The following is a 55,466-nucleotide window of genomic DNA, read 5'->3' as shown; positions in this document are numbered from 1 at the left end:
ACCGGGAACGACAGCCTGGCGCCGGGCCGCGTCACCTTGGAGCGGGACCTGATCGACCTGCTGCTGACCCGGCGGTCGGTGGTCGCCAACCAGCTGGGCGAGCCCGGTCCCGACCGGGAACAGATGGACCTGATCCTCACCGCAGGCATCCGCGTCCCCGATCACGGCAAGATCGGCCCCTGGCGCCTTCAGGTTCTGGACAAGCAGGCGCAGGCGGCACTGGGTGACGTACTGGCCGGCGAGTTCCTGGCCCGGTTTCCGGAGGCCAATGAAAAGCAGGTGGCCTTCGAGCGGAACCGTCCGCAACGGGCGCCCGCCTTCATCGCAGTCAGCAGCCGCATCAACCGGCAACACAAGGTCCCGGAGATCGAGCAACTGCTGTCCTGCGGCGCAGTCTGCACCAATCTTTTGAACGCTGCAGTCGCGCTGGGCTTCTCGGCCCAGTGGCTGACCGAGTGGCCGGCCTACAACGAGACGGTCAAAGCAGCGCTCGGCGTGCCCGAGGATCAGCATATCATCGGCTTCATCTACATCGGCACCGCCGCCGAACCGCCGGGCGAACGCGTGCGGCCCGAGCTTGACGCGGTTGCCGAGCATCTCAGCGGACTGCCCGGGCGGAACGACGCCGAAGGCTGACTGCCGCCCGCTCGGCGGCGGAGCCTGCCGGAACCGTCACGAAGCGGTCACGAAAACGCATCGCCAGCGCCGCATTTCCGACCGCGCCCGCCGGTCATAAGGGCCTTTGGTCTGGTCAGTGATCCGGTCACGTCGATTGTCGGCTTTTGCCACCGATTCCGCTGGAAATCCCGTCAGCGATTCCTAATTCACGGCATAGCGGGCCTCTCGTGATCAGGAGAGCCAACCCTGTACGAACGAACGCCAAACGCACAGTCACAACTGACGGAAAGAAAGAGAGACGGCATGGCCTTTGAGCTTCCTTCCCTGCCTTACGCCCAAGACGCCCTGGAGCCGCATTACTCCGCGAACACGCTCAGCTTCCACCATGGCAAGCACCATGCGGCCTATGTGAACAAGCTGAACGAACTGATCGCCGGCACCGCCGATGAAGGCAAGACCCTGGAGGAAATCATCGCTTCCAGCACCGGCGGGCTGTTCAACCAGGCCGCGCAGGTCTGGAACCACACCTTCTTCTGGAACTCCATGAAGCCCGGCGGCGGTGGCGCCCCGGACGGCGCGCTGGCGCAGGCCATCGATGCGGCCTTCGGCAGCCTGGATGCCTTCAAGGAACAGTTCAAGGCCGCCGGCGTCGGCCAGTTCGGCAGCGGCTGGGTCTGGCTGGTGAAAGACAACGGCGGGCTGAAGATCGTCACCTCGGCCAATGCCGAGACGCCGCTGACCAACGGCCAGACGCCGCTTTTGACCTGCGATGTCTGGGAGCATGCCTACTATCTGGACTACCAGAACCGGCGCCCGGACTTCATACAGTCGTTCCTCGACAATCTGGTGAACTGGGAATTCGCAGCCGCGAACTTCGAGGACGTGGCCAGCGCCGCCGCCGAGTAGCGCCAACAGGCCGCGATGCCGCATCGAAAAAAGGGGCCCTCATGGGCCCCTTTTGCTTATGCGTCCCGGCGTTTTCAGGTCAGGCCCGGACTGAGTCAGTCAACGGCTATCAGTGCCGCCGCGACAGGCCGCCCTTCGGCGGCGAGGACATTGTAGGTGCGGCAGGCGGCGCCGGTATCCATGGGCTCCAGCGCCGGGCCCTGGGCCCTCACCGCTTCACGCAGGTCCGGATCGATAAAGACCATCGCCGGCCCGCAGCCAATCAGCAGCACCTCGACAGACGGGGCGTCCGTCAGCACGGTGGCGAAGTCCTCCACCACCAGCGCCGCGATATCGCGCGGCGTCCAGGCCAGAGTCCGGCCCGGCAGCACCAGGGTGTTGCCGCTGTATTGCTTGCCGGAGACACGGAAGCCGCCGCCGCCATAGCTCTCGATGATCTGCAGCCCCTCCGGGACCAGGGGGGTGACGTCCATGGCTGTCCCATCCGTGATTGCGGGCACCATTGCCCAGGGGCTCCGTCCGCTCCGATATCGGGGCCCCGGCCTGCGTCCGGCAGGCTCAGGAGGCCCGGGCGTCAGGAGGTTTGCGCCGCCCCGCCCTTGGCTTCCGCTTCATCCTCTTCGCCGCCGCGGCGCAGCTTCATGTAGGACAGCAGCGGCACCGCCAGCGCAACGGAGGAATAGGTGCCGATCACCACACCCCAGATCAGGCCGGCGGTGAACCCCTGGATGACGGCGCCGCCGAAGAAGAACAGCGCCCCCAGGGCCAGCAGCGTGGTCATCGAGGTGAGGATGGTGCGCGACAGGGTCAGGTTGAGCGCGCGGTTCAGCACCTCAACGAGCGGCAGCTTCTTGTAGCGCCGCAAAGTCTCGCGAACGCGGTCGAAAATGACCACGGTGTCGTTGATCGAGTAGCCGGCAATGGTCAGCACCGCCGCCAGGGTGGCGAGGTTGAACTCCAGCTGGGTCAGCGCGAAGAAGCCGATGGTGGCGATCACATCGTGGGCCAGAGCGACGAGCGCGGCCACGCTGAAGTGCCATTCGAAGCGGAACCAGATGTAAAGACCGATCCCCGCCAAGGCCAGAAGGGTTGCCAGCAGACCGGCCTGCTTCAGTTCGTCGCCCACCTTGGGGCCGACGAATTCCTGACGCCGGATCTCGACGCCTTCGCCCAGGGCCTCACGCACCACTTCGATGGCGCGGATCTGCTCTTCCTGGGCGCCCTCCTGGCGTTCGATGTTGATCAGTACATCGGTCGGCTCGCCGAATTCCTGCAGCGTGACTTCGCCCAGCCCGAGGCCGGAGACGCGGCTGCGCAGATCGGCCAGATTGGCCGGGCCGTCGGTGCGCACCTCCATCAGGATGCCGCCGCGGAAATCGACGCCGAAGTTGAGCCCCTGGGTGAAGAAGAGACCGATCGAGCCCAGCATCAGGCAGGCCGACATCACCAGGAACATGCCCCGCTTGCCGACGAAGTTCAGGCCGAGATCGAGGGGAAGCTTGCGGATCAGTGCCATGCTGCGCCCTCCCCTATATTGCCAGGGCCTGCGGCCGTCGCCGGCGCAGCCAGAGGATGACCAGCGAGCGGGTCAGCATGATCGCCGAGAACATGGAGGTCAGAAGACCGATGGCCAGGGTCACGGCGAAGCCCTTGATGGGGCCCGAGCCGAAATTGAACAGCAGCAGCGCGGCGATCAGCGTCGTCACGTTGGAGTCGATGATGGTGGTCAGCGCGCGCCGGTAGCCCGCATCGACCGCTGTAACCGGTCCGCGGCCGTTGCGCATCTCCTCGCGGATACGTTCGAAAATCAGGACGTTGGCGTCGACCGCCATGCCGATGGTCAAGACGATTCCGGCAATGCCCGGCAGCGTGAGGGTCGCCTGCAACACGGAGAGAGCCGCCAGCATGAGCACCAGGTTGATCAGGAGCGCAACGCTGGCCATGGCGCCGAACAGGCCGTAGATCGTCGCCATGAAGACGACCACGAAGATCATGCCGAGCACGGCTGCAATTTCGCCGGCCAGGATCGAGTCGGCGCCCAGGCCCGGCCCCACGGTCCGTTCTTCCAGGTAGTTGATCGGTGCAGGCAGCGCTCCGGCCCGCAGCAACAGCGCCAAATCCTGCGCCTCCTGAATGGTAAAGGTGCCGGAAATCACGCCGCTGCCGCCGATGATCGGCTCGCGGATCCGCGGCGCAGAAATCACCCGCTCGTCGAGAACGATGGCGAAAAGCCGGCCGACGTTCTCGGTCGTGGCATCACCGAAGCGTTTGGCGCCCTGGGTATCGAAGCGGAAGCTGACGACCGGCAGGCCGTCCTGGAAGGTCTGCTGGGCATCGACCAGACGGTCGCCGCTGACCATGACGCGCTTACTGACCGGATAGGCATCGGGCTCGCCCGGCCCCGGTTCGTCGGCCGGCAGCACCTCGACCGAGGGCGGGACACGCCCGCCCGTTGTAAAGCTGTCGTGCACGAAGCGGAAGCTGAGCACCGCCGTCTCGCCGATCAGCGCCTTGATGCGCTCCGGGTCCTCGACGCCGGGAAGCTGGATCAGGATGCGGTCGTCGCCATGGCGCTGGATCGAGGGTTCTTTGGTGCCGGTCTCGTCAATGCGCCGGCGGATCACCTCCATCGCCTGATTGACGACGTTGGTGGCACGCTCGCGAATACCCTGTTCGGAAATCGTCACCCGGAAGGTGCCGTTGTTGTTGTCGATGTCCAGACTGCGGAGGATGGTCTCGGCAATAGCCTGGCGCGCGCGCCCGGAGTCGTCCGGGTTGACCAGCGTGAACCCTGCCGCCAGTCCGAACAGCCCCCAGTCCGTCGCTTCGACGCCGCGTTGGGCCAACGCCCCTTTCAGTTCTTCGACCAGGTTCTCGCGGTCCTCCTCGAAGACCGTGGGGAGGTCGACCTCCAGCAGCAGATAGGAGCCGCCGCGCAGGTCGAGGCCGAGGTTGACCTGTTGGTGCGGCACCCAGCCCGGCAGGCTCTCCGCGTCCCTGGCGCCCAGGAGATTGGGCGAGGCATAGGCGAAACCCGCCACAACGACCAGAATGATCAGGATTACTTGCCAGCGTGGGATGTTGACCATGACCGTCGTCGCTTTCTAGGGGCTGCCTGGCGAGGCTGCGGCGAAGCCGTCCGCTTAGGGCTTGTCGTTGGGGCGCTTGGCACCACCACCGAAGAGACCGCCCAGGATGCTCTTCGGCTTGTCGCCCCCGGCATCGTTTGCGGCCTTCGGTGCGCCGCCCTTGTTCGGCGCCGCTTCGGTGCGGCTCATCACATCCTGGATTGTATGCCGCACGGCGCGTACCCGCACCCCTTCGGCCAGTTCCAACTGGACCTCGGTGTCGCTCAGCACCTTGGTGACCGTGCCGATCAGTCCGCCTGAAGTGACCACCTTGTCGCCGCGGCGCAGGGCCTGCACCATTTCACGGTGCATCTTCACTTTCTTCTGCTGCGGGCGGATCAGCAGGAAATAGAAGACCACGAAGATCAGGATGATGGGCAGGAAGGACGTGAAGAGATCGGCTCCACCGCCACCTGCGGCCTGGGCGTAGGCCGGTGAAATCAGCATGATTTAGACCTTTTCCGAGCAGTCAGACCGGCGGACTATACCCGCAAGCCCGCGAATTGCAACGCCACCCGGGATAGACGCGAAACGGCCGGGACCCGATTGACCCCACGCAAAGCAGGTATTAGCTTTTGCGCAAAAATTCAATCTCTTGCCCGCATTTCTTTGGAAAATCCATGAACGAACCCGTCAGTGAGCGCCTCGATCCCTTACTCCAGCGCATCGCCGAGGCCTTGGAGCGAATCGCCCCCGCGCCCTCTTCTCGCGTCGATCTCGGCGCCGCCGATGGATTCATCTGGCAGCCCGAGGCCGACCGGCTGGAGCCGGTGTTGCAGATAAATCGGGTCGACTTCGTGCTTCTGCAAGGGATAGGGCGCCAGGCGGAGACTCTGTACGAGAACACCCGCCGCTTTGCCCAGGGCCTGCCGGCCAACAACGCCCTGCTCTGGGGCGCCAGGGGCATGGGCAAGTCGTCGCTGGTCAAGGCCGTGCACGCCCGGGTCAATGCGGAGACGGCATCCGGGACCCGGCAGGCCCCCAGACTTGCCCTCGTGGAGATCCACCGAGAAGACATTCCCAGCCTGCCGCGCCTCCTGCAACTGCTGCGCGGCACCGAGCGGCCCTGCGTGCTGTTCTGCGACGACCTCAGCTTCGACGGCGGGGATGCGAGCTACAAGTCGCTGAAGGCGGTCCTGGAGGGCGGCATCGAGGGCCGGCCGGCCAACGTCATCTTCTACGCCACCTCCAACCGCCGCCACCTGATGCCGCGCGACATGATCGAGAACGAGCGCTCCACGGCCATCCATACCTCCGAAGCGGTGGAGGAGAAGGTCAGCCTCTCCGACCGCTTCGGTCTCTGGCTCGGCTTTCACAACTGCGACCAGGACACCTACTTCGCGATGATCGAAGGCTATGCGAAGCGCTATGGTCTGGAGATGCCGCAGGACCAGCTCCAGGCAGAAGCCAAGGAATGGGCCGTGACCCGGGGCGGGCGCTCCGGCCGCGTCGCCTGGCAGTTCATCCAGGACCTCGCCGGCCGTCTCGGCAAGCGCCTGGAGGACTGACCGCACCCTTCGAGACGGCGCTGCCGCGCCTCCTCAGGGTGAGGCTCAACTTCACCTCATGCTGAGGAGGGCCGCAGGCCCGTCTCGAAGCATGGCCAAGGGTCAGGGTTGCGGCGCTTCCTTGCGGTCGTGCATGCCGTAGTCGCGGATGACAGAGGCGATGCGCAGGCGGTAGTCCTGGAAGATCTCGGTGCGGCCCCGGCCCTGGGCGGCCTGGTGTTCGGCGTGGTGGCGCCAGCGGATCAAGGCCTCCTCATCGCGCCAGAACGACAGCGACAGAATCTTTCCCTCATCGGTCAGGCTCGCGAAGCGCTCGATCGAGATGAAGCCGTCCATCTTCTCCAGCTCGCTGCGCAGCGAAGCGGCGATGTCCAGATAGTCTCCCTTGCGGCCGTCCTTTGGCCGCACCTCGAAGATTACGACGTGCAAGATCCGGCTTCCCTGTGTTGTGTCTGACTGCCGCCAGCATTGCTGGCGGCGCCCCCCGAGGCCAGCGCCGGTGCTTTGGCGATCATCGAAGTATGGATGTTCAGTTGCCGGCGGTAGGTTTCGCAGCGGCAGGCTTGGCAGCCGTTGTGGGACGCGGTCCCAGCATGGTCTCCGGATTGACCGCCCGCGTGCCGCGGCGCACTTCGAAGTGCAGCTGCGGGCGTCCAACGGAACCACTGGACCCGACCCGGGCGATGGTCTGCCCGCGGCTCACCACGTCGCCGGCCACGACCAGCAGCTTCTCGTTGTGGGCATAGGCGGTGATCCAGCCATCCGCGTGCTTGACGAGCAGCAGCTTGCCGAAGCCCCTCAGTTCCTCGCCGGCGTAGGCAACGACGCCGTTTTCGGCGGCGCGCACCGGTGTGCCGCGCGGCGCGGCGATGTTGATGCCGTCGTTGTGAACGCCGTCCGCCTTGCCGCCGAAGGAAGACAGAACCGGCCCCTGCACGGGCCAGAGGAAGGTCGACTGCGCGCGCGGCGGCGGCTTGTCCGTGGTGCCGCGCTTGGCGATGGCGGGCTGCGCCCTTTGCGGTGCCGGCGCCAGCGTCTTGCCCGGCGGGGGCTTCGGCAGGGCTGCGGTCTGACGTCCCGGGGCTGCCGGGTTGGCGGTCGCAGCGCCGCCGGCCCGTGGCTGTGCTGCCGTCGCAACCACCGATGCTGCAGGGCTGCTGCCCGGTTGCGGGAGGATCAGTTTCTGCCCCAGCGGAATGGTATAGGGCGCCTCGATACCGTTCAGGCGCACCAGTGCGCTGCGGTCCACCTGATAGCGCCGGGCGATGTTGAAGACGGTGTCGCCGGGCGCCACGACGTGAACCTTGGCCTGCGGGATCGTGAGGCTCTGCCCCAGCGCCAGCCTGTAGGGCGGCTGCAGACCATTGGCGTCGATCACCGCGCGGATCGGCAGCCCGAAGCGCCGGGCAATGCCGTAGAGGCTGTCACCCTTCGCCACCACGTAGCGCCCATCTGCGGGGACCGCCTGCGCAGCGGGCTGGGCAATCGGCTGAGCCTGGGCTGCAGCCGGCTGGGCCAACGGTTGGGCCATCGGCTCCACCACCTGCCGCTGCGGCGGCAGCGGCGCGGCCTGGGCCTGCGGTGCCGCGCCCAAAGGTGCGAGGGGCTCCACGCTCACTGTCATTCCCGCCCGTGGCGCCGCCGCCGTTTCCAGGGGCGCAATGGGTTCACTGAGGGCCGCGAAGTTAACCGGCGGCGCTGGCTTGCGCTGCGGCAGCTGGGGCGGATCTTTCGGCGTCTGGAAGTTCGCATCCCGATAGACCGGCGTCAGGTTGCAGGCGGAGAGCACCAGCGCCACGGAGGTCAACACAGCAATCTTGAACAGCTTCATGCCAGGCTCCCGCCCCTCTGGGCAAAGTAGGCCTCTTCCTCGGGGACGCCTTCAACCAGGGGAACGAAGCGCACGTCGCCCAGGTGTTCCTCGACAATGTCCGCGCCTTCGCGCCGCAGCGACAGCAGGGCCTGGTCGCGCGAACTGCGGCCGACCGGCAGCACCATGCGCCCGCCCTCGGCCAGTTGGTCGACCAGAGCCGCCGGCACGTCGGTGGCCGCGGCGGTAATCATGATGCGGTCGAAGGGCGCCTGTTCCGGCCATCCCTTCCAGCCGTCGCCGTGGCGCGTCGTGATGTTGTGCAGGCGCAGATCGAGGAAGCGCCGCTCCGCCGTCTCCAGGAGGTCCTTGAAGCGTTCGATGGTGTAGACCCGGCGGCAGAGCCGCGAAAGGACAGCAGCCTGGTAGCCGGAGCCGGTGCCGATCTCCAGCACCTTGGTGCGGCGGCTGGCGCCGAGCGCCTGGGTCATCAGGGCGACGACCTGCGGCTGGCTGAGCGTCTGGCCCTGGCCGATGGGAATGGCCACGTTTTCATAGGCCTGATGACGGAAACTGTCGGGGGTGAAGGCCTCCCGCGGAATGCGCTCGATGGCTGAGAGAACGTCGGTATCGGCGATACCGCCGCGCCGCAGTTCCATGATCAGCCGGATCTTGCGCGAGGCCACCATCAGCCGAAGACCTCTCTCAGGGACTTCATGCTTGCCCGGTGCGTCAGGTCCAGATGCAGGGGTGTAACCGAAATCCCGCCCTTGGCCGTGACCGCCAGATCGCTGTCGCGCTCCTCGGAGGTGTCCACCTGGTAGCCGCCGATCCACAGGAAGCGCCGGCCCGAAGGATCGAAAGTCTCGTTGACGGTCGTCCCCTCGTCGCGGCGCCCCTGGCGGCAGACCTCGATGCCGGTGACGTCCTCCGGCGCCACCGCCGGAAAGTTCACGTTCACCAGCAGGTCCTTGGTCCAGCGCATCTTTACCAGTCTGCGGACGATATCCGGCAGAAAAGCCTCCGGCACCTTCCAGCGGGCGATGCCGTCTTCCCCGCGCCGCTGGGAAAAGGCGATGGCTGGGATGCCCAGCAGGGCCGCCTCCATGGTCGCGGCGATGGTGCCGGAATAGGTCACGTCCTCGGCCAGGTTGCCGCCGTCGTTGATGCCGGAGAGCACGAGGTCGGGCAGCCGGTCGGCCAGGATGCGGTGGTGCGCCACCAGCACGCAGTCGGTGGGCGTGCCGTCCACGGAGAAGCGCTTGGGTCCGAGGCGGCGCTCCCGCAGCGGCCGGCGCAGGGTCAGCGAATGGCTGGTCGCCGACTGCTCGCTTTCTGGCGCCACCACCCAGACGTCGTCGCTCAGGGTCTTGGCGAGCTTCACCAGCACCTTCAGGCCCGGCGCGTTGATGCCGTCGTCGTTGGTGACGAGGATGCGCGCGCGCTTCAGATTGATCGCTCTGCTAGCCATGGTCGCCGATCACCTCCAGCCCGCCCATGTAGGGTCGCAGGGCGTCCGGCACGGTGATGCTGCCGTTGCCCTGCTGGTAGTTTTCCATCACCGCGATCAGCGCGCGGCCCACCGCGACGCCGGAGCCGTTAAGGCTATGTACGAAGCGGGTGCCCTTTTCATCCACGGGCCGATAGCGCGCCTTCATGCGCCGCGCCTGGAAATCCAGGCAGTTGGAGCAGCTCGAGATTTCGCGGTAGGCCTTCTGCCCGGGCAGCCAGACTTCGACGTCATAGGTCTTGGCAGCCCCGAAGCCGATGTCGCCGGTGGAGAGGACCATCACCCGGTACGGCAGGCCGAGGCGTTTCATGACCTCCTCGGCGCAGCCCACCATGCGCTCGTGCTCGGCGGCGGAATCCTCGGGCCGCGTGATGGAGACGAGTTCCACCTTCTCGAACTGGTGCTGGCGCAGCATGCCGCGGGTGTCGCGGCCGGCCGAGCCCGCCTCGGAGCGGAAGCAGGGCGTAAGCGCCGTCACACGGATCGGCAGCGCCTCTGACTCCAGGATCTCACCGGCCACCAGATTGGTCAGCGGCACCTCCGCCGTCGGGATCAGCCAGTGGTCGCTGGTGGTGCGGAACTGGTCCTCGGCGAACTTCGGCAACTGCCCGGTACCGTAGAGCACATGGTCGCGCACCAGCAGCGGCGGTGCGACCTCTTCATAGCCGTGCTCGGTGGTGTGCAGGTCGATCATGAACTGCGCCAGCGCCCGGTGCAGGCGCGCGATCTGTCCGCGCATCACGACAAAGCGCGAGCCGGAGAGCTTGGCTGCGGTCTCGAAGTCCAGGAACCCCAGCGCCTCGCCCAGCTCGTAGTGCTCCTTTGGCGGAAAAGCGAAATCGGCCGGCGCCAGATGCTCGCGCAGGCACACGTTGGCATCCTCGTCCGCCCCTTCGGGCACGTCCGGGAGCGTCGGGTTGGGAATGCCGCTCAAGAGCTCGCTGAGTTCGGCATTGAGGCGCCGCTCGGCGTCCTCGGCCTCGGCCATCCTGGTCTTGAGCCCGGAGACCTCCTCCATCAGGGCGGCGGCATCCTCGCCCTTGCGCTTGGCCTCGCCGATGGCTTTCGACGCTTCGTTGCGGCGCGTCTGCATCGCCTGCAGTTCGGCCTGGGTCGCCCGGTGCCGGGAGTCGATGGACAGCACGGCCTCCGACAGCGGGTCGAGGCCGCGGCGCTTCAGCGCGGCGTCGAGGGCTTCGGGCTCGTCGCGAATCCATTTGATGTCCAGCATGGGCGGTCTGTCGAATCGGGTCTGTTGCTAAGCGAATCGAAGGACTTATACGGTCCCCGCGCGGGGCCTGTCCACGATGGACTGGCCCGATTCGCCCAACAAATGACATCCTCAGAGCGCCGAGTCCTTCACGGAAAACCGCAGCCTCCGGGCCGAAGCCCCTCGCCCGATTCGGCAATTTCGCCGAAGGTAAAGTGATCTGTGAAGAAGCGCAGCCGGGGGCGCCCGTCAGGCGCCGGTCGGCGGTCAGGTGGTCGCCGGGGTGGTGCCGCCGCTCTGCCCACCGCTCTCCGGGCCACTGTCATCGCCACTGCCGTCACCGCCCAGTTCGTCATCATCCAGGTCGTCGTACTCGTCCTTCGGACGGCTGCGCTCGACCCACTTGGCCATGTAGATGGAGACCTCGTAGAGCAGCACGATGGGGATCGCGAGGGAGAGCTGGCTGATCGGATCCGGCGGTGTGAAGATCGCCGCAAAGATGAAGACGCCGACGATGGCGTACTTGCGCTTGGCCGCCATGCCCTTGGAGGTGGCAAGGCCGACCCTTGCCAGAAGGGTCATGATGACCGGAAGCTGAAAGCAGAGCCCGAAGGCGAAGATCAGCTTCATCATCAGCGAGAAGTACTCGGCCACCCGCTGTTCCAGTTCGATGGGCAGGTTGCCGTCGCCGCCTGACGTCTCGAAGGCGATGAAGAACTCCACGACGAAAGGAAAGATGATCCAGTAGACCAGACCGCCGCCGAGGAAGAACAGGAAGGGCGTCGCCGCCAGGAAGGGCGCGAAGGCCGCCTTCTCGTGCTTGTAGAGGCCGGGCGCAACGAACAGCCAGAGCTGCATGAGAAAGACCGGCGCGCAGATGAAGGCGGCGGCGAAGAAGGCAACCTTGACGTAGGTGAAGAAGACCTCGGTCAGATTGGTGAAGATCAGGCGCGGCGGACGGTTGTCCTCCCGCCCCTCGAGCAGAACGTCGGCCAGCGGCCTCGCCAGAAAATCGAAGATCTGTTCGGCAAAAAAGAAGCAGACCAGGAAGACCACCAGAAGCGACGCAACACTCCACAGCATGCGCTGGCGCAGCTCGATCAGATGATCGAGCAACGGCATCTTCTTCTCGTCGGGGGCCTCGGTCACCGTGGTCATGCCGACTGCTTACTGTCCTGCTTTGATGCGGGCGCCGGCTCCGGGGATGGAGCTTCGGTATCCGCCGGCCTGCCCGTGTCCAGGGAATGGGGGGGCGCCACCGCTGCGGCCGGTTTGGGCATCAGGGCCGAGGCCTTGGCCGCATTGCTGTCATCAGACGGCTCAGCCGTCGCGCCCTCCGCCGTCTCTTGCTTTGCGGGCTCTTCGCGCCGTGCCTCGCGCTCGATGTCGCGGACTTCTTCGGCCACGTCCCCGGTGGGGTCGATCGCATTGCTGATCGTCTTCTCGAGATTGCCGCGCCGGGTTTCCTCCAGCATTTTCCGGGCATCGTCGAGTTCGGCTTCGCGGACCATGTCGTCGATCCCCGACTGGAACTCGCGCGTCAGCGAACGCGCCTTGCGCACCCACTGCGAGACGGTCTTCAGCGTTCCGGGAAGATCTTTCGGTCCGATGACGATGAGGGCGATCAGTGCGATCACCATCATCTCGGTCCAGCCGATATCAAACATGGCCGCCCGTCAATTCAGGGAAAAGACTCAAAGCACGGCTTGAGGAGAGCCCTCAGCCGTTTGCAGCCTTGTCCTTTTCCTCGGTGGACGCCATGGCCGGCGCGTCCTGGTCGATCACCTTGGTGTCATCGCCCTCGGCGGCCTTGTCCTTGGCCTTCTGGTCTTCTTTCAGGCCCTTCTTGAAGGCGTTGATTCCCTGCCCCATGTCGCGCATCAGCTTGGGAATCTTCCCGCCGCCGCCGAAAAGGACAAGAACAACCACCAGCACAATGAGCCAGTGCCAAATACTAAAGGTTCCCATTCCGGGATCTCCTTGCTTTTGTCGTGAGGCCTCTTGTGGCGGACTATGGCAAAAAGGCCCGTACGCCGCAACGATCCTGGCCAACAGGGTTAATCCGTCTCCCGCGGAAAAACAAAGGCTTGCGAGCGATCAAGATCGACCCGAAGACGCTCGTTCTCAGGTGGCAAAAACCGCCCGGGCACTCGAGCATGGAAGTGTGTCTCCTGATCGGCTACGTCAAGCGCGCGGATATGGATGAGGCTGGTGCGGCCCATCAGCCGCGCCGCCATCACCTCGACCGCCTGCTGCACCGCGCCATGGCTGCCGTTGGCGCCGGTGACGGGGCCGAGGCGCAGGGCCTCCGGGCGGATCAGGACCTCCACCGGCGTCCCCTCCGCGAGCCCGCCGGCATCGATCATGCCGAAGGGTGTGGATACCTGTCCGGTGTCAACAATGCCTTCCAAATAATTGATTTCACCGAAGAAAGAGGCCACAAAAGCGTCCACAGGCTGGTAGTAGAGTTCCGCCGGCGTCCCCTCCTGCACGACACGCCCCTCCCGCATCAGGGCGATGCGGTCAGCCATGAACATGGCCTCCTCCGGGTCGTGGGTCACCATCAGCGTCGTGGCACCGCTTTCCTTCAACACATGCAGCGTCTCGTCGCGCACCTTGTTGCGCAGCCGGGCATCGAGGTTGGAAAAGGGCTCGTCGAGCAGCATCAGGCGCGGCCGCGGCGCCAGCGCCCGCGCCAGGGCCACCCGCTGCTGCTGACCGCCGGAAAGCGTGTGAGGATAGGCTTCCGCGGACTGGGCCATGCCCACCCGCTCCAAAGCCTCCAGAACCCGGGCCCGGCGCTCCGCGGCGGTAAGGCCCTTGAGCCCGAAGGCGACGTTCGCGGCGATCGTCAGATGGGGAAAGAGGGCATAGTCCTGAAAGACCAGGCCGACAGAGCGGTCTTCCGGCGGCAGATCCCGGCCCGTGTCGGCCACAACCTCGCCGCCGATCAGAACGCGGCCGCGCTGCAATGGCTCCAGCCCCGCAGCCACCCGCAGCGCCGTCGTCTTTCCGCAACCGGAGGGACCCAGGAGGCAGACCACCTCGCCTGGAGATAGGGAGAGGCTGAGATCGTCGACCGCCTGGAGACTGCCGAAGGCATGACTGACGTGCTCAAGAACGAGGGCTGATGGGACTGGCGCTTGCATCGAGATTCCGGCGGATTGGACCGCCCCTGCCATACTGACTTGCCGCCGGTTCTGCAAGCCGTTCGCAACGGGGTGCCGCCCTATCGGGCCGTCAGCCGTGGCCGCGTTTGGCTCCATCGGCGTTCAGATCGACGAGCTCGCCCGTCTCTTCGTCCGCTGAACCATCTTCTACGGCACCATCTTCTGCGGAACCATCTTCTGCGGAGCCATCTTCTGCGGAGCCATCTTCTGCGGAGCCGCCCTCTTCCGGGTCATGCTCTTCCGGGTCACTGGCTTCCGCGTCGTCCGCCGCGCCGGCCTCGGCGGGCGGCTCTTCCGCATCCTGTGCGTCGGCGCCGTGCTGATCTTCGGCAGAGAGCGCAGCGAGGTCGACTTCCTGCGGCAGCAGGTTCTCGCCGAATGCCGGATCGAGAACCCCTTCGTCGCCTTCGGCGAGGCCGCCCTCGCCGCCTTCGTCTTCCTCGTCTTCGTCGTCTTCGTCGACCGCTTCGGGCGCCACCTCGCCGACCCCAGGCAACAGCCCGCGGTCGCCCAGGGCCGTGATCGCCGGCCGGCTGTCCAAAAGCCCCGCCGCCTTCAGTTCCTCGGCACCCGGCAGGGCATCGAGGGACTCAAGACCGAAGTGGTCGAGAAAAGCCTCGCTGGTCCCCCAGGTGACCGGGCGGCCCGGGGTCTTGCGCCGGCCCTTGGGCCTGATCCAGCCGATCTCCAGCAGCGTGTCGAGCGTGCCCTTGGAGAGCGCGACACCGCGGATCTCTTCAATCTCGCCGCGGGTGACGGGCTGGTGGTAGGCGATCACCGCCAGGGTCTCCAAAGCAACGCGGGAGAGCTTGCGGACGACCTTGGTCTCCAGCTCCATGCGCGGTGCCAGATCGACCGCGGTGCGAAAGGCCCAGCGCCCGCCGCGCTTGACCAGGTTGACGCCGCGGTTCGCATAGAGCGTTTCCAGATCGCTCAGGATCGCATCCAGGTCGGTCTCTTCCGGCAGGAAGCGGGCGAGCTGAGCCGGCGCCAGCGGCTCGGACGACGCAAAGAGCAGGGCCTCGACCAACCGCACGTTATCAAAGTCAGCGCTCATGAATGCTCCTGTTGCTCCTCATCGGTGCCGCGCAGATAGATCGGGCCAAAGGTGCCGTCCTGACGGATCTTCAGTTTGCCTGCCTTGCACAGCTCCAGGCTGGCCGCGAAGGTCGCGGCCAGGGCCGAGCGAGTGAGCAGCGGATCGCCGCGCAGTTCCGGCGGCAGGAAGGAAGACAGCGAACGCCACCCGGGAACCGCCGCGCCGAACAGCGAAGTCAGCCGCGACATGGCCTCGTCGACCGAGTAGAGCTCGGTCGCCTTGATCTCCAGGTTGGTGACGGTCGCGCGGGTCTTGTTGCGTCCGTAAGCCTTCAGCAGGTCGAAGAGGCTGGCGTCGTAGGTCGTGGTTGTGCGCGTGCGCAGCCGCTCCGGCGTGCCGCGGGCGAAGATGTCGTGCGCCAGTTGCGGCAGCGCCATCAGCTTCTGGCCGGCATCGCGCATGGCCTGCAGGCGCTGCATCTGGAACTTCAGCGCCGCCGCCATCTCGGCGCCCGTCGGCTCCTCCTCGCCGCCCACCTCCGGCAGCAGCAGCCGCGACTTGAGATAAGCCAACCAGGCTGCCATGACGAGGTAATCGGCCGCCAGTTCCAGCCGGATGGCCCGGGCCTCTTTCACGAACTCGAGGTACTGTTCGGCGAGATCGAGGATGCGGATCTGGGTCAGATCGACCTTCTGGTCGCGCGCCAGTTCCAGCAACACGTCGATGGGCCCGGCATAGCCGTCCAGTTCCAGCAACAGGCGGTCGCGGGTGGCGCTGCGCGCACCCTCGACACCTTCTTCGAAAGGAATCACATCGCTCACAGTCGCATTGCCTCCGGCAGGCCGGCCAAGCCCGAAAAGAACGGCAGCATCCAGTTTACAGGGGCACGGATGAGCCAATCAAACACGCGGATGTCCAGACCCAGTTCCCGGCCCAGGTAAGGCAGCAGAAAAAACGCGCCCAGTAGGATGAAAATCCCGTAGCGTTCCAGGCGGGCGAGAGGGACGGCGAGGGAAATCGGCAGGATCCCGACGGCAATCCGGCCGCCGTCCAGCGGCGGCAGCGGCAACAGGTTCAGCACCGCCAGCACTAGGTTGACGATGATGGAGATCCGCAGGGTCTGTGCGAGCCAGAGGGCCGCCCCATCCGGCAGCAACGGGACGAGGTTGTAGAGCAGAGCGGAGATCGCCGCCAAAATGAGGTTCGCCATCGGCCCCGCCGCGGCGACGTAGACCATGTCGCGCCGTGGCTTGCGCAGACGGTGGGTGGCCACAGGAACCGGTTTGGCGTAGCCGAACAGAAAGGGCGCCTTGAGAACGATCAGGGCCAAAGGCAGCAGGATCGTTCCGATCGGGTGGATGTGCTTCAGCGGGTTCATCGTGACCCGCCCCAGCTTGTAGGCCGTATCGTCGCCGTAGGACCACGCGATGAATCCGTGCGCCGCTTCGTGCAGGGTGATCGCCAGCAGGACCGGCAGCGCCCAGACAGAGGCGATGTAGGCGAGCTCGGAAAGATTGAAATCCATCACCAGCGCCTAGCCGACACTCATCAGAACGTCAAGCCGCCGCTGCAGCAGCTCCCGGTCCGCGGCCTCCGGCCGCCCCAGGCGCTGCCGCCCTGCCGCAAAGCGGTCCTGCGCCGCCGCCGTCATGACCGGAGCGATGCGCGCAATCGCCTCCATCTCCTCAGGCTTGCCGTTGCAGTGCAGCGCGATGTCGCAGCCGGCCTCCAGCGCCTTCGACGCCCGCGCGTCCAGCCCGCCCTCCAGCGCCTCCATCGACAGGTCGTCGGACAACAGCAGGCCCTGGAACCCGATCTGGCCGCGAATGATCTCCGCGATCACCTTCGCCGAGGTCGTTGCCGGCCGCTCGCCGTCGAGCGCTGTGTAGACGACGTGGGCGGTCATGCCCCAGGGAGCCTGCGCCAAGGCTTCGAAGGGCTGAAAGTCGGTAGCGGAAAGCTCGGCGAGGCCGGTCCCGACCACTGGCAGTTCCTTGTGGCTGTCGACCCGCGCCCGCCCGTGCCCCGGGATGTGCTTCACCACCGGCATCACGCCCTCGGCCAGCATGGTGTCGCAGACGATGCGCCCCAGGTCCGCGACCAGCGCCGGATCGCCGCCGAAGGAGCGGTCGCCGATGACGTCGCTGGCGCCGGGAAACTGCAGGTCCAGGACCGGCACGCAGTCGACGTCGATCCCCAGATCGCATAGCTCCATCGCCAGCAGGCGGGTGTTGAGGCCCAGCGCCTCGGCGGCACGCTCGCGGTCATGGGTGGCGAGGCGGCCGAAAAAACTGGGCGGCGGGGCGGCGCGCCACTGCGGCGGCTTCAAGCGGGCCACCCGGCCGCCCTCCTGATCGATCAGAACCGGCGCGTCGGCGCGCCCGACCGAGGCGCGCAATGCAGCGACCAGCCCGCGGAGCTGATCCGGGGACTCACAGTTGCGTGCAAAAAGAATGAAGCCCAGCGGATCGGCGTCCCTGAAGAAGGCCTCTTCCGCCGCCGAGAGTGTCGGCCCGGCGCAGCCATAGATGACCGCCCGGGGCGCGGCGCCGTCGCTCATCGCGCAAAGACCACGGCGGCTACGCCGCTCTGCCTGACACGCTCTGCCTCCCTGGCGCTGTTTGGCTCCCCAGCGCTGATTGACCCCCTAGCGCTGTTTAACAAGGCAGTCCTGGTTCCTGCTTTTCAGCTGGCCGCAGAGATCGTTGGCGGCGCTGCGGCTGGGAAAGGGACCGGTCTGGACCCGATAGTAGGTGGTGCCCTGCACCTGGGCGGTGTCGAGGGCCAGCGAAAGGCCCCCCAGCAGCGCCGGATGTTCGCCTTGCAGCCGCGCCCATTCGCGCGCCGCCGCCGCCTCGGACTTCACCGAAGAAAGCTGTAGAACGATGTCCCCCGCGCGCGGGCTTTGGCCAGCCGGCACAGCGGCGGACTGAACGGCTTCACTCTCCGCGGGCGGGCCGCCGGCGGTTTCCAGAGGTACGGCTTCCAGCAGACGGGCGATCTGATCCTCGCCGCTGCGCGCCGCGGGCTCCGGCGCCTCAGGCTTGCGTTGCGGCAGGGCAATTCCCCCTTCGCCCGCCGGTGGCTGCGCCACGGCCGTGTCCTGCGCACCGCTGCCGGGTGCTTGCGGTATCTCGGGGATCTGGGGGATCTCTGGAATCGCCGCAACCTCGGGCGCTTCGGTCTGTCCCCCTGCAGCCGGAACACCGGCAGCCGGGGCTTCGCTGCCGTCCGCAAGACCGGCCGGCGGAGGCGGAAGGTCCGGCAGTTCGCTCTCCGGCGGCAGAACAGCCTGCGCTCCGGCAGAGGGCTGCTCAGGCAGCGGCTCCGGCGGCTGTGGCGTTTCCGGTGGCGGCAGCAACTGCTCGACCCGCGGGGCGCCGCCTTCGGGCTCACCCTGGTTGAGGACCAGCTTGTCCTGATGCGGAACCTCCAGGCCACCGGGCTGCTCGGGCCGCGTCTTCTCCGGGCCAGGCTGCGCCTCGACGACCGGCAGGCGATCTTCCGCAACCTCTCCCGTACCCCAGGAGTAGGCGTACCAGACGATACCGCCGAAACAGACCAGCGCGGCCAGCGCCACAACAACGGGGATCAGGCGGCGCCGGCCCTGAAGGTCGGCCTCCAGCTCCGCCGTGTCCTCGCCGAAAGCATCACCGTGCGGATCGCGGTCCTGGGCATAGATGATGCGCCGCATCCCCTCGTCGCTGAACGCGGCCCGCTGCGGGCCGTCTGAAGGATCAACCGACAGGTCGGATCCCCGGCCGCCCGGACCAGTGTCGTTCCGACCGTCGCTCGGTGCCATTCAGCGCAACTCCTCCACCGGCTCGACGCCAAAGACCTCGAGCCCCGATGCGATCACAAAGGCCACGGCCTGCAGCAGCGCCAAGCGCGCCCGGGTGACCTGCGGTTCGTCAGGGAGCAGAAAGCGCAACAGCGCCTGGTTTTGCCCGCGGTTCCACTGCGCATGAAGCGCCGCAGCCACATCGTAGAGATAAAATGCGACGCGATGTGGCTCATGCGCTTCCGCCGCAGCCTCCAGAAGCCGCGGCCACTCCGCCAACTGTTTAATCAGACCCAGCTCTCCCGAGTCGGTCAAGAGATTGAGGTCCGCACCCGCCAAAGACACAGGATCTAGATCCAGATCCGGCAGTTCCTGCGCCGCCAGCCGCAGCACGGAGCGGCAGCGCGCATGGGCCATCTGCACGTAGAAGACGGGGTTTTCCAGCGATTTCTCGACCACTTTCTCAAGATCGAAGTCCAGCGATGCATCGTTCTTGCGGGTCAGCATGATGAAGCGGACGACATCCTTGCCGACCTCGTCGATGACCTCGCGCAGGGTCACGAAGGTCCCCGCCCGCTTCGACATCTTCACCGCCGCGCCGCCGCGCTTCAGATTGACCAACTGGCAGATCTTGACGTCCAGCGCGCCCTCGCCCCGGGTCAGCGCCTTCACGCCGGCCTGCATGCGCTTGACGTAACCGCCGTGATCGGCGCCCCAGACGTCGATCATCGTCGGAAAGCCCCGGCGGAACTTGTCGAGATGATAGGCCATGTCGTTGGCGAAGTAGGTCCAGCTGCCGTCGGATTTCTTGAGGGCGCGGTCGACGTCGTCGCCGAACTCCGTCGCCTTGAAGAGCAACTGGGGACGCGGTTCCCAATCGTCGGGCGGCGGCTTGCCCTTCGGCGGCTCCAGGGTGCCGGTGTAGATCAACCCCTGCTCTTCGAGTTGCGCGAGCACTGCGTCCACGCCGCCGGCCTGGACAAGCTCGTTCTCCGAAGAGAAGACGTCCTGGTGGACACCGAGCGCCGCCAGGTCGCGGCGGATCAGGTCCATCATGGAATCGATGGCAAAGCGCCGCAGGACCGGCAGCCAGTCCGTCTCCGCCGCAGCCATCCACTTGTCGCCGTCGCGCTCGGCCAGTGCCTTGCCGGTCTCTTTCAGATAGTCGCCGGGATAGAGGCCTTCGGGGATTTCGCCGATGTCCTCACCCAGGGCCTCGAGGTAGCGCAGGTAGGCCGAGCGCGCCAGCACGTCGACCTGCCCGCCGGCATCGTTGATGTAGTACTCCCGCGTGACGGCGTAGCCCACCTTGGCCAGCAGTGCAGCCAGGGCATCGCCGACCACCGCCCCCCGCGCATGGCCGACGGTGAGCGGGCCGGTCGGGTTGGTCGAAACGTATTCCACATTGACCGCCTGGCCCTGCCCCAGGGTGCTGGCGCCATAGGCGGTTCCGGCTCTCAGGATCTCGCGCAACTGCTCCATCCAGAGCCCGGCTTCGAGCCGCAGGTTGATGAAGCCGGGCCCGGCCACCGTGGCCTCGCTGACGTGATCGACCGTCGAAAGCTTGCCGGCCAGGGCCTCGGCCAGGTCGCGCGGCTTCGAGGCGGCAGCCTTGGCCAGCACCATCGCCGCATTGGTGGCCATGTCGCCATGCTCCGGGTCGCGCGGCGGTTCCACTGCGACACGGCGGAGGTCGAGCCCGGACGGCAGCCGGCCTTCCGCTGTCAGCGCTTCAAGCTGCTCGATGACAATGCCCCGGAACTCTTTGAAAAGATTCATGCGTTTCCAACTCGAAGATCGAAGTTCTTGGCGTGCTCCACGAGGGCGTAGCGGTCGGTCATGCCGGCGATGTAATCCGCGACCAGCCGGGCCCGCGCCACCCCGCGGACCTCCTCGGCCTCGGCGCGCCACTCGTCCGGCAGGCAATCCGGCCGCTCCAGATAGTGGTCGAAGAGCTCACGCACCACCCGCTTGGCCTTGGTGGTCATGCGGTTGACCTTGTAATGCCGGTACATGCGCTGGAACAGGAAATCCCTCAGCGCGCGGTCGTTCTGGCGCATCTCGTCGGAAAAGGCAACCAAGGGCCGGTCGAGCAGACGCACTTCCTCGGCGGAGCCCGGGGCATGGGCGCCGACACGGCTGCGCGTTTCCTGCAGCAGGTCGGTGACCATGAGATCGATCATGCGCCGGATGGTCTCATGGATCAGGCGGCTTTCCTCCAGTGTCGGGTAACGCTGCGAGACCTCCGCCAGCACAGGCCCGACCAGGGGCAGATCGCGCAGCTCTTCCAAGGGAAAGAGGCCCGCTCTCAGGCCATCGTCGATGTCGTGGTTGTTGTAGGCGATGTCGTCGGCCAGGGCGGCCACCTGTGCCTCGGCCCCGGCGAAGGTGTCGACCTCCAGGTCGCGGACCTCGCGGCAATAGCGGGCAATGGTTTCCGGCACGGCATCGTTGCGCGACGCCGGTCCGGTGAGCGGTCCGTTGTGTTTGACGATGCCCTCCAGCGTCTCCCAGGTCAGGTTGAGGCCGTCGAACTCCGCGTAGCGGCGCTCGAGCAGGGTGAGGATGCGAAAGGTCTGCTCGTTGTGGTCGAAGCCGCCGTAGGGCTGCATCGCCTTGTTGAGGGCATCCTCTCCGGCATGGCCGAAGCAGGTGTGGCCCAGATCGTGGGCCAGCGCCATGGCCTCCGCCAGGTCCTCGTTGAGGCCCAGGCTGCGGCTGATGGAACGCGCGATCTGCGCCACTTCGATGGAGTGGGTCAGCCGGGTCCGGTAGTAATCGCCCTCGTGATAGACGAAGACCTGGGTCTTGTACTTCAGGCGGCGGAAGGCGGCGGCGTGGACAATGCGGTCCCGATCCCGCTGAAAGCACGACCGGGTCGGGCTTTCCGGCTCCGGATAATCCCGGCCCCGCGTCTCGTCCGGGCGGCAGGCAAAAGAAGCTGCGGGAATCGGCTCTGGCATGGCGCGACCCTAAGACCTCGGTCAGCCGGTGGCAATGGCGGTTTTCCGCCGTTTTTGGCCGGCCGCCGCCAGCGCGGGCAGGCACCGTTTGACAAGCCCGCAGGAGTCCCTACATCTTTGGTGATACATTGTGGATGGCGCCCAAAAAGGCCCACGGCGCTTGTGGTTAACGGATCGTGAATGGGAACGATGCCTGCGATGGACGTAGAGACCGCCCCCGCACTTGCCCTGACGGAAAACGCTGCGAAGCGTGTTGCCTGGCTCATCGAGCAGGAGAACGACAGCGCCCTGATGCTCAGGGTCTCGGTGTCCGGCGGCGGTTGTTCCGGCTTTCAGTACGGCTTCTCCTTCGACAAGACCGTCAACCCGGACGACCGCACTTTCGAGCGCGACGGCGTCGTCGCCGTCATCGACGAGACGTCGCTGGAACTGCTGGCTGGCTCTGAGGTTGACTTTGTCGAAGACCTCGGCGGTTCGTCTTTCCAGATCCGCAATCCCAATGCGACCTCGTCCTGCGGCTGCGGCACCTCCTTTGCCATCTGATCGCAGAGCGCGGTCCGCGACCCGGCGTTCCCGGCCATGACCAGCATCGCCAGCTGGAACGTCAACTCCATAAAGGCCCGCCTGCCGAACGTTCTCGCCTGGCTTGAGACCGCGGCCCCCGACGTCGCTCTGCTGCAGGAACTGAAGACCGTAGACGACAATTTCCCGAGGCTCGAGATCGAGGCCCTTGGCTACAATGTCGCCGTCCACGGACAGAAGAGCTACAACGGCGTCGCGATCCTCTCCAAGGCGCCGCTGGAAGACGTCATGACCGGCCTGCCCGGCGACCCGGAAGACGAACAGGCGCGCTATCTGGAGGCCACCACCTTCGGCCTGCGTGTCGCCTCGATCTACCTGCCCAACGGCAACCCCATCAAGACCGAGAAGTTCACTTACAAGCTGGCCTGGATGGACCGGCTGTTGGACCACGGCCGCGCGCTGCTGCAAGGCGAGGCGCCGGTGGTGCTGGGCGGGGACTACAACATCATCCCGCAGGACGAGGACGTTTACGATCCCAGGGCCTTCGCCGGCGATGCGCTGGCGCAACCGGAGAGCCGCCAGCGTTTCCGGGCGCTCTTGAACCAGGGCTACACCGAGGCCTTTCGTGCACTCCACAGCGAGCCGCACCAATACAGCTTCTGGGACTATCAGGGCGGCGCCTGGCAGAACGACCACGGCCTTCGCATCGATCATTTCCTGCTCTCGCCCCAGGCGGCCGACCGGCTGGACAGCTGCGAGATCGATCGCGGACCGCGGGGGGAGAAGAAAGCCTCGGACCACACGCCGGTGGTCTGCCGGCTGCGCGACGCGGCCTGACCGCAGGCGCCGCAAGCGGGGACGCCGCCATGCCCTTCATTCCCCTGCACGACACCACACCGCGTTATCTGATCGCCAAGCCGCTGACCGCCTGGAGCCTGCTGGCGGTTACCGCCTTTGTCTTTCTGATCCAGGCCCTGGCCGGTGAAGAAGGCTTTATCCGGATGGTCTACGGCCTGGGCACCATTCCCGCGACGCTGACGGGCGAAGCTCAGCTCGCCGAGGCGCTGGTTCTGGTCGACCCCTGGGTGACTCTTCTCACCTACCAGTTCCTGCATGGCGACTTCATGCATCTTTTCGGCAACATGCTCTATCTCTGGGTCTTCGGCGACAACGTCGAAGACGCCATGGGACATGTCCGTTTCTTGCTGTTTTATCTGCTCTGCGGCGTGCTCGCCGCCTTCGCGCAGCTGGGGATCGATCCGGCCTCCACCACGCCGCTGATCGGCGCCAGCGGCGCCATCTCCGGCGTGCTGGGCGCCTATCTCATTCTGCACCCGAAGGCGAAGGTGCTGGTGCCGGTGGTGGTGATCCCGCTCTACCTGCCGGCCTGGCTGCTGCTGGTGTTCTGGTTCGGATTTCAGTTCGTCGCCCTGGCCAATGGCGGCGGAAGCAATGTGGCCTGGTGGGCCCATATCGGCGGCTTCGTGGCCGGAGCGGCCCTGATCCCGTTCTTTCGCTACAAGGCCGTGCCGCTGTTCGGGCTGGGCGATCCGCCCGGTGGCGTCACCCTGCGGCGCGGCGTCGGCTGGCAGCGCGAACAAAAGGGGCAGGACGGCCGGCGCCGAGGACCCTGGGGGTAGTCGCTGTCGAGGCCCTTTACTGGGCAGCGCCGACCAGAACGCTTTCCTTGATGGCGGGCAGTATCTCGCCCAGCGCAGCGGCGACCCGGGCCGTGTCGGCCTTGAACTGCAGCCCCAGCACACGCCCGCTCTTCCAGACGACGGTGGCCGCCAGTCCTTCGAAGCGGTCCCCCATCAGGGTGACCGTTCCGGAGAAGCCGCGTTCCTCGACCAGCGCGACCTTGGCGCCGCCGAGGGACATGTTGAGGATCGTACAGTCGACGGTGGCGCCGTCGCCCTTCAGACTGCCCGGCCAGAGCACCGAGCGGCGCAGATAGCGGCGGCGTCCCTCCGCATCGCCGAAGCGATCGAGCATGTCCTGGAACATGGCGTCCAGGCTCTGGGCATCGCCGGTGAATGCCAGATCGGCAGACTCGCCTTCCGTCCGCTCCAGCCGGCATTCCAGCTGTCCGAAACCGCGGATCGCGAGGTAAAGCCGGCCAAGCTCCGGCAGGTCCCCCAGCAGGCGTACTCGTGCGGCACCGCGCGATACGGAGAGCACCTCGCAATCGACGATGCCGTCCGGGCTGTGAAGCTTGCCCGGTTGCATGACGGCAATCTGCTGTTCGACAAGCCGTAGCTCTGTCATGACCCTACCCGCCTGGGTTGCCATGTGGGACGCCGACGGTGATCGCCGGCCACCCACAGGAAAAGCGGAGGCCACTATGACGCGGTGTCCGTTAACAACTGACAAAAGCGCGGATTCGAGAAAAACCCGGACGAATCAGGGTTCTCCATGTCCCTTCCGGGCTGGCTGGGCGGGCGGGCTGGGCAGGCTGGCTGGGCGGTCAGGAGGCCGCGCGGCCGTCCGCTCCCTCGAAGGCCGGCCCCAGCGGCATGATCCTGAGGCCCGGCCGCAGGCGGCGAAACGGCAGCTCCCGGTTGTCGAGGATCACGGGGCCCGGGGCCACCACCACCAGCACCGTCTCGGCGATGGGCTGGAAGTCGGCGCGGAAGTGCACGGTGGATTTCAGGGCCAGGATCTTCTGGGCCGCCGGCTCCACGCCCAGGTGGCGCAGCATTGCCTGGTCGGCGAGTTGGACCTTGCTGGAGGCAATGGCGATCCGCACGCCGTTCAGTTCCAGAAGGGCCGTGCGGCCAAGCTGCATAGGGGCTCCCTTGTAGAACGGCCCGGTGCCCGTCAGGCGGCCGTCGCCGATCCTCAGCACCCGGAACTCGGCCTCGAGGGGGGCATCGCCCGGAATGCCGGAGTGGCCGCCCAAAGACAGCGACACCGCCGCCCCTTCGCCCGCCGCATGGGCGGCTTCGGCGGCCTTGGGATCGAAGATGTTGCCGATGACGGCGCCCTCGGCCCGCTCCGACAGCAGCGCGCGCAGCAGCCCGGTGGTGTCGGCGTTGCCGCCCCCGCCGGGATTGTCCTGGGCGTCGGCCAGCACCACCGGCTTGTCCGCATGGGCAGCGATGCGCTTGGCCTCCCGCACCGCCTCGACCGGCGACAGAACCTCGAGCGCGAAGGCGGACTCCCGTTCGACCGCGGCCCGATAGAGACTTTCGGCGGCCCCGTCCGCCGCGCCCTGCGTCTGCCCGTAGGCCACCAGCGACGCCCCGGCATCGGGGAAGTCCGCCGGGCAGAACCCGCAGGCAAAGGAGACGCCGGTGACCCCCGGCTCCTGCGCCAACAGCTTCACCTCGCGGTAAATCTCCTTCGCCGGCCCCTCGTAAGTGCAGCCGCTGGACAGCGGGATCATGAAGGGCAGCTGGCGGTAGGCCTTGAAGCGCCCGCCCCGGCCCGCGATCAGGGCCTCCAACTGTGCCGCCGCCCGCTTGCCCGTGGCGGCCATGTCGACATGCGGATAGGTGCGGTAGATCTCCAGACAGTCGGCAAAGGCGACCATCGCCGGCGTGACGTTGGCATGGAGGTCGAGGCTGACGACGATGGGCAGCTCCGGCCCGACCACATCGCGGAAGCGTCGCAGCATCTCCCCTTCCCCGTCATCGACATGGTCGGCGACCATGGCCCCGTGGAGGTCGAGGTAGAGGCCGTCAAGGTCCTCCATGCCCGCCAGGTCTTCCGCCATCTGACCGACGATGCGCTCGAAAGCATCCTCGGTCACCTGGGCGGAGGGAGTGGCCTGGCTCCAGGACAGCGGCAGCAGGTCATGGCCCGCAGCGGTCGCCGCCTCGACGAAGCCGGCGATGCCGATGTTGATGCCGGCCACCGCCTCGAACAAGCCTTCTCCGCGCGTCAGGCCGGGCCAGGCGCTGGCCGCGGCGAAGTCGTCGTAGGTCGCCTTGGAGGGGGCGAAGGTGTTGGTTTCGTGCTGAAACCCGCCGACCGCGATGCGCGCCATGGCCCTGCCCAATTGTCCGCTCTAGATATCCGCGAAGACGTGCGTCTCGGCCTTTGCGCCGGGGTGGGTCACAGCGCCGAGGAAGGCCGGGCCGACGGTCGCCGCATAGCGCCAGATCGCACCGGACTGATAATCGTGTTCGCGGGGCTGCCACTTGGCTTTGCGGGCCGCCAGTTCCTCCTCCGACAGTTCGACGTCCAGCACCCCGGTCTCGGCGTCGATGACAATCATGTCGCCGTTCTCCAGCAGGCCGATTGGCCCGCCGACCGCCGCCTCCGGCCCGACATGGCCGATACAGAAGCCGCGGGTGGCGCCGGAGAAGCGCCCGTCGGTGATCAGCGCCACCTTGTCGCCCATGCCCTGGCCGTAGAGCGCGGCGGTGGTGGAGAGCATTTCCCGCATGCCGGGGCCGCCCTTGGGCCCCTCGTAGCGGATCACAAGAACTTCGCCCTCTTCGTATTCGCGGTTCTCCACCGCCTTGAAGCAGTCCTCCTCGCAGTCGAAGACCCGGGCGGGGCCGCGGAACCTCTGGTTCGTCAGGCCGGCGACCTTCACCACGGCTCCTTCCGGCGCCAGGGTGCCGCGCAGACCGACCACGCCGCCGGTGGGCGACAGCGGGCCGGAGCAGGACCTTACGATGTCCTGATCTTCCGGCAGGGTGATGCCCTCCAGATTCTCTTCGATGGTCTTGCCGTTCACGGTCAGGCAGTCGCCGTGCAGGTATCCGCCATCCAGCAGGGATCGCATGATCACCTGCACCCCGCCGATCTCGTAGAGATCCTTGGCGACGTAGCGCCCGCCCGGCTTCAGGTCGGCGATGTAGGGGGTGGAGCGGAAGATATCGGTCACCGCCTCCATGTCGAAGTCGATCCCCGCCTCGTGGGCGATGGCCGGCAGATGCAGCCCGGCATTGGTGGAGCCGCCGGAACAGGCGACGATGCGCGCCGCGTTCTCCAGCGATCGCCGGGTCACGACGTCACGCGGGCGAATGCCCTTGGCCAAGGCGTTCATCACGGCGCGGCCCGACGCCTCGGCGTAGGCGTCGCGGGACTCGTAGGGCGCCGGGGCGCCGGCGGACCCCGGCAGCGCCAGGCCCATGGCTTCCGAGACGCAGGCCATGGTGTTGGCGGTGAACTGGCCGCCGCAGGACCCGGCGGAGGGACAGGCCGCGCACTCGACCGCGCGCAGTTCCTCGTCGGAGATCTTGCCCGAGGAGTGCGCGCCCACCGCCTCGAAGACGTCCTGCACGGTGATGTCCCTGCCCTTGTGGCGCCCTGGCAGGATGGAACCGCCATACATGAAGATCGAGGGCACGTTCAAGCGCACCATGGCCATCATCATGCCCGGCAGGGACTTGTCGCAGCCGGCCAGGCCCACCAGCGCGTCGTAGCAGTGGCCGCGCATGGTCAGTTCGACGGAATCGGCGATGAGGTCGCGGCTCACCAGAGACGACTTCATGCCCTGGTGGCCCATGGCGATGCCGTCGGTGACAGTGATGGTGCAGAACTCCCGCGGCGTGCCCGCGGCGGCCTTGACGCCCAGCTTCACCGCCTGGGCCTGGCGCGACAGGGCGATGTTGCAGGGCGCAGCCTCGTTCCAGCAGGTCGCCACGCCGACAAAGGGCTGGGCGATCTCCTCGTCGGTCATGCCCATGGCGTAGTAGTAGGACCGGTGCGGCGCACTCTCGGGGCCGACCGAGACGTAGCGGCTGGGCAGCTTGGACTTGTCGAAGACCGGCTTGGACTTTGAATCGAGCGGCATTGGCGCGGGGCTCCCTCTTTGATCGTGTCTCGTTTTTGCTCTTATGGCGAGGATAGCCGGGGCCCGGAGGCCCGACCACCGCGAATTCTGCATGCCGCCATGCGCAAATTGGCGCGCTGTCCGGGCCGACAATGCAAGAGGGGCCGGCAAAAGGCCGGCCCCTCGAGGTGTGAAGCTGACCCGCTGCCTAGCGGAGCTTGGAGAGCAGCTTCCAGGCGAGCGGCAGGCTGAGAGCAACCAGGGCCAGTTTCAGCAGATCGCCGGGGATGAATGGAATCAAACCCCATTCCAGAATCGGCTTGTCCCAACCGAACAGGACGCCGAGCCACAAAAGACCCGGCAGATACATGAAAACACTGCCGATCAGCATGGCGAGACCAGCGGTGAAGACGTTCCGGTCCCAGCCGCGTTCGGCCAGCCAGCCACAGGCGGCCGCCATCAGCACGTAACCCAACAGATAACCGCCGGTCGGGCCGGTCATGTACAGCAGACCGATGCCCTTTTCAGGCGTCCCGGCGAAAACCGGCAGACCCATGGCGCCCTGGGCCAGATAAAGCAGCACGGTGGCCGCACCGAGGCGCCAACCGAAGGCCATGCCGACGGCCAGCACGCCGAACGTCGTCATGGTGAGCGGTACCGGATAGAACGGAACCTGGATCTTGGCGCAGAGCCAGAGAAACAGCGAACCGGCGACCGCCAGCAGCGAGGCCCGCAGGAGGCTGTTCATTTCCGCCAGTCTGCCCTGGCTGGGCCACAAGGCCGCCGCCAAGGTCCCGTGCCGTGCTTGCAAAGCCGTCATGTCGTTCGGTTCCCCTTCATCCAAGATGTTCTGGCAAGATGTTCTGGCAAGATGTTCTCGCAGTCTGAATCGACCACGCCGGGCTCATCTTACAGCGCCCGACGGTACGTGCTGTCAAGTCTCTGCTCCTTGCGCGGCCCGGTCACGGTCCAGACCACGCGCCAAGTGTCGGCGTCCAGAACTGTGAATTCGCCCTCGTAGCGGTCGGGATCGCAGAGGTGCGTACAGGCCCAAGGGCCGTTCGAAAGGTCCAGCGCGTGGAAGAACCGGCCGTCGCGAAAGCGCACCTCGGCCTTCGACGGTACCGGAAACGCATAGAGATAGGACTGCAGCACGGGCCCGGCATAAACAGGGCTGGCAGGGTCGCCGATGACCAGCCGGCCTTCCTCCTGATAGACCAGATCCGCGCCCGCTGCGGTGAAGCTGGCATCGCCGCCGAGCCGCCCGCTTTGGCGGGCGCGGTGGTCCTCAATGCTTCGCTCCAAACTCCACGAGCCCTGAAGAAATCCCTTCAAATCGCTAATACAAAACGCATTTTCAGGATTACCCACCGCCCTTTTCCACCGTCTTATGCGGAGGCCAGCCGGTCCAGGGCCGTCTGCAGCTTGTCCATGGTCTGCTGACTGTCGGCCAGACGCTCGCGCTGCTCGGCGACCACCTCTTCAGGCGCCTTGGCAAGGAACTGCTCGTTGGAGAGCTTCTTGTCGAGCTTGCCGATCTCGCCCTTCAGCTTCTCCATTTCCTTTTTCAGCCGCGCCTGCTCCTGGGCCAGGTCGATCACCTCGGCCAAGGGCAGAACCAGGGTGCATTCGTCCACCACATCCTGCACGGAGCCCTTTGGAACCGGCTGGTCGAAGGCGATGGTCTCGACCCGCGCCAGGGTCTTGATGAGGGCCTCGTGATCGGCAAGGCGCCCCTTCGACGTCTCGGCGGCGTCGTTGACGATCAGCGCCACGCGCGCGCCCGGCGGCACGTTCATCTCCGACCGCACGGCGCGGATCTGGCCGATCATGCGGACCACCCAGTTGAGCGCACTGTCGGCGTCTTCGTCGACCAGGGTCGCCGGGAAGCTCGGCCAGGCCGCGGTGGTCATCAGCGCGTCGTCGCCGTTCCCGCTCTGCTGCCAGAGCTCTTCGGTCAGGAAGGGCATGATGGGGTGCAGCAGGAACAGCGCCTTGTGCAGCACCCAAAGGGCCGTCGCGCGGGTTTCCGCCTTGGCCGCCTCGTCATCGCCCTGGAACAGCGGCTTGGCGAACTCCAGGTACCAGTCGCAGTAGGTGTGCCAGATGAACTGGTAGAGCGCCTGGGCCGCCTCGTTGAAGCGGTAACTCTCGATGGCGCCGCGCACCTTCGGCTCGACCTGGGCCAGCTGGCTGACGATCCAGCGGTTGACCCGCTGGCTGTTGGCCACCGGATCGAAGTCCGCGCCGTAGGCGCAGTCGTTCATCTCGCAGAAGCGCGCCGCGTTCCAGATCTTGGTGCAGAAGTTGCGGTAGCCCTCGATCCGGCTTTCCGCCAGCTTGATGTCGCGGCCCTGCGCCGCCAAGGCGGTAAGCGTGAAGCGCACCGCATCGGCCCCGAAACGGTCGATCAGGTCCAGGGGGTCGACCACGTTGCCCTTGGACTTCGACATCTTCTGGCCCTTCTCGTCGCGGACCAGGGCATGGATGTAGACGGTATGAAAGGGCACCTCGCCGTCCATGAACTCCAGCGCATCCATCATCATGCGGGCGACCCAGAAAAAGATGATGTCGAAGCTGGTGACCAGAACGTCGCCGGGATAGTAGCGCTTCAGCGCCTCCGTCTCCTCCGGCCAGCCAAGGGTCGAGAAGGGCCAGAGGGCCGAGGAGAACCAGGTGTCCAGAACGTCGGGATCGCGGGTCAGTTCCACCGTCTTGCCGTAGTGGGCCTCGGCCGCCTTGGCGGCCTCACCCGCGTCGTGGGCGACGAAGACCTCCCCGTCCGGCCCGTACCAGGCCGGCACCTGGTGCCCCCACCAGAGCTGGCGCGAGATGCACCAGGGCTGGATGTTGCGCATCCATTCGTAATAGGTCTTCTCCCACTGCTTGGGCACGAAGACCGTGCGCCCCTGCTCCACCGCTTCGATGGCGGGCTTCGCCAGGGTCGCGGCGTCGACATACCACTGGTCGGTCAGGTAGGGCTCGATGGCGACATGGGAGCGGTCGCCGTGCGGCACCGTATGGCGGTGCCGGTCGATCTTCTCCAGCAGGCCGGCAGCCTCCATGTCGGCAACCACCCGCTTGCGCGCCTCGAAACGGTCGAGGCCGCGATAGGCCTCCGGCACGCTGTCGTTCATGCGCGCATCGCGGTCGAAGACGTTGATCATCTCCAGGCCGTGGCGCTTGCCGACCTCGAAATCGTTGAAGTCGTGCGCCGGGGTGATCTTCACCGCGCCCGAGCCCTGCTCCGGGTCGGCATAGTCGTCGGCAACGATGACAATACGCCGCCCGACCAGCGGCAGGACCGCGTGCTTGCCCACCAGATCCCGGTAGCGTTCGTCATCGGGATGCACGGCGACGGCGGTGTCGCCCAGCATGGTTTCCGGCCGCGTGGTCGCGACGGTGATGAAGCGGCCTTCCTCACCCTCGATCGGGTACTTGAAGTGCCAAAGGTGGCCGTCGATCTCCTTCTGCTCCACTTCCAGGTCGGAAATCGCCGTGTGGAAGCGCGGATCCCAGTTCACCAACCGCTTGTCGCGATAGATGAGCCCTTTGCGGTAAAGCGTTACAAAGACTTTCAAAACGGCCTCTGAGAGGCCTTCGTCCATGGTGAAGCGTTCGCGCGACCAGTCGCAGGAGGCGCCGAGGCGGCGCAGCTGCTTCAGGATCGTCCCGCCGGACTCCTCGCGCCATTCCCAGACCCGCTCGATGAACTCGTCGCGGCCGATCTGTTTCGTGTTGCCGGGAGCCAGCGGCATGCCGCGGTCCAGTTCGATCCCCTGCTCACCCAGCTGGCGCTCGACCACCATCTGGGTGGCGATGCCGGCATGGTCGGTGCCCGGCTGCCAGAGCACGTCGCGCCCCAGCATGCGGTGATAGCGGATGAGGATGTCCTGGATGGTGTTGTTCAGCGCATGGCCGATGTGCAGGCTGCCCGTGACGTTGGGCGGCGGGATCATGATGGTGTAGGGCTGTTTGCTCTCGTCGAACTGCGCGGCAAAGGCGTTGGCCGCCTCCCAGCGCGCATACTGCCGGTCTTCGACCTCCTGAGGCCGATACGTCTTTTCCAGCATCGCTGGCGATCCTTCAAAAAAACGAGCCGTTCGGCGCAGCCAGGCGCGCCTTCGGCGGATAAAGTCGGGATGTGGATATCAGATGGTGCGCCGTTGCGCCATACAGCAGGCTCCACCTTCATCGGCCGCCTGGGGGGCGGCCCGGCCTACTGATCTTCGGCGCGTCGTACCATCTTCTTGATCTCCTCGCGAACGATGCGTTCTACCAGATCGGGGAGATTTTCGTCCAGCCAGCCTTTCAGTTCCGGCACCAGGGACTCGCGGACCAGGTCTTCCAGGGTCTTTCCGCCGCCCAGCGGAATGCCGTCCGGCTGACGGTTGGCCATGGCCGCCTTGGTGACCGCCGCAAGAGACGCGGTCGCCGCAGCAGCGGTCGCAGCGGAAACGAGATCGCTGTCCATACCCGCCGGCGCCAGATCGGTTCCGGGCTCCGCCGCCTCGGGCTCCTCCGCCGCGGCCTCTTCCACAGCCGTGTCGGCCGCAACGGCGGTGGCTTCGACAGGCTCCGGTTCCGGTTCGGGTTCTGGTTCCGGTTCTGGCTCGGCTTCCGGTTCGGGTTCTGGTTCCGGCTCCGCCGCGGGTTCCGGTTCTGCGGGCGCTTCGGGTTCCGGTTCGGGCCCGGCTTCCGGCTCTGCCGCGGGCTCTGGCTCGGGCTCTGGTTCGGGCTCCGGCTCCGGCTCTGGTTCGGGCTCCGGCTCGGGCTCGGGCTGAGGTTCAGCGGCGGCTTCCGGTTCGGGCTCCGGGTCAGGCGCAGGCTCGTCACCGGCTTGCACCTCGCCCTCCGCCTCGAGATCGACGATGCTGCCGTCCTCCGCCACCATCTTGGTCAGATCCAGGATGTTGTCAGCGCCGCTTGGCTGCGTTGCCGGCTCGGGCGCAGCCTCGGATGCAGATTCGGGCTCCGGCTCGGGTTGAGGCTCCGGGGCCGGTTCGGGAGCCGGCTCGGGGGCCGGTTCTGGCTCAGGCTCGGGTTCGGGCGCCGGTTCCGCGGCCTGCTCGGGGGCTTGCTCGGCGGCTTGCTCGGTGGCCTGCTCCGGCGCCGGCTCGGCGGCGTCCGCTGGCTTCTCCTTTGCCTTGGCTTTGCCGTCCTGCGCCTCGTCGGGCTCGTCTTCGGAAATGATCCGCCGGATGGAGGCGAGAATCTCCTCCATCGTCGGTTCGTTTTGCTCTTCCGGCATACCTACGTCACCAAGTCCCCCGAGGCCCAGAAAGCCACGTGATCAGAACGGTCTTGTAACACTGCATAGGGACAAAGCGGAAATTTTCTATTAACCAAACCCGGATCCGGCAGATCTCGGCCAAAAGGCGCCCGCCACGGCAGGCGCCTCTCTTTACCCGCCGCTACTCCGCGGCGCCCGGGGCCGTGAGGCCGAACCACCTGTCACGCACCGCCCGATAGTCCGCCTCGGCGTCGTAAATCTCCGTCGGCAGACCGAGATCCATGGCCGTCAGGCGGCCGATCGCCGTAAGCACCTGGTAGCTGGCGACAATCTCGTCGCGTTGCGCGCCCACAAGGTTGACCTGCGCATCCAGCAACTCCTGCTCGGCATCCAGAACGTCCAGGACCGTACGTGCGCCCACCGCGTTTTCCTGACGTACACCTTCCAGCGCGATCTCGTTGGCGCGGACCGACTCCTGAAAGGCCTGAATCTGCGCCCGGGCGGTCTGCAGGCTTTCCCAGGCGGAGATCGCATCCTCGCGCGCCTGGCGCAGGGCTTCGCGCACTTCAAGGCGGCGCTGGCTGGCCACCTGCTTGGCTTCCCGTACGCGGCTGGAAACGGATCCCTGCTGATAGAGCGGAACGGTAACCAGGGCCAGAACCTCCGCGGAACTGCTTTCGCTGCCGCGGGAGGCGCTTTCGTTCTGATAGCTCAGCTGCCCCCGAAAGCTTACTTCCGGTAGAAGCTCGCCTTCGACCTCGCGGACCTCGCGGAGCGCGGCCAACTCGGTGAACTGGGTTGCGAGAACAGAAGGATTGGCGGCCTCGGCGCCATCGATCACCGACTGCTGATCGGCCGGCAGCTCGCCTGGACGCTCGGGCTGTTCCAGAATTTCGGGGAACACGCCGATGACGTTCTCGAAGGCCGCGCGGCTGGAGGTCAGGTTTCCTTCCGCCTGAATGCGGTCGGCGGTTGCCGTCGACAGGCGGCTTTCGGACTGGGCGACGTCGGTTCGCGTCACTTCACCGACCTCGAAGCGGTCCTGGGTCGCCTCCAGCTGGCGGGCCAGCACCTGCTCGTTGTTCAGGTTGAGTTGCAGCACGGATTGATCACGCCAGACATCGGCGAAGACCGTCACGCCATCGAAGAGCACCGTCTGTTCGCTGTCCGCCAGCAGCGCCCGTTGGGCCAGCACTTCGTTTTCGGCCCGCTCCGTCCCGGCAACGGTCCGCCCGCCGCGGTAGACAGGCTGGGTCAGGGTCAGATCGGAGGACAGCGGCGTGCGCCCGTCCGAGCCCCTGTCCGACGGCCTTTCGATATCGTCGACGGCCTGACCGGCGGAGGCATCCGCTTCCAGCAGGGGCCGCCAGTTGGACAGGGCCTGCGGCACCCGCTCGTTCACCGACCGCAGTTCGGCCCGCGCCGCGCTCAGGGTCGGGTTGGATTGGTAAGCCTGGACCAAGGCCTCCTCCAGCGTCTGCGACGCCGCGGGCCTGGCTCCGATGGCTTGGGCCCCGATGGTCAGCGCCACGAGCGCCGCGCCGGTCACGGCAGGGCCAAGAAGACGGCCAGCGGCCGATGCGAGAGTCCCTGCCCGAACGCCGCCGCGCTCATCGCCGGTCAAAGATGTCATGCCAGACTGTCTCCCTGCTTCCTCGTCGCGGTGCCGAAGCCGGCCGCTCACGACGAACCCATCAAACGCTCTGACCCGCCAATCGGACCAGCCCATGAACCCAGCCCATGAAACCGGCCCGCGGCTTTGACCAGCGGAATCGATACGCATCCCGAACGCGGCGCCATCCCCGCTCGTCGTACCGCCGCCCGCCCGGGGCTGCCGGCTCCTCTAACGCACAGCCTCCTTCAAAACACAAAGCCCGGTGCACGCTCGAACCCCGGCAACACCGGGGTCGCCGCGTCAAAGAGAACCCGGGAGGAATAGATCTCCCCCGAGCGCTCCACCAAGGTCGCCCGCCCGAGACCCGCCTCATCGACAACCACGGTTGCCAGCCGCCCGCCGTCGGCCATCTGTTCTTTGATGGCGGCGGGGACCTCGCTTACCGCACCCTGAATGAGAATAACATTGTACGGGGCCTGCTTCGAATAGCCGTTCGTCAAGGGACCTTCGACCACAACGGCGTTGTCGATGTCTAACCCATTCAGCGTGCGATTGGCGCTCTCCACCAGGCCGCGGTCCTGGTCCACTCCCACAACGGTCTCGGCGAGGCCCGCCAAGACCGCCGTGGAGTAGCCCGTTGCGCAGGCGACATCGAGCACGATGTCTGAGGGCCCGGGCGCGGCAGCCTGAAGCAGGCGCGCGAGCACCATGGGCTCCATAAGGTAGCGCGCCGCCGCGACCTCCAGATCTTCGTCGACGTAGGCGATTCCCTGCAGGTGCTCGCCGACGAATCGCTCGCGGGGAACTGTTTCGAAAGCCTCGATAACGCGGAGATCCGTGACCTTGTTGGTGCGAATCTGGCTTTCAACCATGTTCAGACGGGCGGCCGCAAAATCAACCATGTCACCTACTACACTGTGAATTGAAACCGACGCTGAGCAAGCTGTGAGCGTTGCGAAACCACAGCATCGCATACCGGAGCCGACTGCGGATTCCAAATTACCGGAACGCTTATACGGGTTTCTCCAATGGATTGGTTTATAGGCGCGGAGACCTAAGAACACAACGGACCAGAATGGGTCTGCAGCACCGGCCCACCACACGGACAGGTTACACCGGTTCGATGTGCCGCCGGGACGTCGGCAGCATACCCCCGGGTCGCGGAAGACTGTCCGGGCCTGTCAGCTTGACCAAGGTCAGGGCCGGCAGTATAGCTTCTGCCCGCTCGCTGCGGCCCGGTGGGAGAGTGGCTATCCAGAGGATTGCAAATCCTTGCACGCCGGTTCGATTCCGGCCCGGGCCTCCAGGCGACCTCGCCGGCGAAAGCCGGCTCAATCCGATGCCCAGCCCGGCCCGACATTCGGCCCAGCCCGACGGCTGCCACTGACGGTATTCGCAGGCGTGGCCTTCCTCATTGCACCAGCCTCATTGCACCGGCCTCATTTTACCGGCCTCGCACGGCAGACCGGCACACGGACAGTGCAGAACGCGGCCCGGGTGCGCCCGAAACGGATGCGGCCAGAACGGATGCGGCCAGAACGGATGGGGCCAGAACGGATGGGGCCTAGCGGGCCATCGCCGCGATCAGGCTGTACCAGCCGTAGCCAACCGCGCTGAAGAAGAAGGCAAACGTTCCAAGGGCCGCCAGGCCGCTCGCCAAACGCTCCCACAGGGGCGGTTGATACGCGCCATTTCCGAAGTCACCCATGCCTCACTCCCCCTTTGGTCCAAGAGTTGTTAGCCAGGGCCTGGCCCGGTCGAGCACAGCGACCCTGGATCCACTGTCTGCAAACCCTAGCGTGGTCTGCTTCCGCAAACAAGAACAAATCATGAACATATGGAATCGTTTAGCAATCCGTCCGGTTGCCTCTACACTGTGGCGGCTTGGTGAGGGATTCGGCGGCGCGCCGCACGCCACCGGCCGGAGGGCGAAAAGTCCGGGATAGGGGAGACTGGAGCGATCAGGGACGACGTTCTCGCCTGCCTGCCGGAGCGTCTGCATCCGGTAAGCCAGATGTTTCTGGAGCGCTGGCTCTCCGGAGACATGACGACTGCGGACTTCCTGCGCTGGTTCCACATGCCCAACTCCTCCTACCTCGACGTGGCCAAATGCCTCCTGGCGGTGGTGGCCGGCGCCTAGAGCGGATCAGGCGGAAACGGCTGCCCGAAAGCGGGAGAACCCTTTAGCAAAGTCTTTGCAGCCGCCATGACGGTTTGATATAACCCCGCTTCGCTGCGCCGGGGGAACCCGGACGGCCCTAACATCCTGATCCGCGGTAGCTCAGTTGGTAGAGCAGGTGGCTGTTAACCACCGGGTCGCAGGTTCGAGTCCTGCCCGCGGAGCCAATTGCAAGAAAAAGGGCGTGGAGCGCTGGCTCCGCGCCCTTTTTCGGCCAGCCCCCGGGCCGACGTGAGACGCCCAGGAAGACCACCGGCGTTGCCGCGGTTTCGTGTTATAGACTCTACGCAGCCCGATTCGTGCCTCCGAGCGATCGCCGCGCTTCCTCCACGACACAGTGCTAAAGGTATGCTGATCTTTCCGAGCTGGCGAAAATCCGCGGAAAAGGCCAAGAGCTACCTGGCCAGTGCAGAGGCGATCACCTTGCTGGAGGCGTGGATATCCCTTGGCACTTCGGAGCGGCCGCCGCGCCGGGAAGACCTGCGGCCGGAGCGGTTTCCAGCCCTTCTGCCAGACCTCTGGCTCATGGACTTCGATGCCGAAACGGGGCAGCTGCGGTATCGGCTGGAGGGCGAACACATCCGGGCACGCTACGACCGCTCGCTCATCGGGCGCAGCCTGGAAGACACGGTCGCTGCGGAGGCTCTGCCCCGGGTCCGGGGTTACTTCCAGGCCTGCGTCGAAGCGCCCGCCATTTCCATGGTGATCGGCCGCCTCTATCACGAGTGGCAGCAACCGGGGTACGGCGAGCGGCTCCTGCTGCCCCTGATGCACGGCGACGGCCATGCCGAGGGCATCATCGGAATCACCGTCTACAGAGAAACCTTCGCCGACCGGACGCTCGCAGAACAGCGCGCCAAGCGCATCACCTGCATCGTTCCGCTGGATGGATCGGAACCCACCGAAGAGGCGAGCTAAAGACCGGCGAGCCGGTCGACAAGCTGCACAACCTCCGCTGCATCCTGATACAGGCCGAACCCGAAGCGCAGGCGTCCGCCGCGATAGTCGGTAATGATGTCCGCGTCCAGCAGGCGACCGTGCAGGGCGCCGGCCGCCGCCGCGCCCAGATCAAAGGTCAGGAAGTTGCCGCAGGGCACTCTGCGTGGGTCGAGCAAAAGAGACCCCAGGGGCAGACAAGAAGGCGCCTTGCGGTCCAGTTCCTCGAGAAACAGGCACTGGAGGCGGAGGGCGTGGTCGTGGATGTCGGCGGCGGTGAGACCCAGGTCGGCCAGCCAGGCAAGAACCGCGCGCTGGCGGTAGAGGCCCACCGGGTCAAAGGTGGCGCCGAGGAAGCGGCGCGCATCGCCGGCATAGGCGACAGCGCCGCCGCCCGGCTGCTCCAGGGCCCCGAAGGCGGCATACCAGCCGGTATCGCGGGGCCGCGCGCACAGACCCGGCGGGGCGTGCAGAAAACAGACGCCCTCCCCCGCCATGGCATACTTGTAACCGCCGGAAAGATAGAAGGCCTTGCCCTCGATACCGGAGAGATCGGTCGCCCGCGCCAGAAAGCCGTGATAGCCGTCGACAACCAGCAGGGCATCCTCCTTCGCCAGTTGCCCCACGAAGTCATCCAAGGCGTCAATCGCGAAGCCGGAATTGAAGAACACCTGGCTTACGTAGACCATGTCGAAGCCACCCGCGGCGGCCCCTCTGCCATCGACCCCTTTCCCCGCAGCCTCGACAAAGCGCCCGGCAAAGTCGCCGAAGGGCTCCACCGGCACGCGGGTCACCTGCAACAGCCCCTCTTCTTCCAGGCGGGCCACCTGTCGGGTGAAGCTGTGGAATTCGCCGTCGCTGCAGAGGATCCGTCCGGGCCGCCCTGCCGGCAGGCAGGACAGCAAGCGGCGCAGGAACTCATGGGTGTTGGGCGCGAAAGCCAGCGTCGCCGGGTCCGACAGGCCGAGCACCGCGGCGATGCGGCGCTGCGTGTCCGGTATGATCTCCCCGAAGATCCTGTCCCATTTGCGGTCGGCCAGCCGCGCCGCGTCCTGCCAGCAGGCCGCCTGGGCGTCGAAGGTCACATCGGGCCAGAGGTGATGGCTGTGGGCGGCAAAGTGGAGACGCCCGGGCGCAGCGGCAATGAACCGGCTGAAGTGTTCCTTGTAGCTCACGGGATCGCTCACGGAGTGGCTCACGGGCAGCGCTCAGCTTTCGCCGGCGCTATAGCCGTAGCTCATGGCCCGGCGCACGTCTTCAGGCAGCGGCGGCAGAGCCGAGCGCGGAATCAGAAAGGTGGAGAGCGCAAAGAGGTCGCCGAAGACGCGATAGCGGCGCGCCGCTTCGCTCAGGTAGTCGTGGCCCGATGAGCCGCCGGTGCCCAGCTTCATGCCGATCATGCGCTGCGCCATCAGGGCGTGACGATAGCGCCACGCCGTCATGGTCTCGTCGATATCCATCAGCAGGCTGAGCAGCCGAAAGGGCAGCTGCAGCGCCGGCTCATCGCGATAGAGCGTGATAAAGAGCGCGGCCTGCAGCGCCCGCCAGGAAAAGCGCCAGACCCCCTGGGCCGCCAGATCCGCATGGCGCGCCTCGTCGTAGATCGCCTCGAAACGCTCCTGCGCCGCCTCCAGGGCGGCAAGACCGGCATCGCGCTCCCTCGCGCCGATTGCGGCGTTGGCGCGCAGTGTGGCGCTGTCCTGGGCCAACATCCGCGCCACAGCGGCGCGGAAGCTTTCCTGAAAGCGGTAGCCACCAAGCTCGACAAAGGGTGTGCGACCCAGCCAGGCCTCGACCCGGTCGCTCAGGCTCGGGACGGCCTCGGCCTCCTGCACACGCTGCCGGTCGGCCTCGTTCAGGCGGCTGTCATAGGGGCGCTCGTCCGGGCTCACCCGCTGGCCGCGCCGCAGGCCCAGGCCGATCTCGATGAGCCGGAACTGCAGCGACTGAAAGCCGGAGGACGGGAACAGGAGATCGCGAAACTCGAGGAAGTCCAGCGGGGTCATGGTCTCCAGCACGTCGAGCTGCTCGGTCACAAGCTTCAGAATGCGCTGGATACGCTGCAGCGCGGCCACCGCTGCGCCGATGTCGCGGTCGGCAACCTTTTCGTTGGCGAAGATCCGGTTCACCAGACCCATCTCGTGGAGAATCTGCTTGAACCAGAGTTCGTAGGCCTGGTGGACGATGATGAACAGCATCTCGTCGTGGGCCGGCCGGCCGCGCCGCTCGCTCTCAGGCTGCTGCGCCGACAGCAGCCGGTCGAGTTGCAGATAATCGGCGTAGTAGAGCGGCTTGGAGTCTTGGCTCACGGCCCTGCACCCCCTTGTCCATGGACGGCTTGCGCCAGCCAAGCGTGATTCGCCGCAGCGATCAAGGTCGGTCGGCGAAGCAGACCTGGGCAATCGGCGGCAAATGGGCTGACAGCTGCGACCAGGACTCGCCAGCATCGCCGCTGAACCACAGCGCCCCGGTGGTCGATCCCATGACGAGACTGCGGCCATCGCCACCGACGGCCAGGGCGTGGCGATAGACGAGGTCGTAAGCGCTTTCCTGCGGCAGGCCCCGCGAGAAGCTCTCGAAACTGGCGCCGCCGTCCCCGGTGCGGGTAACGACAAAGCGTCCGTCGACCGGCACCCGGCACTCGTCCTTCACCGCCGGCACGAACCAGGCGGTCTTGGGGTCGCTGGGGTGGGCCGCAACGGCAAATCCGAAAGCCGAGGGGGCCACGTCCTTGATCTGCACGAAAGAGCGGCCGCCGTCTTCCGAACGGAAGATACCGCAGTGATGCTGGCACCAGACAACCTCCGGCGCATCCTGGCAGATGGCCAGGCGGTGAGGATCCTGGATGCGGGGGTCGTCCTTGCGGTCCGGGGGCATGTAGTCGGCGGCCAGACCCTTCCCACCCAGCACCCAGTTCGCACCATCGTCCTCGCTGATCCAGACACCGCCGCAGGAGATCCCGACAAGGATCCTGTCTCGATCGTCGACGATGACACTATGGATCCCGGGCTCGTCGTAGCCACCGCCAAACCACTCACTGCGCGAGGGCTGGTTCCAGAGAGACTCCACAAGCTCCCACGACTCGCCGCGATCATCAGAGCGGAAGAGACCGCCCGGCAGCGTGCCGGCCCAAAGACGCTTCGGCTGCTCCAGGCCGCCGCGGGCCAGGGTCCAGATGAACTTGAGGCTCGGTGCGTCTTCGCCCTCTCCGGGCGGATAGGCGGGAACCGGGAGCTCCTGCCAAGTCGCGCCGAAATCCTCTGAACGGTGCAGCTTGGCCCCGAAGTGACCGAGGTTGAGGGCCGCGTAGATCGCACCGTCGTGCTCGTTCTGCAGCACGGCAGAGACCGGATCGCCGAGAAAGCCGATACAGCGCGGCTGTGGGTCGCCGTCGAAGTTGACGTCAAAGAGCCCCTTGCGGGTCGCCACCAGCGTGAATCCGCCCACTTTGCCTATCCCCCGGAAAGTGCCTGGAAAACGAATACCTCGTCGGACTCGCCGACGGCGTCGCTCAAGCCGTCGCGGTCCGCGATCATCGCCGCATTGATGAAGACATTCACATGGCGGCGCAGGCGCCCCTGATCGTCGACGATGTAAGAGCGGAGAACCGGGCGCTCAGTGAACACCGCGGCAAGCACCTGGTCGAGGCGTCCTGACCCGACCTCGAGCGACGGGCAGTCGAGATGGCGCTGCAGATTGGCCGTGAAGGTGACACGTGGCATCCCAGGCTCCTGGCCCTAGAGCCTGCCCTTCCGAACAGCAAAACTCAATGCCGATTGCCGAAGCGGCCTAGGTCCCCTCCTGCGCGATGCGCAGCAGGTAGGCGCCGTAGTCGTTCTTGCGCAGCGGATCGGCTAGGCGGCAAAGGTCCTCTGCCGTGATGAAGCCCTTGCGGTAGGCAATCTCTTCGACACAGGCGATCTTGAGGCCCTGACGCTTCTCGATGGTCTGCACGAACTGCGCCGCTTCGATCAGGCTGTCATGGGTGCCGGTGTCGAGCCAGGCATAGCCGCGGCCGAAGCGCTCGACGTTCAACTGTCCGGCTTCCAGGTAGAGCCGGTTCAGGTCGGTGATCTCCAGTTCGCCCCGCGCCGAGGGCTTGAGGCCCTCCGCCAGATCGCAGACCTGCTCGTCATAGAAGTAGAGGCCCGTCACGGCAAAGCGCGACTTTGGCCGGGAAGGTTTCTCTTCCAGGCTGACCGCCCGGCCGGCGTCGTCGAACTCGACAACGCCGTAACGCTCGGGATCGGAAACCTGGTAGCCGAAGACCGTGGCCCCCGCACGCAGGCCGGCTGCGCGCATCAGCACCTCCTGCAGGCCCTGACCGTAGAAGATGTTGTCGCCGAGGATCAGGCTCGATTTCTGGCCGGCGATGAAGTCCCTGCCCAGCAGAAAGGCCTGGGCGAGCCCCTCCGGCTTGGGCTGAACCGTATAGCTGATCGAGATTCCCCAGCGCGCGCCGTCGCCCAACAGGGCCTGGAAGAGCGGCGCATCGTGGGGCGTTGTGATGATCAGGATGTCCCGGATGCCGGCCATCATGAGAACCGACAGCGGATAGTAGACCATCGGCTTGTCGTAGACCGGCAGGAGCTGTTTGCTGACCGCCAGAGTGACAGGGTGAAGCCGCGTGCCGGCGCCGCCTGCGAGAATGAGCCCCTTCATTGTCCCTGCGTCCTCTCTCGCCTTCAGGCCCCGCCGGCCGAAATCAGGCGGCCGCCCGCCTGCAACTCACGCAACACATCGCGCAGACCCAGCCGCCAATCGACAGCCGCCTGATGGAAGCGCTCCTGAAAAGCGTGGCAGTTCAGGGTCGAGTCCAAAGGCCGCCGCGCCGCGGTCGGGTAATCCTCTGTACCGATCGGTTGCACCGAAGGTCCGGGCCCGCCGGTCAGGGCGGCCTGCTCGGTAAAGATCGTCTCAGCGAAGCCGAACCAGCTCGTCCGCTCCGCGCCGCAGCAATGATAGGTTCCCCAGGGGATCTGCCCACGCCGGCCGGCCACCGCCAGCACCGCCGCGGCCAGCCCCTGTGCCGGGGTCGGGCAGCCGAACTGGTCGGCGACGACGCGGATCTCGCTGCGCTCCCGGCCCAGGCGCAGCATCGACTTCACGAAGTTCCGGCCGTGGGCGCCAAAGACCCATGATGTCCGCAGGATCACATGTCGGGCACAGGCTTGTCGTACGGCCGCCTCGCCGGCGGCCTTGCTGCGGCCGTACACGTTGATCGGTGTAACAGGGTCGTCCTCGTCGTAGGGGCTCCCCTTCCGGCCGTCGAAAACATAGTCGGTCGAGATGTGGATCAAGGCCGCCCCGGCGTCATGGCAGGCCTCGGCGACGAACCGCGCACCGTCGCGGTTGACCGCGAGCGCCCGGCCTTCTTCGGTCTCGGCGCGGTCAACGGCGGTGTAGGCGGCCGTGTTCACCACCACATCGACGCCACGGCTGATGACGGAGCGCAGGGCAAGACGATGTGTGATGTCAAGCTCCCGCCGGCCCATCGCCATCAGATCGAGACCCCGGGCGCTGGCCAGGCGCTCGATCTCGAAGCCGAGTTGCCCGCCCGCCCCAAGCAGCAGGATCTTCCCCGGCTCTGGCGCCTCGGCCACTCTATCCGGCCTTCTTCGGGTTCGCGAGCCCCAGGCGTTCGCCCTTGTAGCGGCGCTCCAGAATGCCCCGCCACCAGGCTTCGTGCTCGAGATACCAGGCGACGGTGGACTTGAGGCCGCTTTCGAAGGTCTCGCGCGGCTTCCAGCCCAGGGCCGCGCGCAGCTTCGAGGAGTCGACGGCGTAGCGCAGGTCGTGACCCGGCCGGTCGGCGACGAAGGTGATCAGGTCCCGGCGCGATGTGCCGTCAGCGCGCGGGCGCAGCTCGTCCACCAGATCACAGATCCTGCCCACCACATCGATGTTGCGCTCCTCGCTGTCGCCGCCGACGTTATAGGTCTCGCCGATGCGGCCCTCGGTCAGGACCGTCACCAGGGCCCGCGCATGGTCTTCCACATGCAGCCAGTCGCGCACGTTCTCCCCCTTGCCGTAGACCGGCAGCGGCTTTTCCTCCAGCGCGTTGATGATCATCAGCGGGATCAGCTTCTCAGGAAACTGGTAGGGCCCGTAGTTGTTCGAGCAGTTGCTGGTGACAGCGGGCAGCCCGTACGTTCGGTTCCAGGCGCGCACCAGATGGTCGGAAGCCGCCTTGCTGGCGGAATAAGGGGAATTCGGCTGATAGGGCGTTTCCTCGGTGAAATGCCCCTCCGCCCCGAGAGCGCCATAGACCTCGTCGGTGGAGATATGGTGGAAGCGGAAACGGGCGGCAGCCTCCCCCTCCAGCTCGCGCCAATAGGCCGTCGCGGTCTCCAGCAGGCGGTAGGTGCCGACGACGTTTGTCTGGATGAAATCGCCGGCGTCGTCGATCGAGCGGTCGACATGGGATTCCGCCGCCAGATGCATCACCGCATCGGGGCGATGATCCGCGAAGGCGGCGCGCAGGGCCGGCCCGTCGCAGATATCGATCTGCTCAAAGGCGTAGCCGGCATCCTCCGCCCAGTGCTCGATGGCTTCCGGCGTCGCCGCATAGGTCAGCTTGTCGAGGTTGACCACCCGGGCGATCCGGCCGGACAGCAGCGCACGGATCACCGCCGAGCCGATGAACCCGGCACCGCCGGTCACCAGAACCTTCATGAAGCGACCCCTAAAGCAGGTCCGGCACCGCGGCAGGCCGCCGGACCCTGTTCAAGAAACGAGCTAAGTCGCTTATCCATATTCGAAAAATCCTGACAATTCCCTTAGCGGCGGCCACTGGCTGTCGCGGGGCGAGAGCACCGCCTCCGCCGCCGCGACCGGCCAGTCGATCCCCAGGTCGGGATCGTTCCAGAGGAGACCACGCTCGGTTTCCGGCGCGTAGTAATCGCTCACCTTGTAGATCACTTCGGTGTCGGGTTCCACGGTGCAGAACCCATGGGCAAAGCCGACGGGAATGAAGATCTGGTTCCAGTCGGCGGCGGAGACCGTCGCCGACACGTGGCGGCCGTAGGTGGGGGAGCCCCGACGCAGGTCGACTGCGACATCGAAGACCGCGCCGCGCACCACCCTCAGCAGCTTCGCCTGGGCGTGCGGCGGGATCTGAAAATGGAGGCCGCGCAGCGTCCCGACGGCCGCCGAGAGCGACTGGTTGTCCTGCACGAAGTCGGCTTCGATCCCTGCCGCAGCCAGGTCGCGCCTGCTGTAGGTCTCCGAGAAAAATCCCCGGTGGTCGCCATGCTTCACCGCCTTGATCAGGCGCACCTCGGGAATCGCCAGACTTGTCACGTCCATGAACAGAGGCTCTCAGGGTTGCAGGCAGTGGGCCGGGGTCCGGAGTCGCCGCGGCATCATACTGCAATCGCGGTGGAGGGGGCGAACCGCTGCAGCGCTCTACCCCATTCGCGCCTCAATTGCGGAAGATCATCGTGATCTCCGGAAACAGCAGGACCAGCGCCAATACGAAGAGCTGGAGGACGATGAACGGCAGGAAGCCGCGGAAAATCTCCGGCAGGGTGATATGGGGCGGCGCCACCGACTTCAGGTAGAAGGCCGCGGGCCCGAAGGGCGGGCTGAGGAAACTCACCTGCATGTTGACGCAGAACAGAATGCCGAACCAGACGGCAACGAAGCTGGGCGCCGCCACCAGCGCGCCGGTCAGCCCCAGTTCCTCGATCGGCAGCTTCAGGACGATGGGCAGGAAGACCGGCATGACCAGCAGCACGATACCGACCCAATCCATCACCGCGCCCAGCAGCAGGAAAATCAGCATCATCAGAAGCAGGATGCCGAAGGTCGGGAACTCCGTCCCGATGATCAGATTGGCGACATAGGTCGGCCCGCCGGCGATGGTGTAGGCGCCGGCCAGGGCCGTTGCCCCGAAGGTGATCCAGAGAATGGTGCCGGTCGACTTCCAGGTCCGCATCAGCGCTTCCTTGACCAGCGACCAGGACAATTCCCCGCGCAGCGTAATGAGGATGAGCACGGCGACCACGCCCATCCCGGCCGCTTCGGTAATGGCGGTGATTCCACCATAAATCGAGCCCAGCACCACAAAGACGATGAGCAGGGGCGCAATCAGGCCGGGCAGGGCACGCAGCTTGTCCGCCATGGTGACCTCGTCGCCGCCTTCCGGCAGAGGCGCCTGCTCCGGATACCTGCGGGTGCGGTACATGATGTAGGCGATGTAGCAGCCGCCGAGGATGAAGCCCGGCACGAAGGCCGCCTTGAAGAGCGCATGGATCGAAGTCTCGGTCACCAGACCGTAGATGATCAGCACGATGGACGGCGGGATCATGGTTCCCAGGCTGCCGGAGGCGCAGATCGTGCCGATGGCGAGATCCTGGTTATAGCCGAGGCGCAGCATGTTCGGCAGCGCGATGAGCCCCAGCAGCACAACCTCGCCGCCGATGATGCCGGACATGGCGGCCATGATGATGGCCATGATGGCGGTGACGATGGCGATGCCGCCGCGGGTGCGGCTCAGCCAGACATTGAGGCTGTCGAACATCGCCTTGGCGATGCCCGATCTTTCCATCAAACAGGCCATGAAGATGAACAGCGGCACCGATATCAGGACATAGTCCGTCATCAGTCCGTACATGCGCTGGGCCAGGATGTTCAGCGGACCGGTCCCGAAGGAGCGGAACAGGATGTCCGGCCCGAACTTCATCATCAGGACGGCAACCGCCAGAAAGCCCGACGCGAAGCCCAGCGGCATACCGATTGCCAGCAGAACGAACAATCCGATGAGCAGGATCAGCGAGATCGTTCCGATATCCATAAAACCTGGCCCCCCAAAGACCCTGATACTGCCAAGCGCGGGCCCCGGCCCCGCTGCCCCCCTGATGCCCGGTTGACGTCCGGGTCAGTCGATATGCTCTTCCTTTACCTCTTCGGCGAGGTCGTGAACCTCTTTCTTCTTGTTCCAATCGGCAATCAGGTTGGTCACCGACTGGAGGGCGATCAGCACCACCGCCACGAGGATCAAGGGTTTCATCGTCGCCGGAATCGGTGGATCCCAGGCGGTGCCAAAGGTCTCCCAGCGCAGCATCTTGACCCAGGCCTCGTTGAAACCGCCGTAGACGACAGCACCCGCAAAGATGCAGATCAGCAGCACGGAGATCACATCGAAGAGACGCTGCCAGCCGCGCGGGACCATGTCGTAAAGGATGAAGATGCGGATGTGGCCGCGCTGCTGCATGACGTAGAGGCCGGCCAGCAGGTAGACGCAGCCAGCCAGCCACATCGACATCTCGTTGACCCAGAGGGTCGGCGCCTCGAAGACGTAGCGCATCACCACTTCGAAGAACATGATGGCGACGATAAAGGCGACGAGAAACATTGCGACCCGGCTGATCGCAATGCTGATGCGGTCCATCCAGTTTTCGACCTCATGCTCAACCATCACCCGGCTCCCTTCTCCGCTTCATGCGCCGTTCCGGTGCTTAGTCTACGAAGTGCACGGTCTGCGGTAACGCTCCGAGAAAGTTCGGGCCCCTGCCGCGTTCCGCAGCCAGGGGCCCGATTATGGACTGATGCGCCAGCGCTTACTGCACCAGGCCCAGGGTCTTCAGGAAGGTGGTGTGGCTGTCGACCAGAGCACGGGCTTCCGGCGTCTTTTCGGCCCAACCCTGCCAGGCCTGCTGTGCAGCCTGACGGAACGTGGCGCGGTCTTCCGCAGACCAGTCGTGGAGGGTGACACCCTTCTCGCGCAGCATCGCCGCGGCCTCGTTGTTCTTGACCTCGAAGGTCAACGCTGTCTGGAAGGCCAGCTTCTGCATGGCGACCTCGATGATGCGCTGCAGATCTTCCGGCAGGGCATCCCAGGCGTCCTTGCGGATCGCCAGGTGATCCGAGGGCATGGAGTGGAAGCCCGGATAGGTCGCATGGCTGACAAGGTCATAGAGGCCGAGGCCAACGTTGTTGGCGAGACCGGAGGCATCGGCCCCGTCGATGATCTTCGTCTCCAGCGCGGTGAAGATCTCGGTGAAGTCCATCACCACAGGCTTGGCGCCCAGATTGGCGAAGATCTCGGTCTCCAGGCCCGGCGGCGAGCGGAATTTCCAGTCCTTCAGATCTTCCGGCCCGGCAATCGGCCGGGAGGAAGACATCGACTCCTGGCCATAAATCCACCAGCCGATGAGCTGCATGTTGTATTCGTTGTAAAGCTCGTTGGCCGCCGCTTCGCCGCCGCCGTAGTAGAACCAGGCGTACTGCTGCCAGGGTGTGTCGTAGCCGCCCATGATGTCGCCGACGAACTGGAAGGCCGGGTTCTTGCCGGTCTGGTAGGCACCGCCGGTCATGTCGCCATCCAGGATGCCGCTGGCCGCTGCGTCGAAGGTCTCCGTCGGCTTCACCACCGAGGCGGAGAAGAACATCTCGATATCCAGCCGGCCGCCGGACATGGTTTCGACATCGTCGACAAACTGCTGGGCGAGCTTGCCGGAGACCGTCTCCGGCGCGTAGTGGGTCTGAATGCGCAGAGTGTGCTCTGCGCTGAAAGCCGAGGAGACGGCAAACACCGAGGTGGCCGCCGCCAGGGCGGCGATTTTCAATGAACGCATGGGTTCCTCCCGTTTTATTTCTCTTGCGCGAAGCATCGCCGCGCGGCTCCCGGCACGAGTTTCCGCGCCTTCGGGCGCTAGCCTAGGGCAAAGTGCAAAGGGCGACAACAGGTTACGGCAGCTTGGGGCTGACGCCGGCGGTCAACTCAAGGGGCTGATGGCAAGGGAGGCCGCTGCTCCCGCGGACTGCAGCCTTGCGCCCGACCCCAGCCCTGTCGCGGCCGGCATCTGCGCTGCTTGAAGGACAAGACAGCCGCTAAGCACCCGGATCACCACGAAATCCTGTTCGAGACTCAACCGGCGGGCTTCTCGGCCCTGGCCTTCTCCGCAATGGCACGCAGCGCCGGGCGATAGGCCGACATCACCTTGATCCCCTGCTTGGAAAGGTAGGCTTCCGCTGCGGCGCGGGCGGTGGAATGGGTGTCTTCGAAGCCTTCGGCGTAGAACTCGCCGTTCAACTCCCAGGTGACACGCCAGCGGTATCCGGGTCGGCCGACCGGCCTGAGCGGCCCGGGATTTCCGGGCCAAGGCTCGACAACGAGGTTGTAGTTCTTGAGACCATGCATCTCAACCAGCCCCGCCCTGTTTCCGGCGCAAGCGCACGCAGTGCGGCGCTTTCCTCGTCACTATAATCCAAGTCCGGCGGGGGGTTCATCCGAAAAAACGGAGCAGCGCTAGAACCTTTGACGGCCCAGACGCAGGGCATTGCCGATCACCGAGACGGAAGAGAGCGACATGGCGGCGGCCGCGAACATCGGACTCAACAACCATCCGGTGAGCGGAAACAAGACACCGGCCGCAAGAGGCACGCCCAAGCCATTGTAAAGGAACGCAAAGAAAAGGTTCTGTCTGGTGTTGCCAAGGGTGGCCCTGCTGAGGCGGCGCGCCATATAGAGCCGCCCCAGGTCGCCCTTCAGCAGCGTGATGCCGGCCGCCTCGATCGCAACATCGGTGCCGCTGCCCATGGCAACGCCGATGTCCGCCTGCGCCAAGGCCGGACCGTCGTTGATCCCGTCACCGGCCATGGCGACGATATGCCCCTGCTCCTGGAACTGTCGAACCAGCGCCGCCTTGTCGGCCGGCAGGGCGTCGGCAACGATGCGCGTGATGCCCAGATCCCCGGCGATGGCTTCGGCAACGGCCTGGGTATCGCCGCTGACCAGAACGACCTCCAAGCCGTCGGCGCGCAAATCGGAGATCGCCTGGGGGGAGGTCGGCTTCAAAGCATCGGCGATGGCGATCAGGCCCAGCAGTCGGTCGTCTTCGGCAACAGCAATCACCGTCTGGCCCCTGCTCTCGATAGCGCTGATCACCGAATCCACCGTGCCCGTCGCGATACCGAGATGCGTGAGCCAGGCGATGGAGCCGGCCCGCAAGACAGCGCCCTCCAACCGCCCCTGAACCCCCTTGCCGGTCACGGCTTCGAAGTCGGTCAACGGTGTCACAGGCAAACCGCGCGCCTGGGCCGCAGCCAGCACGGCCGCCGCCAAGGGGTGTTCGCTGCGCTGCTCCAGGCTCGCCGCCACCTGCAGCAGGCGGTCCTCGGAAACGCCCTCGGCCGGCGAGACGGCGACCACCGAGGGCCGCCCCTCGGTCAGAGTGCCGGTCTTGTCGATCAGCAGGGTATCCGCCGCGGAGAGACGCTCCAGCGCCTCGGCTTCCTTCACCAGAATGCCGAGGCCTGCGCCGCGGCCGACGGCCACCATGATGGACATCGGCGTGGCAAGGCCCAGCGCGCAAGGACAGGCTATGATCAGAACCGAGACAGCGGCGATAAGCGCATAGGCGAAGGCCGGCGGCGGGCCCAACACCGCCCAGGCGGCAAAGCTGGCGACAGCGATCAGCACCACGATGGGGACCAGCACGGCCGCTGCCTTGTCTGCGAGGCGCTGGACGGGCGCGCGGCTGCGCTGCGCATTGCCGACGAGTTGAACGATCTGGGCGAGAACGGTCTCGCGCCCCACCTTCTCGACACGGAAAACAAGGCTGCCGCTGGCGTTCACCGTGCCGCCGACGACACGGTCCCCACGCCGCTTTGCCTGCGCCACCGCTTCGCCGGTCAGCATGGACTCATCGATGCTGCTCTCGCCGTCGACCACCCTGCCGTCGGCGGGAACCTTTTCGCCGGGCCTCAGCAAGACATGATCGCCGGGCTGCAGAGATTCCGCCGGCACCTCGCGGTGGCTTCCATCGCTCTCCACCAGGCGGGCGGTTTTCGGGGTGAGGTCCAGCAGGGCCCGCAGCGCACTGCCGGTGCGTTCGCGCGCCCGCAGCTCCAGCACCTGGCCCAGCAGCACCAGCGTGACGATCACGGCAGCCGCCTCGTAATAAACGGGCAACGCGCCGGAGGCGTCCCGGAAAGAGGCGGGAAACACCCCGGGCAGTGTCGTGGCCGCCAGGCTGAACAGAAAAGCGGCCCCGGTGCCCATGGCGATCAAGGTGAACATGTTCAGGTGGCGCGTCCTGACGGACGCCCAGCCGCGTTCGAAAAAGGGCCAGCCGCCCCAGAGCACCACAGGTGCCGAGAGCCCCAGCTGAACCCAGGCCGACCAGGTCGGCGTCAGCAGCCGCAGCCCGGCGAGGTGCTCGCCCATGACCAGGGCAACGAGCGGCAGTGTCAAAACCGCTGAGATGCGAAAGCGCTGCTGCATGTCCTCGAGTTCGGGATTGGGCCCGTCGTCGAGCGTGATCTCCTTGGGCTCCAGGGCCATGCCGCAGAGCGGACAGCTGGCCGGCCCGCGCTCCTCGATCTCCGGATGCATCGGACAGGTGTAAAGCGCCTCGGGGTCGGCCGGCGCTTGCGGCGCCCCCCTGCCCTCGAGCACAGCCTCCGGATCGCGACGGAACTTCTCCAGGCAATGGGTGCTGCAAAAATAGTGGGTCGCACCGGCGTGTACGTGGTGCAGAGCATCCTCCGTCCTGGCGACGGCCATACCGCAGACCGGATCGACAGCCGTCTCGAGACGGCCTTCGGGATCGCCGCAGCCGCCCGCCGGGGTAGACGCTTCGTGACAGCCCGATTTGGCCGCTGTGGCCATCGCCTGTGCTCCTGGCTCCTGCTTCATCCCCAAGGTCTGCGCCTTCCAGTCACTGGAAGGTCAAGACCGGATGAACCCACTGTGCTCCCTGCTTTGGAAGGCGCGCGGGCCGCGGGAATACAAAGCTTCCCAAGCCGGGACGGTCGGGCTACATGATAGGCAACCGATCAATCAATTGGCCTGCTGACCATTCCACTTTTCGGCGCCACGCCGCCGGTACCACGCCATCGGCACCACGCCATCGGCACCACGCCATCGGTACCTTGGCCGCGTTGCGGCGGCCGCGCGGTTCTTGCGAGGCCAAGTCCCTGGGAGGGTAGTGAACCTATGCGTAATCTGGAACTTGCCGGCCGCTCTGTCGCCCGCTCACTGAACGGCATGGCGGCAACCTCGCACAGCCTGGCGACACTGACCGCGATCAACGTGCTTCAGGACGGCGGCAACGCCATGGACGCCGCGGTCGCGGCCTGTGCGGTGCAGGGCGTGGTGGAACCGGAATCGACCGGGATCGGCGGCGACTGCTTTGTTCTCTATGCCCCGCGCGGCAGCGCCGACATCGTTGCCTTCAACGGCTCCGGGCGCGCACCCAAGGCAGCGACGGCTGCCTGGTATGCCGAGCAGGGCATCGACACCCTCGAGCGCTACAGCCCCCACTCGGTGACCGTTCCCGGGTCCATCGACGCCTGGGACCGGCTGCTGCGCGACCACGGCACACGCAGCCTGGGCGACATGCTGCAGCCGGCCATCCGCTTCGCGCGCGACGGCTATGCCATCACCGAGCGTGTCGCGACGGACTGGGAGAGCGAGATCGAAACCCTGTCGTACGATCCGGCGACCGCGCGGATTTTCCTTCCCGGCGGCAGGCCGCCCGGGCTCGGCAAGGTCCACCACCAGCCGCAGCTCGCCGCAAGTCTGGAACTGATCGCCCGCGAAGGCCGGGATGCCTTTTACAAGGGTGAGATCGCCGAAGATCTTGTCGATCACTTACGCGCGCTGGGCGGCCTGCACAGCCTGGAGGATTTCGCCACGGCCGAAGGCGCGTACGTCACTCCCATCAAGTCCGGCTATCGGGGTTTCGATATCGTTCAGTGCCCGCCCAACGGCCAGGGTGTCATCGCGCTGCTTATCCTGAACATTCTCTCCGGCTACGACCTCGCCAGTTTCGGCGAGATGACGGCAGAGCGTCTGCATCTGGAAATCGAGGCCATGCGCCTGGCCTATCGGGAGCGCGACGCCCATCTGGCCGATCCGGCACAGGCCGAAGTCCCGGTGGAGCGCCTGCTCTCCGAAGACTATGCGGCGGACCTGCGCCGGCAGATCGATCTGAAACGCGCGATGGCCGCCCCGGCCCCGGCGCCGGTCGCGGCCCATGCCGACACTGTCTACCTCAGCGTCGTCGACAAAGACCGCAACGCGGTCAGCTTCATCAATTCGACCTTCAACTCCTTCGGCAGCGGCATCACCGGTCCGAAGAGCGGCGTGGTGCTGCAGAACCGCGGCGGCGCCTTCTCTGTCGACCCGGCGCATCCCAACTGCATCGCCCCCGGCAAACGGCCGATGCACACCATCATTCCCGGCATGATGGTGAAGGACGGACGCGCGGTCATGCCCTTCGGCGTCATGGGCGGCCACTACCAGGCGGCAGGGCATGCCCGCTTCCTCACCAACCTGCTGGACTTCGGGCTCGACGTGCAGCAGTCCATGGACATGCCGCGCATCTTCGCCCTGCCCGGCGAGGGCGAGACGGAGGTGGAAGCCGAAAGCGGGGTTCCGCAAGAGGTTCTGTCGAAGCTCGAGGCCATGGGTCATCGTTTCTGCAAGCCGGCGAAGCCGATCGGCGGCAGCCAGGCGATCCGCATCGACTGGGAGGCCGGCACCCTGGCCGGCGGCTCCGACCCGCGCAAGGACGGCTGCGCGCTGGGTTATTAGACTGGGCTATTAGACTGGGCTATTAGACTGGGCTATTAGACTGGACGCCTCATGACCGCACTCGACCCGGCCCTGCACGAGGTCTACACCCAGATCTCGACGGCGACGATCACCACGATCCTTCTCAAGAAAGGCCTGCGCAACGTCTGGCTGCGCGGCGCCAGGCCGCTGGTCGATGCACGCGCGCGCCGGGTCGGGCCCGCCTTCACGCTGCGCTTCGTCCCGGCGCGCGAGGATCTCGCGACCCCGGCATCCTGGTCGTCGCCCACCTCAACGCGCGCCGCGATCGAGGAGATGCCGGAAGGTGTCATCACCGTCGTCGATGCCATGGGCGTGCAGGATGCCGGGATCTTCGGCGACATTCTCTGCGCAAGAATGCACAAGCGCGGCGTCGAGGCTTTGGTGACGGATGGCGTGCTGCGCGATCTTGAGGGCGTCGAGGCCAGCGGCCTGCCGGTCTGGTGCAACGGTATCGCAGCGCCATCATCGGTCACCGGGCTGACCTTCGTCGGCTGGCAGGATCCCATCGCCTGCGGCGGCGTGGCGGTCTTCCCCGACGATCTCATCGTCGCGGACCGCGACGGCGCCGTGGTCATCCCCCAGGCTCTGATCCGGGAAGTGGCCGACCTGGGCCTGGAGCAGGAACGCCTGGAGGCCTGGATCATGCGCGAAGTCGGCCATGGCGCGAAACTCCCCGGCCTCTATCCGCCTAATGAGGAAACGCTGGCGCGCTATCGCAAGGAAACCGGGGAAGGCTGAGCAGCCAAATCCTCCTTGCCAGGCTGCCGAGGCTTTCCTAGCCTCTAACCCATGCGAAGCGTAAAGCGATTCTTTCCCGGCTACAGGCTGCGGCGCGGAACCCCGGAAGACGGGGACGCGCTGCTGCGGGTGCATCAGCGCGCGATCCTGACCCTGGGGCGGCGCATCTACAGCGATGCCCAACTGGAAAGCTGGGCCAGCGGCAACACTTCCGAACGCTATGGCGCGGCGATGCTCGAAGACCAGGAGATCTTCGAGGTCGCGGTCAACCGCAAGGCGGGCATCGTGGCTTTCTGCTCCCGCAAGGACCACGAGGTCCGCGGTCTTTACGTCGACCCCGATTGGGCGCGTCTGGGTATCGGCCGGCTGTTGCTCCAGCGCGCAGAGGCGGCGATCAGGTCGACAGGCCATCACCGGGTGTCCATCGGCGCCAGCCTCGTCGGCCTGCCGTTCTACGAATCCCAGGGCTACCGGGTGCTGCGCCACCGTCACTGGAAAACCCGCGGTGGGCTCTTCATTCCCGCAGCAGAGATGGAGAAACAGCTGCGCCGGGCTACGGAGTCCTCGGCGGGGGACTGAACGCACGCTTCGCCGTCGCGGCCCGGGCGGGGGTATCGGTCTTGCAGGAGGCGTCAACATTCTTCAGGCCACGCCAGTCCTCCTCCGCGCCCGCCAATCGATCACCGCGGTCTTTTTCATCAACGGCACCTTGATCGGCTGCTGGGCTTCGGCCATTCCGCAGATCAAGCAGCGGCTCGCACTCGACGAGGGCGACCTGGGCCTTGCACTGCTGTGCTTCGCGCTCGGATCGATCCTCGCCATGCTGGTCGGCGGCCCCAGGATCGACCGCTTCGGCAGCCGTCTCGTCGTCGGCATCAGCGCACTGGGCTTTTGTCTCGCCCTGCCCCTGGTGCTGGTCGCCGGCTCCCTGTCGGACCTGTTGCTCGTCGCCGTGGTCATCGGTTTCGCCAACGGCCTGATGGATGTCAGCATGAATGCGCAGGGCGTGACCGTCGAACGCGGCCTCGAGCGACCGACCATGTCCTCCCTGCATGCCTTCTTCAGCATCGGCGGCATGGCTGGCGCCGGCGCGGCCGCCCTCACCTATGCGCTCGGCGGCGGCCTGCAGCATCTGCTGCCCGGTGCGACTCTTGTGCTCCTGCCGGCAGCCATGGTCGCCCTGCAGCCGCTGCTGACCGATGCGCGAGGCAAAGAGAGCAAGGCGCGCCTCATCGCCCTGCCGCCGCGCCCACTCTGGCTGGTGGCCGCTTTCGCCTTCATCGCCTTTATCTGCGAAGGCG

Annotated in this window: 55 protein-coding genes and 2 tRNA genes (2 of these 57 cut by a window edge); 14 read left to right on the top strand and 43 right to left on the bottom strand. The window is 66.1% G+C overall.

Annotated features, from left to right (window positions below):
• On the top strand, positions 1 to 636 hold the 3' portion of the coding sequence (locus tag ACO06P_RS00520) for a nitroreductase family protein (protein WP_420348064.1). It extends 33 nt beyond the left edge of the window; 636 of the gene's 669 nt are visible here — the last part of the coding sequence; the start codon falls outside the window, past its left edge; it ends in the stop codon at positions 634 to 636.
• A gap of 285 nt (positions 637 to 921) precedes the next feature.
• Positions 922 to 1,524 (top strand): superoxide dismutase, encoded by a 603-nt coding sequence (locus ACO06P_RS00515; RefSeq protein WP_420348063.1) that lies wholly within the window; start codon positions 922 to 924, stop codon positions 1,522 to 1,524.
• A 95-nt stretch (positions 1,525 to 1,619) separates the two neighbouring features.
• On the opposite strand, the gene ACO06P_RS00510 is transcribed toward ACO06P_RS00515, so the two are convergent.
• From ACO06P_RS00510 to yajC, 4 genes are all read right to left on the bottom strand, one after another.
• Positions 1,620 to 1,997, bottom strand: a complete 378-nt coding sequence (locus tag ACO06P_RS00510; RefSeq protein ID WP_420348062.1) for an Mth938-like domain-containing protein — start codon at positions 1,995 to 1,997, stop codon at positions 1,620 to 1,622.
• 101 nt (positions 1,998 to 2,098) lie between these two features.
• On the bottom strand, positions 2,099 to 3,040 hold the full coding sequence (secF, locus tag ACO06P_RS00505; protein ID WP_420348061.1) for a protein translocase subunit SecF: 942 nt from the start codon (positions 3,038 to 3,040) through the stop codon (positions 2,099 to 2,101).
• 13 nt (positions 3,041 to 3,053) lie between these two features.
• Positions 3,054 to 4,613 carry a protein translocase subunit SecD gene (gene secD, locus ACO06P_RS00500; RefSeq protein ID WP_420348060.1) on the bottom strand — a complete coding sequence of 520 codons (1,560 nt, stop codon included), beginning with the start codon at positions 4,611 to 4,613 and terminating at the stop codon, positions 3,054 to 3,056.
• A 54-nt stretch (positions 4,614 to 4,667) separates the two neighbouring features.
• Complete coding sequence (gene yajC, locus ACO06P_RS00495; RefSeq protein ID WP_420348059.1) at positions 4,668 to 5,099, bottom strand: preprotein translocase subunit YajC; 432 nt, start codon at positions 5,097 to 5,099, stop codon at positions 4,668 to 4,670.
• A gap of 173 nt (positions 5,100 to 5,272) precedes the next feature.
• Here yajC and ACO06P_RS00490 point away from each other — a divergent pair, with 173 nt between their 5' ends.
• Positions 5,273 to 6,160, top strand: coding sequence for an ATP-binding protein (locus tag ACO06P_RS00490; RefSeq protein WP_420348058.1), 888 nt, complete (start codon positions 5,273 to 5,275; stop codon positions 6,158 to 6,160).
• A gap of 102 nt (positions 6,161 to 6,262) precedes the next feature.
• Here ACO06P_RS00490 and ACO06P_RS00485 read toward each other — a convergent pair whose 3' ends face one another.
• The 16 genes from ACO06P_RS00485 to ACO06P_RS00410 all read right to left on the bottom strand — a co-directional run bounded on the left by ACO06P_RS00485 (position 6,263) and on the right by ACO06P_RS00410 (position 21,643).
• Positions 6,263 to 6,589, bottom strand: a complete 327-nt coding sequence (locus tag ACO06P_RS00485; RefSeq protein ID WP_420348057.1) for an antibiotic biosynthesis monooxygenase family protein — start codon at positions 6,587 to 6,589, stop codon at positions 6,263 to 6,265.
• Between the two features lie 100 nt (positions 6,590 to 6,689).
• Positions 6,690 to 7,991 (bottom strand): peptidoglycan DD-metalloendopeptidase family protein, encoded by a 1,302-nt coding sequence (locus ACO06P_RS00480; protein WP_420348056.1) that lies wholly within the window; start codon positions 7,989 to 7,991, stop codon positions 6,690 to 6,692.
• Positions 7,988 to 8,662: a protein-L-isoaspartate(D-aspartate) O-methyltransferase gene (locus tag ACO06P_RS00475; RefSeq protein WP_420349679.1), complete on the bottom strand. Its 675-nt coding sequence runs from the start codon at positions 8,660 to 8,662 to the stop codon at positions 7,988 to 7,990. The genes ACO06P_RS00480 and ACO06P_RS00475 overlap by 4 nt, the downstream gene beginning before the upstream one ends.
• On the bottom strand, positions 8,659 to 9,441 hold the full coding sequence (gene surE / locus ACO06P_RS00470; RefSeq protein ID WP_420348055.1) for a 5'/3'-nucleotidase SurE: 783 nt from the start codon (positions 9,439 to 9,441) through the stop codon (positions 8,659 to 8,661). The genes ACO06P_RS00475 and surE overlap by 4 nt, the downstream gene beginning before the upstream one ends.
• The gene (gene serS / locus ACO06P_RS00465; RefSeq protein ID WP_420348054.1) at positions 9,434 to 10,711 is read right to left on the bottom strand and encodes a serine--tRNA ligase; all 1,278 of its coding nucleotides are present in this window, start codon (positions 10,709 to 10,711) and stop codon (positions 9,434 to 9,436) included. The genes surE and serS overlap by 8 nt, the downstream gene beginning before the upstream one ends.
• A gap of 246 nt (positions 10,712 to 10,957) precedes the next feature.
• Complete coding sequence (gene tatC / locus ACO06P_RS00460; protein ID WP_420348053.1) at positions 10,958 to 11,848, bottom strand: twin-arginine translocase subunit TatC; 891 nt, start codon at positions 11,846 to 11,848, stop codon at positions 10,958 to 10,960.
• Positions 11,845 to 12,357 (bottom strand): Sec-independent protein translocase protein TatB, encoded by a 513-nt coding sequence (gene tatB / locus ACO06P_RS00455; RefSeq protein WP_420348052.1) that lies wholly within the window; start codon positions 12,355 to 12,357, stop codon positions 11,845 to 11,847. The genes tatC and tatB overlap by 4 nt, the downstream gene beginning before the upstream one ends.
• A gap of 52 nt (positions 12,358 to 12,409) precedes the next feature.
• Positions 12,410 to 12,658, bottom strand: coding sequence for a twin-arginine translocase TatA/TatE family subunit (locus tag ACO06P_RS00450; protein ID WP_420348051.1), 249 nt, complete (start codon positions 12,656 to 12,658; stop codon positions 12,410 to 12,412).
• Positions 12,659 to 12,747: 89 nt separating this feature from the next.
• Positions 12,748 to 13,839 carry an ABC transporter ATP-binding protein gene (locus ACO06P_RS00445; RefSeq protein ID WP_420348050.1) on the bottom strand — a complete coding sequence of 364 codons (1,092 nt, stop codon included), beginning with the start codon at positions 13,837 to 13,839 and terminating at the stop codon, positions 12,748 to 12,750.
• Between the two features lie 91 nt (positions 13,840 to 13,930).
• The gene (gene scpB, locus ACO06P_RS00440; protein ID WP_420348049.1) at positions 13,931 to 14,917 is read right to left on the bottom strand and encodes an SMC-Scp complex subunit ScpB; all 987 of its coding nucleotides are present in this window, start codon (positions 14,915 to 14,917) and stop codon (positions 13,931 to 13,933) included.
• Positions 14,914 to 15,720 (bottom strand): segregation and condensation protein A, encoded by an 807-nt coding sequence (locus tag ACO06P_RS00435; protein ID WP_420348048.1) that lies wholly within the window; start codon positions 15,718 to 15,720, stop codon positions 14,914 to 14,916. Before ACO06P_RS00435 ends, scpB begins: the two co-directional genes overlap by 4 nt.
• Positions 15,717 to 16,424: a site-2 protease family protein gene (locus tag ACO06P_RS00430; RefSeq protein ID WP_420348047.1), complete on the bottom strand. Its 708-nt coding sequence runs from the start codon at positions 16,422 to 16,424 to the stop codon at positions 15,717 to 15,719. The genes ACO06P_RS00435 and ACO06P_RS00430 overlap by 4 nt, the downstream gene beginning before the upstream one ends.
• 9 nt (positions 16,425 to 16,433) lie before the next feature.
• Positions 16,434 to 17,459: a beta-N-acetylhexosaminidase gene (nagZ, locus tag ACO06P_RS00425; RefSeq protein ID WP_420348046.1), complete on the bottom strand. Its 1,026-nt coding sequence runs from the start codon at positions 17,457 to 17,459 to the stop codon at positions 16,434 to 16,436.
• 87 nt (positions 17,460 to 17,546) lie between these two features.
• Positions 17,547 to 18,701 carry an SPOR domain-containing protein gene (locus tag ACO06P_RS00420; protein WP_420348045.1) on the bottom strand — a complete coding sequence of 385 codons (1,155 nt, stop codon included), beginning with the start codon at positions 18,699 to 18,701 and terminating at the stop codon, positions 17,547 to 17,549.
• The gene (gene argS, locus ACO06P_RS00415) at positions 18,702 to 20,459 is read right to left on the bottom strand and encodes an arginine--tRNA ligase (protein WP_420348044.1); all 1,758 of its coding nucleotides are present in this window, start codon (positions 20,457 to 20,459) and stop codon (positions 18,702 to 18,704) included.
• Positions 20,456 to 21,643 (bottom strand): deoxyguanosinetriphosphate triphosphohydrolase, encoded by a 1,188-nt coding sequence (locus ACO06P_RS00410; RefSeq protein WP_420348043.1) that lies wholly within the window; start codon positions 21,641 to 21,643, stop codon positions 20,456 to 20,458. The genes argS and ACO06P_RS00410 overlap by 4 nt, the downstream gene beginning before the upstream one ends.
• Positions 21,644 to 21,841: 198 nt before the next feature.
• Between ACO06P_RS00410 and erpA the strand changes: the two genes are divergently transcribed.
• Genes erpA through ACO06P_RS00395 form a run of 3 tightly spaced genes read left to right on the top strand, consistent with a single transcriptional unit; the run spans position 21,842 to position 23,805 of the window.
• Positions 21,842 to 22,186 carry an iron-sulfur cluster insertion protein ErpA gene (erpA, locus tag ACO06P_RS00405; protein WP_420348042.1) on the top strand — a complete coding sequence of 115 codons (345 nt, stop codon included), beginning with the start codon at positions 21,842 to 21,844 and terminating at the stop codon, positions 22,184 to 22,186.
• A gap of 36 nt (positions 22,187 to 22,222) precedes the next feature.
• Positions 22,223 to 23,002, top strand: coding sequence for an exodeoxyribonuclease III (locus tag ACO06P_RS00400; protein WP_420348041.1), 780 nt, complete (start codon positions 22,223 to 22,225; stop codon positions 23,000 to 23,002).
• 29 nt (positions 23,003 to 23,031) lie between these two features.
• The gene (locus ACO06P_RS00395) at positions 23,032 to 23,805 is read left to right on the top strand and encodes a rhomboid family intramembrane serine protease (protein WP_420348040.1); all 774 of its coding nucleotides are present in this window, start codon (positions 23,032 to 23,034) and stop codon (positions 23,803 to 23,805) included.
• A gap of 16 nt (positions 23,806 to 23,821) precedes the next feature.
• On the opposite strand, the gene ACO06P_RS00390 is transcribed toward ACO06P_RS00395, so the two are convergent.
• The 9 genes from ACO06P_RS00390 to ACO06P_RS00350 all read right to left on the bottom strand — a co-directional run bounded on the left by ACO06P_RS00390 (position 23,822) and on the right by ACO06P_RS00350 (position 35,646).
• Entirely contained in the window at positions 23,822 to 24,433 is a 612-nt protein-coding gene (locus ACO06P_RS00390) for a PilZ domain-containing protein (RefSeq protein WP_420348039.1), read from the bottom strand.
• Positions 24,434 to 24,632: 199 nt separating this feature from the next.
• On the bottom strand, positions 24,633 to 26,156 hold the full coding sequence (locus tag ACO06P_RS00385) for a M81 family metallopeptidase (protein WP_420348038.1): 1,524 nt from the start codon (positions 26,154 to 26,156) through the stop codon (positions 24,633 to 24,635).
• A gap of 21 nt (positions 26,157 to 26,177) precedes the next feature.
• A complete protein-coding gene (ilvD, locus tag ACO06P_RS00380) occupies positions 26,178 to 27,917 on the bottom strand; it encodes a dihydroxy-acid dehydratase (RefSeq protein WP_420348037.1) in 1,740 nt (579 codons plus the stop codon).
• Positions 27,918 to 28,104: 187 nt separating this feature from the next.
• Complete coding sequence (locus tag ACO06P_RS00375; protein WP_420348036.1) at positions 28,105 to 28,716, bottom strand: biotin transporter BioY; 612 nt, start codon at positions 28,714 to 28,716, stop codon at positions 28,105 to 28,107.
• A gap of 89 nt (positions 28,717 to 28,805) precedes the next feature.
• Complete coding sequence (locus tag ACO06P_RS00370) at positions 28,806 to 29,201, bottom strand: DUF6314 family protein (RefSeq protein ID WP_421938164.1); 396 nt, start codon at positions 29,199 to 29,201, stop codon at positions 28,806 to 28,808.
• 83 nt (positions 29,202 to 29,284) lie between these two features.
• A complete protein-coding gene (locus ACO06P_RS00365; protein WP_420348034.1) occupies positions 29,285 to 31,969 on the bottom strand; it encodes a valine--tRNA ligase in 2,685 nt (894 codons plus the stop codon).
• 146 nt (positions 31,970 to 32,115) lie between these two features.
• The gene (locus ACO06P_RS00360; RefSeq protein ID WP_420348033.1) at positions 32,116 to 33,147 is read right to left on the bottom strand and encodes a DUF2497 domain-containing protein; all 1,032 of its coding nucleotides are present in this window, start codon (positions 33,145 to 33,147) and stop codon (positions 32,116 to 32,118) included.
• 163 nt (positions 33,148 to 33,310) lie between these two features.
• Positions 33,311 to 34,762, bottom strand: coding sequence for a TolC family outer membrane protein (locus ACO06P_RS00355; protein WP_420348032.1), 1,452 nt, complete (start codon positions 34,760 to 34,762; stop codon positions 33,311 to 33,313).
• A gap of 227 nt (positions 34,763 to 34,989) precedes the next feature.
• Positions 34,990 to 35,646 carry a protein-L-isoaspartate O-methyltransferase family protein gene (locus ACO06P_RS00350; RefSeq protein WP_420348031.1) on the bottom strand — a complete coding sequence of 219 codons (657 nt, stop codon included), beginning with the start codon at positions 35,644 to 35,646 and terminating at the stop codon, positions 34,990 to 34,992.
• A 330-nt stretch (positions 35,647 to 35,976) separates the two neighbouring features.
• Here ACO06P_RS00350 and ACO06P_RS00345 point away from each other — a divergent pair.
• Positions 35,977 to 36,050 (top strand) — tRNA-Cys (locus ACO06P_RS00345).
• 258 nt (positions 36,051 to 36,308) lie between these two features.
• Here ACO06P_RS00345 and ACO06P_RS00340 read toward each other — a convergent pair.
• Entirely contained in the window at positions 36,309 to 36,452 is a 144-nt protein-coding gene (locus tag ACO06P_RS00340; protein ID WP_420348030.1) for a hypothetical protein, read from the bottom strand.
• A gap of 306 nt (positions 36,453 to 36,758) precedes the next feature.
• Between ACO06P_RS00340 and ACO06P_RS00335 the strand changes: the two genes are divergently transcribed.
• The 3 genes from ACO06P_RS00335 (at position 36,759) to ACO06P_RS00325 (ending at position 37,841) form a co-directional block, all read left to right on the top strand.
• A complete protein-coding gene (locus ACO06P_RS00335; RefSeq protein ID WP_421935146.1) occupies positions 36,759 to 36,884 on the top strand; it encodes a hypothetical protein in 126 nt (41 codons plus the stop codon).
• Positions 36,885 to 37,014: 130 nt separating this feature from the next.
• Positions 37,015 to 37,090: transfer RNA gene (locus tag ACO06P_RS00330), tRNA-Asn, on the top strand.
• Between the two features lie 181 nt (positions 37,091 to 37,271).
• A complete protein-coding gene (locus ACO06P_RS00325) occupies positions 37,272 to 37,841 on the top strand; it encodes a PAS domain-containing protein (RefSeq protein WP_420348029.1) in 570 nt (189 codons plus the stop codon).
• Here the strand turns inward: ACO06P_RS00325 and ACO06P_RS00320 are convergent.
• From ACO06P_RS00320 to ACO06P_RS00260, 13 genes are all read right to left on the bottom strand, one after another.
• A complete protein-coding gene (locus ACO06P_RS00320; RefSeq protein WP_420348028.1) occupies positions 37,838 to 39,046 on the bottom strand; it encodes an aminotransferase class V-fold PLP-dependent enzyme in 1,209 nt (402 codons plus the stop codon). The genes ACO06P_RS00325 and ACO06P_RS00320 overlap by 4 nt on opposite strands.
• Positions 39,047 to 39,067: 21 nt before the next feature.
• Complete coding sequence (locus ACO06P_RS00315) at positions 39,068 to 40,168, bottom strand: tryptophan 2,3-dioxygenase family protein (protein WP_420348027.1); 1,101 nt, start codon at positions 40,166 to 40,168, stop codon at positions 39,068 to 39,070.
• A 61-nt stretch (positions 40,169 to 40,229) separates the two neighbouring features.
• Complete coding sequence (locus ACO06P_RS00310) at positions 40,230 to 41,306, bottom strand: WD40/YVTN/BNR-like repeat-containing protein (protein ID WP_420348026.1); 1,077 nt, start codon at positions 41,304 to 41,306, stop codon at positions 40,230 to 40,232.
• 5 nt (positions 41,307 to 41,311) lie between these two features.
• Positions 41,312 to 41,581, bottom strand: a complete 270-nt coding sequence (locus ACO06P_RS00305; RefSeq protein WP_420348025.1) for a MoaD/ThiS family protein — start codon at positions 41,579 to 41,581, stop codon at positions 41,312 to 41,314.
• Positions 41,582 to 41,648: 67 nt separating this feature from the next.
• Positions 41,649 to 42,521 carry a glucose-1-phosphate thymidylyltransferase RfbA gene (rfbA, locus tag ACO06P_RS00300; RefSeq protein ID WP_420348024.1) on the bottom strand — a complete coding sequence of 291 codons (873 nt, stop codon included), beginning with the start codon at positions 42,519 to 42,521 and terminating at the stop codon, positions 41,649 to 41,651.
• A gap of 23 nt (positions 42,522 to 42,544) precedes the next feature.
• Entirely contained in the window at positions 42,545 to 43,462 is a 918-nt protein-coding gene (gene rfbD, locus ACO06P_RS00295) for a dTDP-4-dehydrorhamnose reductase (RefSeq protein ID WP_420348023.1), read from the bottom strand.
• Position 43,463: 1 nt separating this feature from the next.
• Positions 43,464 to 44,534 carry a dTDP-glucose 4,6-dehydratase gene (gene rfbB, locus ACO06P_RS00290; RefSeq protein WP_420348022.1) on the bottom strand — a complete coding sequence of 357 codons (1,071 nt, stop codon included), beginning with the start codon at positions 44,532 to 44,534 and terminating at the stop codon, positions 43,464 to 43,466.
• A 72-nt stretch (positions 44,535 to 44,606) separates the two neighbouring features.
• Positions 44,607 to 45,167, bottom strand: a complete 561-nt coding sequence (gene rfbC / locus ACO06P_RS00285) for a dTDP-4-dehydrorhamnose 3,5-epimerase (RefSeq protein WP_420348021.1) — start codon at positions 45,165 to 45,167, stop codon at positions 44,607 to 44,609.
• A gap of 115 nt (positions 45,168 to 45,282) precedes the next feature.
• Positions 45,283 to 46,656: a TRAP transporter large permease gene (locus ACO06P_RS00280; protein ID WP_420348020.1), complete on the bottom strand. Its 1,374-nt coding sequence runs from the start codon at positions 46,654 to 46,656 to the stop codon at positions 45,283 to 45,285.
• Positions 46,657 to 46,740: 84 nt separating this feature from the next.
• Complete coding sequence (locus ACO06P_RS00275; RefSeq protein ID WP_420348019.1) at positions 46,741 to 47,280, bottom strand: TRAP transporter small permease subunit; 540 nt, start codon at positions 47,278 to 47,280, stop codon at positions 46,741 to 46,743.
• A gap of 142 nt (positions 47,281 to 47,422) precedes the next feature.
• A complete protein-coding gene (locus tag ACO06P_RS00270; RefSeq protein WP_420348018.1) occupies positions 47,423 to 48,439 on the bottom strand; it encodes a TRAP transporter substrate-binding protein in 1,017 nt (338 codons plus the stop codon).
• Between the two features lie 293 nt (positions 48,440 to 48,732).
• Positions 48,733 to 49,005, bottom strand: coding sequence for a hypothetical protein (locus tag ACO06P_RS00265; RefSeq protein WP_420348017.1), 273 nt, complete (start codon positions 49,003 to 49,005; stop codon positions 48,733 to 48,735).
• 108 nt (positions 49,006 to 49,113) lie between these two features.
• Positions 49,114 to 51,372, bottom strand: coding sequence for a heavy metal translocating P-type ATPase (locus ACO06P_RS00260; RefSeq protein WP_421938209.1), 2,259 nt, complete (start codon positions 51,370 to 51,372; stop codon positions 49,114 to 49,116).
• Positions 51,373 to 51,804: 432 nt separating this feature from the next.
• On the opposite strand from ACO06P_RS00260, the gene ggt reads away from it, so the two are divergent.
• The 4 genes in view from ggt to ACO06P_RS00240 are tightly spaced (at most 51 nt apart) and all read left to right on the top strand, a layout consistent with a single transcriptional unit that may run on beyond the window.
• Positions 51,805 to 53,406: a gamma-glutamyltransferase gene (gene ggt / locus ACO06P_RS00255; RefSeq protein WP_420348015.1), complete on the top strand. Its 1,602-nt coding sequence runs from the start codon at positions 51,805 to 51,807 to the stop codon at positions 53,404 to 53,406.
• A gap of 51 nt (positions 53,407 to 53,457) precedes the next feature.
• Entirely contained in the window at positions 53,458 to 54,165 is a 708-nt protein-coding gene (locus ACO06P_RS00250) for a ribonuclease activity regulator RraA (RefSeq protein WP_420348014.1), read from the top strand.
• Positions 54,166 to 54,216: 51 nt separating this feature from the next.
• Positions 54,217 to 54,744 (top strand): GNAT family N-acetyltransferase, encoded by a 528-nt coding sequence (locus ACO06P_RS00245; RefSeq protein WP_420348013.1) that lies wholly within the window; start codon positions 54,217 to 54,219, stop codon positions 54,742 to 54,744.
• Positions 54,671 to 55,466, top strand: the 5' portion of a protein-coding gene (locus ACO06P_RS00240) for an MFS transporter (protein WP_420348012.1). The gene runs 482 nt beyond the window's last position; the window shows 796 of its 1,278 coding nt (coding positions 1-796); its start codon is at positions 54,671 to 54,673; its stop codon lies off the right edge, out of view. The genes ACO06P_RS00245 and ACO06P_RS00240 overlap by 74 nt, the downstream gene beginning before the upstream one ends.

Origin of the sequence: Pelagibius sp., assembly GCF_965227505.1 — a bacterium.
Taxonomy (GTDB): domain Bacteria; phylum Pseudomonadota; class Alphaproteobacteria; order Kiloniellales; family Kiloniellaceae; genus Pelagibius.
Note: the sequence above shows the minus strand (reverse complement) of the source record. Positions and strands in the feature narration are given on the sequence as shown.

Coding starts and splice junctions, on each gene's coding strand:
- rfbC (WP_420348021.1), bottom strand. CDS start 45,167: ATGGACGTGACAAGTCTGGCGATTCCCGAGGTGCGCCTGATCAAGGCG.
- yajC (WP_420348059.1), bottom strand. CDS start 5,099: ATGCTGATTTCACCGGCCTACGCCCAGGCCGCAGGTGGCGGTGGAGCC.
- ACO06P_RS00390 (WP_420348039.1), bottom strand. CDS start 24,433: ATGACAGAGCTACGGCTTGTCGAACAGCAGATTGCCGTCATGCAACCG.
- secF (WP_420348061.1), bottom strand. CDS start 3,040: ATGGCACTGATCCGCAAGCTTCCCCTCGATCTCGGCCTGAACTTCGTC.
- ACO06P_RS00510 (WP_420348062.1), bottom strand. CDS start 1,997: ATGGACGTCACCCCCCTGGTCCCGGAGGGGCTGCAGATCATCGAGAGC.
- ACO06P_RS00450 (WP_420348051.1), bottom strand. CDS start 12,658: ATGGGAACCTTTAGTATTTGGCACTGGCTCATTGTGCTGGTGGTTGTT.
- secD (WP_420348060.1), bottom strand. CDS start 4,613: ATGGTCAACATCCCACGCTGGCAAGTAATCCTGATCATTCTGGTCGTT.
- nagZ (WP_420348046.1), bottom strand. CDS start 17,459: ATGAGCGACGGCGCCGCGCCCCGGGCGGTCATCTATGGCTGCGCCGGG.
- ACO06P_RS00335 (WP_421935146.1), top strand. CDS start 36,759: ATGTTTCTGGAGCGCTGGCTCTCCGGAGACATGACGACTGCGGACTTC.
- tatC (WP_420348053.1), bottom strand. CDS start 11,848: ATGACCACGGTGACCGAGGCCCCCGACGAGAAGAAGATGCCGTTGCTC.
- erpA (WP_420348042.1), top strand. CDS start 21,842: ATGGACGTAGAGACCGCCCCCGCACTTGCCCTGACGGAAAACGCTGCG.
- surE (WP_420348055.1), bottom strand. CDS start 9,441: ATGGCTAGCAGAGCGATCAATCTGAAGCGCGCGCGCATCCTCGTCACC.
- ACO06P_RS00340 (WP_420348030.1), bottom strand. CDS start 36,452: ATGGGTGACTTCGGAAATGGCGCGTATCAACCGCCCCTGTGGGAGCGT.
- rfbB (WP_420348022.1), bottom strand. CDS start 44,534: ATGAAGGTTCTGGTGACCGGCGGTGCCGGGTTCATCGGCTCGGCGGTG.
- ACO06P_RS00355 (WP_420348032.1), bottom strand. CDS start 34,762: ATGACATCTTTGACCGGCGATGAGCGCGGCGGCGTTCGGGCAGGGACT.
- ilvD (WP_420348037.1), bottom strand. CDS start 27,917: ATGCCGCTCGATTCAAAGTCCAAGCCGGTCTTCGACAAGTCCAAGCTG.
- ACO06P_RS00400 (WP_420348041.1), top strand. CDS start 22,223: ATGACCAGCATCGCCAGCTGGAACGTCAACTCCATAAAGGCCCGCCTG.
- ACO06P_RS00350 (WP_420348031.1), bottom strand. CDS start 35,646: ATGGTTGATTTTGCGGCCGCCCGTCTGAACATGGTTGAAAGCCAGATT.
- ACO06P_RS00480 (WP_420348056.1), bottom strand. CDS start 7,991: ATGAAGCTGTTCAAGATTGCTGTGTTGACCTCCGTGGCGCTGGTGCTC.
- ACO06P_RS00305 (WP_420348025.1), bottom strand. CDS start 41,581: ATGCCACGTGTCACCTTCACGGCCAATCTGCAGCGCCATCTCGACTGC.
- ACO06P_RS00430 (WP_420348047.1), bottom strand. CDS start 16,424: ATGGATTTCAATCTTTCCGAGCTCGCCTACATCGCCTCTGTCTGGGCG.
- ACO06P_RS00270 (WP_420348018.1), bottom strand. CDS start 48,439: ATGCGTTCATTGAAAATCGCCGCCCTGGCGGCGGCCACCTCGGTGTTT.
- ACO06P_RS00410 (WP_420348043.1), bottom strand. CDS start 21,643: ATGCCAGAGCCGATTCCCGCAGCTTCTTTTGCCTGCCGCCCGGACGAG.
- ggt (WP_420348015.1), top strand. CDS start 51,805: ATGCGTAATCTGGAACTTGCCGGCCGCTCTGTCGCCCGCTCACTGAAC.
- rfbA (WP_420348024.1), bottom strand. CDS start 42,521: ATGAAGGGGCTCATTCTCGCAGGCGGCGCCGGCACGCGGCTTCACCCT.
- ACO06P_RS00375 (WP_420348036.1), bottom strand. CDS start 28,716: ATGACGGCTTTGCAAGCACGGCACGGGACCTTGGCGGCGGCCTTGTGG.
- ACO06P_RS00360 (WP_420348033.1), bottom strand. CDS start 33,147: ATGCCGGAAGAGCAAAACGAACCGACGATGGAGGAGATTCTCGCCTCC.
- ACO06P_RS00265 (WP_420348017.1), bottom strand. CDS start 49,005: ATGCATGGTCTCAAGAACTACAACCTCGTTGTCGAGCCTTGGCCCGGA.
- ACO06P_RS00515 (WP_420348063.1), top strand. CDS start 922: ATGGCCTTTGAGCTTCCTTCCCTGCCTTACGCCCAAGACGCCCTGGAG.
- ACO06P_RS00395 (WP_420348040.1), top strand. CDS start 23,032: ATGCCCTTCATTCCCCTGCACGACACCACACCGCGTTATCTGATCGCC.
- ACO06P_RS00445 (WP_420348050.1), bottom strand. CDS start 13,839: ATGCAAGCGCCAGTCCCATCAGCCCTCGTTCTTGAGCACGTCAGTCAT.
- ACO06P_RS00420 (WP_420348045.1), bottom strand. CDS start 18,701: ATGGCACCGAGCGACGGTCGGAACGACACTGGTCCGGGCGGCCGGGGA.
- ACO06P_RS00490 (WP_420348058.1), top strand. CDS start 5,273: ATGAACGAACCCGTCAGTGAGCGCCTCGATCCCTTACTCCAGCGCATC.
- ACO06P_RS00365 (WP_420348034.1), bottom strand. CDS start 31,969: ATGCTGGAAAAGACGTATCGGCCTCAGGAGGTCGAAGACCGGCAGTAT.
- ACO06P_RS00385 (WP_420348038.1), bottom strand. CDS start 26,156: ATGGCGCGCATCGCGGTCGGCGGGTTTCAGCACGAAACCAACACCTTC.
- ACO06P_RS00260 (WP_421938209.1), bottom strand. CDS start 51,372: ATGGCCGTCGCCAGGACGGAGGATGCTCTGCACCACGTACACGCCGGT.
- ACO06P_RS00245 (WP_420348013.1), top strand. CDS start 54,217: ATGCGAAGCGTAAAGCGATTCTTTCCCGGCTACAGGCTGCGGCGCGGA.
- tatB (WP_420348052.1), bottom strand. CDS start 12,357: ATGTTTGATATCGGCTGGACCGAGATGATGGTGATCGCACTGATCGCC.
- ACO06P_RS00250 (WP_420348014.1), top strand. CDS start 53,458: ATGACCGCACTCGACCCGGCCCTGCACGAGGTCTACACCCAGATCTCG.
- ACO06P_RS00325 (WP_420348029.1), top strand. CDS start 37,272: ATGCTGATCTTTCCGAGCTGGCGAAAATCCGCGGAAAAGGCCAAGAGC.
- serS (WP_420348054.1), bottom strand. CDS start 10,711: ATGCTGGACATCAAATGGATTCGCGACGAGCCCGAAGCCCTCGACGCC.
- argS (WP_420348044.1), bottom strand. CDS start 20,459: ATGAATCTTTTCAAAGAGTTCCGGGGCATTGTCATCGAGCAGCTTGAA.
- ACO06P_RS00280 (WP_420348020.1), bottom strand. CDS start 46,656: ATGGATATCGGAACGATCTCGCTGATCCTGCTCATCGGATTGTTCGTT.
- ACO06P_RS00275 (WP_420348019.1), bottom strand. CDS start 47,280: ATGGTTGAGCATGAGGTCGAAAACTGGATGGACCGCATCAGCATTGCG.
- scpB (WP_420348049.1), bottom strand. CDS start 14,917: ATGAGCGCTGACTTTGATAACGTGCGGTTGGTCGAGGCCCTGCTCTTT.